The organism is Endozoicomonas sp. ALB115, assembly GCF_049310245.1.
In the GTDB taxonomy this organism is placed as follows: Bacteria; Pseudomonadota; Gammaproteobacteria; order Pseudomonadales; family Endozoicomonadaceae; genus Endozoicomonas.
The window spans coordinates 1-57,671 of sequence record NZ_JBLYZG010000022.1 but is presented as its reverse complement, the minus strand read 5'-3'; the positions used below and the strand labels follow the sequence as shown (position 1 = coordinate 57,671).

The following is a 57,671-nucleotide window of genomic DNA, read 5'->3' as shown; positions in this document are numbered from 1 at the left end:
ACGTTCAAAGACAGTGGTGAGATTGATCAGGTGATGGTTTCCCGCTGTGCGGAGTAATTGTGTAGATTAACCGGTCGGCAACCCATCTTCGGAGTGGCCGACCTGCCTGTTAATTCATCTCTTTAAGCATGATCAGGCTGTGCGGCTGAACTTCATAGCTGCACTGATCAACAGACGGTTCGTGAATAAAAGAAGACTCTTTGTCAGTATTCACCACAACCGTCCGGTGTTTGAATTGACCGGTTTCAGGAATCAATACTCTGCCTACATGTTTGCCAGCGTTCAGGATGACCCAGATAGCACCTTTTTCAGCATCATTCGGGTCATGAATTTTAACCGTCAGGGTGTAACAGTGGCGCTCACTGAAATAAAGAGGGTCAACGACGTCACCCTTCGGGGAATGTAACTGGTATTCTATGTGGCCCAGACCATCGGTCAACAGTGGTTCATTGCGACGAAAATGCATCATTTGTCGGGTAAAATCGTGCATTTGTGCACCGTCAGAGTCGGTGTTGTGCAGCCAGTCCCAGTGTAGCCAGGCGATGGGGGAGTCCTGACAATAGGCATTATTATTACCATCCTGAGAGTTGCTGAACTCATCGCCAGCTAACAGCATGGGTGAGCCTTTGGCCAGCATTAACATGCCCACCAGATTCTTCCGGCTGCGCAGGCGGGCTTTATTGATGTCCGGGTTGTCAGTGACGCCTTCTTCACCGTGATTCCAGGAGTAATTGTGCTCGTCACCATCCCGCCCGTCTTCACCATTGGCCAGATTGTGGCGCTGATTGTAAGAAACCAGATCCATCAAGTTAAAGCCATCGTGACTGCAGATATAGTTGACGGTGGCAAGATAACTTTGTTCGCTGAACAGGTCTTCTGAACCAGAAAAACGCCAGGCCATTTCAGTTTGTACCCCTTTGCTGCCTTTCCAGAACTTCCGGCAAGTATCGCGGTAACGGTCATTCCAGGACTGCCAGTCAGAGGGGAAGTCGGTCATATGATAACCATCCGGCCCAATATCCCAGGGCTCGGCAATCATTTTTACCTGGCTCAGAATCGGGTCCTGGCTCACGGCATAAAAGAAAGGCGCATCTTTACTGTAATTACGGTGCTGACGAGCCATGGTGGGGGCCAGGTCAAAACGGAAACCGTCGATCTGATACTCCACTACCCAGTGACGCAGTGCGTCCATAGTCAGGCGCAGAGTCTGGTGGCTGTCGAAGTTGATGGTGTTGCCGCAACCACTGTAATTCTCCGAGGAAATTCCACCGTCGTGTTTGTTCATATGGTAGTAGTCGGTTTCAGCCAGACCGCGCATGCTCAGGAATGGACCACCATGGCCACCTTCGCAGGTATGGTTGAACACCACATCCATAATCACTTCAATGCCGGTGCGGTGCAGCTCCCGTACCATGGTTTTCATTTCAATCACCGGGTCGGAAATGGCATAAGGTGTGTGCGGTGCCATCATGCACAGCGGGTTGTAACCCCAGTAATTGGATAACCCAAGGTGAGTTAGTCGCTCTTCACTGGTACTGTAGGTAACCGGCAGCAGTTCAACGGCAGTAATGCCAAGGTTTTTCAGATATTCAATGGTAATGGGGTGGCACATGCCCAGATAGGTACCACGAATATTCTCCGGAATATCCGGGTGGGTTTTGGTGAATCCCTTGAGGTGGGTTTCGTAATAAATGCTCTGCTGGTCCGGAGTGTGTGGATGGGTTACGCCTTGCCAGTCAAAGGTGGCATCACGCACAACACTGCGGGGCATTTTGGTGGCGCTGTCCTGCTCGTTGAATAGCCATTGATCATTGTCGTCTGAAATATAGTCAAAAATGTCCTGGCACCATTGCACATCGCCACTGATTTCCCGGGCATAGGGATCCATCAGCAGTTTGTTCTTGTTAAAGCGGGGCGTGGTATTGGGTGACCAGTAACCGTCTGCCCGGAATCCATAGTGCTGACCTTCGATAATACCTTCAATATAAAGGTGCCAGACGCCCTCAGCGGAAGGAAACATTTTCAGTTGTTCTTCATTTCCCCGTGCATCAAATAACGATAAAAACAGTTGTTCTGCTTTAGGGGCGTACACAGAAAAGTTAACCCCTGTCGCCTGATTACCCGGTACTGCCACAAGATCGGCATTAACCAAAGTGGCACCCTGTGGGAAGGTTTTTCCGGGAGAGGGGCAATAGGTCTGGGTGGCAGACGGTGTATCCATAGCGTGTGAAGCTCTATATAGCGTGATCAGAAAAAACGGCGTGTATTATTAGTTTTCAGGAACAAACAGAAAAGCACGCCGGTTATGTAAACGATTACAGACTTTTATAAAGAATTGACTTAATTAAAAACATGTTGAACAGAAAATCTGTATAAAGGACTCTCCTCAGGGATCGGCTCCTGAAGGAGTCAACACCCCAACCGGCCGCCATGCACCATGATATCAGGGTTTCATAGTGCATAGCGGTTGGGGTAAGAAGTATGATTCGGCTTTTGTGCACTATGGGTACGCATGCGAACCGACCACATCAGACTTTCTAACGGATTCCATTCGATGGTCACATCACATCATGGTGGTGGCCGCAAGCAGCGCAACTGGCTAATTCAGGAATTTAACATCTGAGAAGTCTGCAAATACTTCAGATGTACCCTCTGGATTGACGCCAAAAAGACAGCAAAACGCACCTGTGTAGTATCTGGATAACATCGAATCAATCGGGATGCTGTTTATCACTGGTACTTTTTGTCCATTGGTTATATAACCACAGTCGTACCCGTTTTCAGCACAATGAACGAATAATTCCAACGCTGTTGTTTTGTCAGCAATGGTCGCTGATGCAAGCACCACATCATTGAGTTTGACGATTAAATCAAGACCATTATCATTTTGCGAGACACCCAGTAACAGATGATGGTTGTCTTTTTGCAATATCCCTATACCAATCTCACTACTGCCCATGGTATCCGATATATGCAGGGTGGCCTGATAATTGAAATAGCTGTGTGATTGTCGAAAGCCAATAACGGTGGATTGGCTACGCTCCCGGACAGGTTGCCCCGGCCAGATTCTCAAGCGCTGTTGTTCTGGCAGAATCTGAAAGTGACTGGCTTCTGGCAGTCGCCGAAAACTCCACTCTTTTTTCAGAGTCTGGCCAGAAAAATCATCATAAAAGTTACCATTACCAGGCTGACTTGATCCCGGAAACGGTAACGGCAGGTGTTTTTCCACTTTGCCGGTATCGGGAGCGCACACTGGCCAGAGCATATCCCGGTTGTCCGGGTTTTCTGCTTCCCAAACCACAGGAAGCAGATGGGTTTCTCTGCCCATGTTGGAACGGCTGGCAATGTCATTACGAATCCCCAGGCAGACCATATACCAACGGCCATCAGCCAGCTCAACCAGGTCACCGTGGCCGGTGCTGTTTACCCAGTAATTGTGGGTCAGGTGACGTGAGGTTAATATCGGGTTTCTTGGATTACTTCTATACGGTCCGGTAATAGCGTCACTGCAGGCAACCGTCACGGCATGGTAAAACCCCGTTCCCCCTTCTGCTGTCATTAAATAGTAGCGACCATTGTATTTATACATATGAGGGCCTTCCACCCAGTCTCCGCCGGTGCCCCGCCATAGAAAGTAACGCTCACCAATCAGGGCGGTATTGTCCAGGTCAAGCTCCTGCAACCAGATTTCACCTTCACTGGGGTAGGCTGGATCACTTGGGCTATGGGTTCCCACGTACCACACCCTGCCGTCATCGTCGAAAAAAATATCGGGGTCGATGCCCGGTGCGCCGCTGATCACCTTAGGCTCAGACCAGGGACCAGCAGGATTTGTCGCTGTCAGAATAAAATTCACACAGGGATTGAAATCTGCTGGTGCCTCCAGTGGTATATAGACATTAGTGGTTATCAGATAAAAGACACCGTCTTTATATCGAATAGTCGGCGCATGAATACCGCCATCGGACTGTACATCGGTCAGAAACACCGGCCCCTGACACTGTTCCGGTCGATCCAGGGCGTGACCAATCAGTTCCCAGTTGACCAGGTCACGGCTGTGGTGAATGGGCAGCCCCGGAAAATACTCGAACGAGGAGTTAACCATATAGAAATCATCACCGACGCGACAAATGGACGGATCAGGAAAGCTGCCGGGTAAAACAGGATTGGTCATTTCAGTCATGGGGGTTGGGTTCGTGATTAAATTGCAGATAACAGGGAGTGGCAAAGGAGCTTATAGTGCCTGTCGTTCATGGTTGGTATTGATGGCGATGTTCACCAGGTCAAGGGGCTTATCCCCTAATAATCCCGATAGATAGATATCGCTGTGAACATGCTCGGAGATGATTCTTACCAGAGTTTTCTCATTGGTGTAGATGCCCTGAGCCTCAGTCAAATTGGAAAATACCAGTGTTTCCAGTGTGTCGCGGACCAGCATGAACCGGGTAGAGGGGAAGTCATGCTCTGGAATATGGGAACGTGAAAAGAACTCAATGCCTTCAACCGGAGAGTGCATCTGGTTAAATGAAAAGCAAATCACCCGGACTCCTCGAGTAATAGCCTCTTGCAGCTCACGCTGGAACAGAGTGATATCAAAGTCAGTATTAATATAAAGCTCGTTTTTACTGTCGTTTATAAGTTCTTTAATTTTCAGTATCAGGCTCTCATACCCTGACAGATTGAAAAAAAAGGGTTTTTCCTCTGAACGGGATAAAACGGCCAGCTCTTTTTTCAGGACTGTAATATCGTCAATGGTTTTTTCCCGGATTTGCGCCAGAATCACGTCAGGTGATTTAGCTTCGTACTCCTTTACACTGCCGGAAATCATGTAGAGATAGCCTTGCAGGTACAGGTTGTCTATGGATGAATAAATGGTTGAGCGGGTCATGCCTAACGATTTGGCAATCTGATAACCGTTGGTCCTGCCATTTTTCAGCACATCAAGATAAACCAGTGCATCCGTTTTACTGAAACCAAAAGTCGTCAAACGTTGAACAATATCATTATATTTTTGTAAATCTGTTGTAGTGCTCATCGTGCAAAACCATACATCAAAAATGTTATATTCCTGACCCAGCTGCGCCCCAGTTAAGGGGCGCAGGCTTTGGTCTGTTTATTGACTCTTGCTCATCCTGTAGCCATAGGGGGCTAGCTGGACAGTCTCACCTTGTAGGTTGACCGATTGGGCAACAGCAGAGTTATTCATCACGATTTGCCACTGGCCACGTTGATAGGCAATACAATGATCACTGTCAACATCAAGCCAATGCACGGTCGGAATGTTGAAATCAGGCTCACTTTTGCGCAGGACAATCAACTCCTGGATAAATTGTCTGAACTCAAGGTCCTGCTTTTCTTCCTCCCAAACCATACAACGGCGATTGGCTTCGCTGCCCATTCCCCGCCCGCCACTGAGGGCAACTTCACCGCCATAATAAATGCAGGGCGTACCTACCTGGGTAAACATAAACAGGTAGGCCAGCCTGGCTCTTGCTTTATTCTCTCCACACAAACTTAAAATACGAGAAGTGTCGTGGCTATCCAGCAGGTTGAACATCGCCTGGTTGGCGGTGTGAGAGTAAGCACAGTAGGAACGGTTCACATCCCAGATGAAGTCCTGCTTGTTACTCAGATCCAGGGCAAAAAAGTCCAGCACTGCCTGGGTCATCGGATAGTTCATTACCGAATCATACTGGTCGCCACCAAGCCAGGCTGAGGCATCGTGCCAGATTTCCCCGAGAATATAGCAGTCAGGTTTGATTGATTTGACCACCCGGCGGAAATCACGCCAGAAGTCGTGGTCAATTTCATTACCCACATCCAGGCGCCAGCCATCAATATCAAAATCCTCAACCCAGCGTCTGGCAACGTCCAGCAGATACGCACGACACTGCTCGTTCTCGGTGTTCAGTTTGGGCATGGATGCCACATTGCCAAAGGTTTCATAACGCAGGTTCTGGTAGTCCCACTGTTCACGGGGCTTGTCTTCATACACCGGGAACTCGCGAATCCAGAACCAGTCATGGTAGGGCGACGCCTTGCCATTGGCGACAACATCCAGCCACAACGGATGTTGATCACCCACATGGTTAAACACAGCATCGAGCATCACTCTCATCCCACGACGGTGGGCTTCTTTTACCAATACGGTAAAAGCTTCATTGCCACCCAGGGAAGGGTCAACATTGAAGTAGTCCACTGTGTCATAACGATGACTGGCGTTGGCGGTGAACACCGGGCAGAAATATAAGCCATTGATGCCCAGGTCCTGAAGGTAATCCAGTTTATCGATTACCCCCCAGAGATCCCCGCCCATAAAGTTATCCTGCGTTGGTTCTGTGCCCCAGGGCATCGTACCAGCGGGGGATATGTCCGGTCGGCCATTGGCAAAACGGTCCGGAAAAATATGATACCAGATGGTTTTCTGTACCCATTCCGGCGTTGCCAGGACATCACGGGGGTTGATATAGGGGAAGCAGAAGAAATTACTGAGATTACTCAGTTCCACTTCTGCCACTTTGGTATCGGTAATATCAACACTTTTTCGCTCGCCAAACAGTATCTTCTGGCCAGTGCTTTTCGAATGCAGAATAAAACCGTAGCGTGCCCGACGCCTGGGTGGGGTGAACTCAGCCAGCCAGCAGGTTTGATGTTGCGTTTCGGCCTCGACGGTCATGGGGATTTCACGTCCGCCGGTCCAGCCGTGGGCATCGCTGCCTCCAAGGTTACCGCCGTCCAGGCCTCCGACTGCCCACTCATAGGGGTCACCGATCCAGAGGGTCACTTTTTCGATTTCATCCTTGGCTGAACGCAGGCGAACATGCAGGGTGCTATTATCGCGGGCGTAGCACATGGCGCTTTTCGGGTTATGGACCAGAGCACTCAAGGTAATCATTTTCAGGGGTTACTCCTTAACCGCGCCACTGACCAGGCCAACAGTAATGTGCTTCTGGGTGGCGACAAACAACAGGGTGATAGGAATGGCCACTAACAGTGCACCGGCCGAAAACAGGGTATAATTTTCTGCGGAGTTAGAGGCGATCCATTGGAAAATGCCCACGGCCAGCGTCATTTTTTCTTCGCTGCGCAGAATCAGTGTGGGCAGAATAAAGTCCATCCAGGGGGCTGTGAATGAGGTCAGCCCGACAAAGACCAGTATCGGTTTGGCCAATGGCAAAATGATTTCAAAGAAAATGGTCAAATGACCGGCGCCGTCTATTTTGGCCGCCTCATCCAGCGACGTTGGGATCGCGTCAAAATAGCCCTTCACCAGCCAGGTCATAAAGGGTAATGAGCCGGTGACGTAGACAAACAGCAGCCCGGTAAAGGTGTCGATCAGGTTCAGCTTGGACAGCAATACATAAATCGCGGTGATAGAGAGGAACGCCGGGAACATCTGGATAACCAGAATCCCCATCATGACATTGCGTTTACCTTTGAACCGGTATCGGGAGAAGATAAATGCCGTCATCGTCACCACAATGATGGAGATGGCCATATTGCTGAAGGCCAGGACAAAAGTGTTGGCATACCATTGCAGATATGGGGTATCGGTAAACAGGGCCCGATAGTGATCCAGGGTAAAGGAAAAGTCGGTAAACGAACTGCTAAACAGGTTTACCCCCGGCTTGAACGACGCCATCACGGTCCAGGTAATGGGGCCAAGCACCAGGATAGCGTTGATGGCCAGCAACAGGTATACGGCGAAAACACCGGCTTTATGCGTCAGTTTGTTCATTACCGCATACTCACATCGGTCTTGAAGGAGTTCATCCTTCTAAACTGCCAAATGGCAATCAGTGACAAGAACAGGAAGATGATGATGGAAACCACGGCAGCGATATTGTACTGCTGGAAGTCCAGGGTCAGCTTGTAAATCCAGGTAATGAGAATATCGGTGTGGCCGGCAAAGCGATATTCCGGATTAATGGGTCCACCCTCCGTCAACAGATAAACCGCACCGAAATTGTTGAAGTTGAACGCAAAGGTCATGACCAGAGAAGGGGCTACCTGATGCAGGATCATGGGCAGGGTAATCTCTTTGAACTGCTGGAACCGGCTGGCACCATCAACTTCACTGGCTTCATAGAGTTCTTTGGGGATATTGGTCAGGGCACCGGCAATCAGGAGCATGAAGTAAGGGGCTCCAGTCCAGACACCGATGGCAATGACCGTCACTTTCGCCAACACGGGGTCCGATAAAAAAGGAATGGACTCAATGCCAAAACCATTAATGATTGAATTTACCGGACCAATGCCGTTTAACAGCAGGCGGAAGATCAACAGGCTGACAAATGCCGGAATGGCGTAAGGCAGCATGAATATAACGCGCCATACCTTTTTACCGGCGATGTCCCGATTCGCCAGGGCAAGCGCCAGAACAAAGCCAAAGCCAAAGGTGAATATTGTTGAGCAAACCGCCCATATCGCCGTCCAGCTGCCGACACCGAGCAAAGTGCTTGACCAGATTTTCAGCTCAAACAGGGACAGAAAATTTCTAAACCCAACCCAGTCCACCAGGTTTTTTGGTGGAATATGTGCTGGTGCTGCGTAGTTGGTGAGAGAAACCAGTACGGTAATCAGTATTGGCAAAATAATGAATGCGAGTGCAGCAATCCCCGCCGGGGTTAACATGATGAGGGCAAAATGCTCATCATAAAAGGCCCGCAACTGCTGTTTGAAGCTGATGGTGCAAGGGGTAATGTTAACGGCATCTTTAATGTTCAGCAGGTACGCAGCAAGAAACGCCACGGTCAGAAAGATGGCAAGTACCCCTTCAACCAGCATATGAATAGAGTGGTCGCCGTGGATAATTTTGAAACCCACGCGATGTTGTGCGGTATCACCAAGGGTGATAAAGCCTTCCAGTGCTGTTAGTAAATCAGCAGCAAAAAGTACCAGCACTATCTGCACTGAAAGATAGAAACACCCTTTTATATAATGTCGGTTTAACAGCTGGGTCCCCCCCATCAGAAAAACCGACAGAGGTGGTAGCTTGTTAGCCACCCTGGGCTGATCCATGGCTGTATCCATAGCCCCTCCTAAACAGTATTAATCAGTTGCCGTCAATAATGATGTCGTCAATCCCACCATGCCCGGGAGTTATTCCGAAATAATGTCCCTGGTCAGGGTGGGGTGTTTGTTATTCCTGGAAAGCAATCTGCTCTTTGATCACCATTAAGGCGTTATCCAATGATTTTTCCGGTGTTTCGCCATTGACCCAGCTTGCGGTAATGGCGTTAGCCATGGGAGACCAGACATAGCCCATTTCCGGAATGGAGGGCATGGCATCGGCATAAAAACCCTGGGCAATAAAGGCTTTGGTTGCTTCATCAGCCGTTGCACTGTTGGCGATTTCTGCCATCAGATGATTCAGTGGCGGGATGGATCTGGTCATCTCGAACCGTTTTTTCAACATGGCTTCTGACGCCAGAAAGTCAGCAAACAGTTGTGCGGCAACGGGATACTCTGTGTAAGAGGAGACCACTGCCAGCCTGACTGTGGAGAATGTGCGCGGATGCTTTCCTTCCAGTGTTGGCATCGCCACGACGCCAACATTAACTCCCGATTCCAGGTGGCTTTTTGTTGCCCATGGACCGTCAACAATGGCGGCAACTTTACCTTCAGTGAACAGGCCTCGACGCACCTGGGTGTTGCGCATATCCACAGGGTTCGAGTCATTGGCTGTTTTCAATTTAAGCATGGCGGCAAGGCCGCGTTTGGTCGCTTCGGAATTTACCCCGATATCATCTGCATCGGATCCTGCCTTGCCAAATTCATAGCCGCCATACATGGACATAAACATTCGGGATTCATAGTAATTTTGTACGTCCCACAGCAGGGCATAACGGTTTTCAGTTCGGTTGTTAAATGTGGTGGAGAACGCAATCAAATCTTCAAAGGTCTCTGGTGCCTCGGCCAGGATGTCTTTGTTATAGAACAGGGCAGTTGTCGCATAGCTGACGGGAAAACCATAGCCTTTGCCATCGGCTTTGGCTGCTGAGGCAGCACTGGAAATAAACTCTTTATCAACACGATCGGCACTGACCAGGTTTTCCATAACCGCGCCGCTGACGACTAATTTGCCCAGCATATCGTGTTCAATCTCGGCGACATCAGCAACCCGGGCGGTGCCACCGTCCTGAATCAGGCGTCCGGCACTGTTCATTGGCGCCAGTTGTCGGAACCGGAACTGAACATCGTAGCCAAAGGTTTCGTTAAACGCCTCGGTGGCATAGTCCATATAATCCATGGCCAGCTCATCGGTCCAGATGAGCAGTTGTGCATTCTTTTCAGGTATCAACTGTTCAGCGGACCCAATGCTGGCAGACAGTAACGAAAGCGTGAACGCCAGATTTTTATAAAGAGGTTTCATACTGTTGGCTACTCAATCACAATTCACAGGGTAGTACATGGTGGAATACCACATTTTTAATCAAAAGAAAAAATGGCGCAATGGTTAATCATTCATTTTGTTGCTGATTTTGTTTATAAATAAATTTTATTTGAGAAAAAATGATTAAATTGATTCAGATCAATATTTTCATATTGTAAAAGCTGAACTAAAGGCGTTTAATCACACCACAAAAACACATTGTTGAACATACTGCAGGTTATATGTTTTCAGACTCAAATTGTTGAATTACAGGGTTGTCATTCTATGACTTCCGATTGTTTTCGATCTCTGACCTTGTTGCAGTTGTTCGTATTTTTTCACTGAAGAGTTGTAAGTAACTAAAGGTTACATTATTAGCTGTCCGTTATTTTTGGATTGCATTACTTCAATTGAATAATTGCCAGATTATTTGCCACTTGGGGATTCCTGATGAGAAAAAAGTTACTATCAGTTGTTATTGCTAATGTTATCGGTTTATCGGGTGCTGCATCAGCCGATGAATTTACTGATTTCCTGCGTCAGGCAAATAATGGAGATAATTTATCTGCCAGCAATGAAGGCATAAACCTGTCTGGTCACTTTGGTTCATCAATCGAGTATGAGACAAAAACAACCACAAACTGGGGCTACGGTGAAATCAAGGAAAAAATCATTACCAATGAAATTGGTAATGTGTTTTTAAATATTCAGGATCTGGGCCTGCGCGCTAACTACTCATTAAAAACCATGAGCCGGGAGCAGAAAAATTACGATACTTCCGGTGCCAAAGGTTACTATGAGAATGAAGATTCTCTAAAGCACCTGATCTTACTTGATCGGCCCTTTGCCCTGAGTGGTGGCTGGGGAACGGGTTTGGGCTATGAAGCGGAATACATTACCAGTGAAGTTGTATCAAGCTCTGCTAATCACCACGAAAAAAACTCTCTTGAGCAAATCATTCGACCATACCTGACTTATTGGAATAATAACTACAACGCTGGTTTCTATGCATCGGCTGAATACCTGGACCTGAGTTTTGACAATGGTAGTTGGGGGACAACCGATGAGGGGGGCTACAGCTTAATGTTCAAGCCCTATAAGAATTACGGCAACTTTCAGTTCGAGCTGGAGCTGTTCTACCAGGTCAAAGATGATAATGAGACCGTTCATGCCGGCGGGGTCAAGAAGTATGAGTTTACTGAGAAATACATCCAACCGACTATTCGTTACAGCATAGATAATGCTGGTCTGGTTTACCTGACAACCCGGTTCACAAAAAACGAAACCACCGACAAAGGCGCTGGTCCGGATTACTTTAAGGACGTCGTCAAAACCTCTATTGGTTACGAGACCGATCTGGGTGAGAACTGGATGGTTAAGGCCGAGTATGAATATACCTATGAAAAAGAGACCACTAATGACCCCAGGGAAGCAGGCTTGAGCAAGAAAGTGGATAGCCACAAATTTTACGCCCATGCTCTTTACAGGTTTTAATCTGGTATAAATCCCATGCTTAACGCCCTTGATATTGCTCAACAACTCCACGGTCGTCTGTTTGGTGATGGCAACATCACAGTAGACAGTATCTGCCCGGTATCGGCCAGCAGGCCAGATGCCCTGGCTATTGTGCTCTCCAGGCATGACCTCAAGTTTATTGATCATTGCCAGGCAGCCATTGTGGTTGGACCTGCAGCCATAGGCAATATCAAGGCACCGGCAAAAATAGTGATTGATGCATTGGATGTTACTTTGCTTAACCATCTATTGCGTTACTACAAAGCTGAAAAATACCACCTGTTGGATCAGGAGAATGTGTCCACTATTCCGGGTGTATTCATTGGCAAACATGCCCGCATCGGCAAAGGTTGCCATTTTATGCCGGGAGTTCGCATACATAATGGCGCAGTGATTGGCGATAATGTTGCCATACATGCCAATACCGTCATTAAGGAAGGGACGGTGATTGGCAATAATGTGACCATCGATTCCAATAATTCCATCGGTAATTTCAGCTTTGAATACATGCTCAATAGTTCTGGCGAATATGAACGGCTGGAAAGTATTGGTCGGGTCATTATTGAAGATAATGTGGACATTGGCTGCAACAACACCATTGATCGGGGTACTCTCGGAGACACGGTTATTGGCCGGGGCAGCAAAATTGATAACCTTTGCCAGATTGGGCATGACTGTTGTATTGGTCAGCACTGCCTGATCATTTCACAATCCGGTGTTGCCGGTCATACCATCCTCGGTAATCGGGTTACTGTGCATGGGCAGAGTGCCATTGCCGGTCATCTGCATATTGGCGATGGTACGGTGATTCAGGGCAAGTCAGGCGTCAGCCGTTCCTGTCCACCACGAAGCAAGCTGTTTGGTTATCCTGCCAGAGATGCACAACAATATATGAAATCAATGGCTACGCTTAATGCCCTGTCAAAGGGTAAAGCCCCAATGATTTCAACCCGGAACGTTAAATCGCAAAAACCGGAGCGTGAAGCCCACGGCGAAGCGAGCTGGTTCGGAAAAATACGACAGAAACTTTATTTTAAATAAAAAACACACGTCTTTGTTATTTATCTACGTTGGCGACTGGTCATTGTCGCTATGGAGTTAATATGAAAATCAAAGTCCTGGCAACCCTTACCCTTGCTGCCACTCTGGCTGGTTGTGCCGGAAATCCTGCTAATGATACGGCTGCTGCATCAGCGGTCAGCACCAGCCCCGTTGCCAGCTGTAATTTGCCTGATGTTGCCGGTAGTGGCCCTATTCGTCCGCCCATGTACGTTACTGGCACTTTCTCCGATGGGCAGTGGATGCACCAGGAGCATCGTCGTATGTCTTACAAGGGGGATGGCATTTATCAGGTCATCATGGAGAATGAGGCGGGCCCGGTGAACTTCCAGTTTGCCAGTATGGGTTGGAAACCACAATTCACCGTGAGTGGTCGGGCATTGACCGTCGGACAGGAAGGTAAGTTAATTCGTGGTGGGTTTATGAAAGATACCCGCATCAACTTCACCGAATCCGGCCGTTATGTCTGGGGCTTCCAGGTTGATGCTGAAGGCAAGCCGAAACTGGCTGCGATTGCCCAGTGTGCTGAATAACCCTGTTACCTGAAAGATTATCTGTGGAATGACCGGATGGCTAACGTAAGCTTAAAAAGCGTTGAAAAAAAATATGACAATGAATTTCAGGCGGTTCATGGTATTGACCTTGATATCCATGACGGCGAGTTTATGGTGTTCGTTGGTCCGTCCGGCTGTGCAAAATCCACCACGCTCCGCATGATTGCAGGGCTGGAAAGCATCACCGACGGCGAAATCCGGATCGGTGAACGCGTGGTGAATGACTTGCCTCCCAAGGACCGGGGTATTGCCATGGTCTTTCAGAACTATGCGCTTTACCCCCATAAAACCGTTTTTGACAATATGGCCTTTGGCCTGAAAATGCAGAAAAAGTCGAAAGAGGAGATTCGCCAGGCGGTTGAAGAGGCAGCAGAAAAACTGGAAATTACCGATCTTCTGGACCGCAAGCCAAAAGAGATGTCCGGAGGTCAGCGACAGCGGGTTGCTGTTGGCCGTGCCATTGTGCGCAAGCCTGATGTGTTTTTGTTCGATGAACCGTTATCAAACCTGGACGCCAAGCTTCGTGTTTCCATGCGGGTAAAAATTGCCCAGCTGCACCAGCGTCTGAAGGAGGAAGGTAACCCTGCCACCATGATTTATGTTACTCATGATCAGACAGAAGCACTGACACTGGGTGACCGAATCTGCGTACTTAATAAGGGTGAAATCATGCAAGTGGATACCCCTGCCAACTTGTACAATTTCCCTGCCAATAAATTTGTCGCCGGTTTTATCGGTTCCCCCTCTATGAACCTGGTAAAAACGGTGATTCGAAAATCGGATGCTGGACTTTTTGTAGAACTTGCACCGGGGGTGAAGTGCTTTATCCCAAGAGCCAAACAGGATTTGCTGCATGAGCAGATTGATCAGGCGGTTTACTTTGGTATTCGCCCTGAGCATATCTCCCTGGCAAATGACAGTGATACTGTTAATACGGTCGAAGGCATGTTGACGGTTGTCGAGAATATGGGTAATGAGAAATATCTGTATTTCAAAGTAGGCGATAATGAGCTGATTGCTCGAGTGAACGACCATACCATTACCACAGCTGATATTGGTCGCACAATGCGCTTCAATTTGAATACCGAAGCTTGTCATATTTTTGATGTGGAAAATGAAAAAAACCTGACGATCATTAAAGGGTAAGCGGCAAAGTAAACCACGTACAACCACTCTATTGCAGACAAGCTCTATTATACAGCCACCTTGTTCCCACGGCCCCCGTGGGAATGCATATCGAACCGCTGCGCAAGTTACTGGGAAGATACACTTTTCAGCGTTCATCACAATCAGTCTGACGTTTGTTGGCAGGCTGCCGGTTCCGATTTTACTGTCAGACATCAGACGGCTGCAAAGAAACCAGTTCCAGGCTATCCGCTTTTGGGTGACAGCAAATCGCATCTCTGATCCGGGTCATGGGCCGCAGGGCTAACGCTTTGCCCGTTAACCCTTGCTGATAGCCCTGGTACCACTGGTAGCAGGCATACAGCAAAATGCCACCCGTGAGAATCCCCGCTGCTACCCATCCGGCCAGGGCAGGAACCGGAATACCTGCATCCACTTCGTCGTTGTTCAGGGGTGAAATAGTGTGGTCGTTGGTTCCATTAACCAATGAAGAAGACACAGTGGCAGATGGTAGTGGCTGACGTGGTGCAGCCGTTACTGTTTTGAGCGACAGATGTCGATCAACAGTGGTTGGCTGATCTCTGCCTGAGAACAGAGCTGTTGGTGAAGTTGCTGAACTGGCCAGTTGTGATGTTGTTGATGTTGAGAAAATCGAGGGCGCAACAGTTGAGCTCGACAATTCTGAAGTTGTAGTGCTGCTGGCCGGTGTTTCAAGAGGTGAGGATAAGGCGTCAGTTGTTGCTTGATAACTGCCAGCGGTGGTGGTCGTGTTGAGTTGTGTGGGAGGAGCGTCAGTACTTTCCTTCGGACAGTTTGCCTCAGCGCAACCAGAATTTTCCAGCCGGGTGTTGAGTGTGGTTTTACAGGCAAGGGTGCGAGTAAATGGATGGTTAGTGTCGCCAGCGGCTATGCCTGCGTGAGTACCCTTGATGTTACTGTTGCAGACAGTGGTATCGCTGATGGTTACATAACCCCTGCCTCGATAGGCAGCTCCCACTGCGGCATAACCATTTGTTCCTTGAGCTGATATCTGACAATCGATAGCGGTTGTCTGGCTAATCTTATTGTTGTAGAACGCTTTTGTTCCAAAGCTGGCCGCAGCAATCGCCGCAGCAGATTGATCGTTGTCACCTTGTCTGGCTTCAATCTTGATATTTCTGGCAGTGGTATTACGGATCTCGCATTTATCTTCAATATAGGCGGTGGCAACGGCTACCTTGCCTACGGAGAACAATTCATTATGTTCGGCCAGAGTATTTTTGATCGTACTTTGATCACAACTTGCTGTTACGATTCCCGTAGCGGGTGCACTTTCCCATGAAGTTTCCCCATAACCTTCTTTTAATTCAAGGCGGTTATTGATAGCGGTGGTATCGCTAATACGGCATTTAACTGCATTGGCAACCACTACCGCAATCTTTGGGTCTGGTGCGAACCATATCTGCGAAAGCATGCTGTTATTGATGGCATGGGTACCCTCTATAGTTGTGCCGGACGCCCACCCTGCGACACCTCCGGCGTTGACCAATCGCGTATTATCTACCAGCCGGTTATTGGTGAGTCTCGAGTTACTGACAGTGACGTTATCGTCCATGCTCCCAGCTATCAGGCCAGTGAACGTTTCACTCTCACTCCAGAAAATGCTCTCTTTGTGGCTTGCTGTGATATTGCAATGGTCAATCGAGTTGCTGTCCAGGGAAGCAGATCCTCTGGCCCTTCCGGTTAATATTCCTGCAGAGGCAGAACGTAGCCCTATTGTATTTACATTCATCGCCGAGTTCTTGACCTGGTTACTTTCCAGTTTTGAGTTGTTCCTGATCTCTCCCGCCAGCATCCCCATCATCATACCCTGGCCGCCTCTCACTAACTTGAAATCAGAATGTTCCACTGTGTTATTTTTCAACAGTGAGTGTCCGCTGGCTTCGCAGGCGATAATGCCCTTATTACCGTAAGATCGCCGGTCATTTATGCTTATACTGGCATTTTTGACCACCACATCACGTACTACTCCCCCATCTTTCACCAGCAAGAACAGGCAGTTGTTCAGGTTGCTAATGCTCTTGCCGTTACCGTTGTACTCACCAGTGAAGCCCGGGATGGGCGAGTGGTTTTCGACATCAATATCAGCAATCTGTTCGTACTTGCCATTGGGGGGATAGCATGGCTTATTCCCGATTTTGGCCAGGTCAGCATTGCTCTGGACAGGAATCTGCTCGTCTCTGCAGCCCGGCGGGACGGTTGAGGCAGCAGTGCCAGGTGGTTCTTTACTGGTTCCAGGATTGCTGTCTTCTGGCGTCTGGCCCCCACAAACCGGCAGGCTGGCCAGCGCCAGACAGGCCATGGCCACCTGGTTAATGGTGTTCAGGTAGCTATCGACGGGGATGGCTTTCTGGACCAGACGCAGGGCCAGCTCTTTAGGTTGAATCTTCAGTTGTATCCATGGGCTACCGGGCTGATCAGTCCGTTGCCCGGGATCAAAGTCAGGATGAAGGGATTGAGCCACTGACTTGCTGACACTCCAGAAGCCCGGCCAGGACGAACCCCGTTCCGGGCCATGGCCGCTATCAGTAGCAGCCAAATCAGACGGTGGCGTCATGGTTACGCATGAGGTGAGCACGGGGGTCATTTCAGAGCTTCCGAGTTTACAAAATTCAGAATACAAATGTAGATGTAAATAAGGATGATTATTTTATTTTTGTCAGTACCGGAATTACTGTGAGTTCTTGCTACAAATGTTCCAGGCTGCCAGCCAGGTGGGAAGGGAATGTATACCGAACTTCTCCGAAAATGTAGAACCCCCATTAAACTCTGGTGATTCCGGGCAGAAACAGGTTGTTCCATACTGCAGGCTCCGGTATGCATTCCCACGCAGTACCCAAAGGGCCTAAAAGCATGGGAAAGATACTTACGGAGGATTGAGCGATTTCTGTAATACACACGGGATCGAAGGAATCAGTATGTGTCGGGAGCTTTTTCTCGCTATGGGCTTTATTCCCAGTCAACGGTCAGCATAATAGTCGCCAGTGGCGGCAAAGTCAGTCTGATGCTTTGGGGTTGGTTATGCCACTCTCCTGGCCGGGTTGAGACGGTACCGTTGACAATATGACTGCCACCAAAGCGCTGGTCATCGCTGTTAAAGATTTCCTGCCATTGTCCACTTGCCGGAACGCCAATGGTGTAATCATGCCTTACAAATGGTGTCATATTGCTGATAACGACAATGGTTTTACCTGCGCTGTCTGTTCGGTAAAAGGCAAAAACACTTTGACCATGGTCGTCCAGTATCAGCCAGCGAAAACCGTTGCGATCAAAATCAAGCTCATGCAGTGCCGGGTAACGCTGATACAGGGTATTCAGCTCACTGATCATCGTCAGCATGCCCTGGTGGTAAGGGCCCTGCTCCAACAGGTTCCAGTTCAGGCTTTCTGCCGGGTTCCACTCGTTGGTGGCACCAAACTCGGAGCCCATAAACATCAGCTTTTTACCGGGGTGCCCGAACATAAATCCGTAATAGGCCCGAAGGTTGGCAAAGCGCTGCCAGTCATCCCCGGGCATACGGGTGAGGATCGTGCCTTTACCATGAACCACTTCATCGTGGGAGAGGGAGAGCACAAAGTTCTCGTTATAGGCGTAGACCATACTGAAGGTCATTTCATGGTGGTGATGCTGACGATAAATCGGGTCCCGCTTCATATAGGCCAGAGTGTCGTGCATCCAGCCCATATTCCATTTGTAATCAAAGCCGAGGCTCTGTGGGTGTCCGGGGCGTGATACACAGGGCCAGCTGGTGGACTCCTCGGCGATCATCATGCAGTGTGGATGCAGCCGGTGAACTTCAGTGTTCAGGCGCTGCAAAAAGGCGACGGCCTCAAGGTGTTCATTGCCGCCCAGATGGTTGGGTGTCCACTCGCCCTGTTTTCTGGAGTAGTCCAGGTAGAGCATGGAGGCCACGGCATCCACCCTCAGGCCATCAATATGAAACTCATCCAGCCAGTACAGGGCATTACTGATCAGAAAATCCTGTACCCATGGCGAACCGTAATTGTAGATACAGGACTTCCAGTCCGGATGCCAGCCCCGTTGCGGGTCTTCATATTCATAAATAGCGGTCCCGTCAAAACGGAACAGGCCGTGTTCATCCTGTGGAAAGTGGGCGGGAACCCAATCCAGAATCACACCAATATTGTGCTGGTGGCACTGGTCAACCAGGTAGCGGAAGTCGTCCGGTGTGCCATAGCGGCTGGTGGGGGCAAACAGCCCAACCGGCTGATAGCCCCAGGATTCGTAGAGAGGATGTTCGGAAATGGGCAGTAATTCGATATGGGTAAAGCCCGTTTTCCGGATATAGGGGATCAGTTCGTCGGCCAGCTCCCGGTAATTTTTAAAACCATCGTCGTTCGATTTTTTCCATGAGCCCAGGTGGACCTCATAAACCGACATGGGTTTGTTATGGTTCAGCTGACGTTTGTTCAGCCATTGGCTGTCGGACCAGGTAAAGGTACTTTCCGTTTGTACAATGGAGGCGAGGCCCGGCCACTGTTCCACTTTATGGCCAAAGGGGTCGGTTTTTTCCGGCAGCAGCTGACCATTCTGATCGTGCAGCTCATATTTATACAGGGCACCGACCATCCCACCGGTTGAAATCACCGATCACGCTGACGGAACGGGCATGGGGGGCATAGACCTTGAACAACACGCCTGAAACACTGCGCTGACGGGTAATGGCGTGTTCCACTTTCAGAGCACCCAGATGTCGGTACAGATGGAGCGGGTCGATATCCTGCTGGCAAAGGGTGTACTCGCCAAACTGGTAAGGGTCAAAGCGGAGTTCTTCTGTCCCGTCCTTCAGGGTGATGTTGAGCAGATAGTAAAAGACTTTTTTCCGTTGGGGAAAACTCAGCTCAAAAAGACCATTGGCCAGTCGGTTCATTCTGCCCAGTGATTTACCCGTACTTTCCTGCACAACCTCGATGCACTCGGCATCGGGGTGCCAGGCGCGGATGGTGAGACCACTACCGGACTGCCCGGGGTGAATTCCCAGGATGGAAAAAGGTGAGGCATGCATCACCTGGCTCAGGCTTTGGGTTACCGGTGTCAGTTCCGCATCCATTAACTTTTTTTTGGGCATTTCAAATCACTGCGAAAGAGGTAGTTTATTTTTGCGCGGGCATTATTGTCATGAAATGAGATGGTGGGAAGTTGTAAACGTTTTACTGGGAGCGGGATGGTTGTCCAGAGATAACTTCCCTGTTTTTAGCTCCGGATTTCGTTGAGATTGGGCATGTCAAAGTCTGACAACACCACCTTTGAAAAGCTCAGGGTAAACGGAAATTGGGAATGTATTGTAAGGATAGGGTTTGCGCAGCAGAGAAGGAAAAAGACGGGGCAGCGCCCCGTCAAATAAAGACACAATCACAGGAGGTGGAAATTTTGCCTGATGTCTGAGTTAACAGACATCAGGAAGGCCTGCCATGGAGTAGGGCTGGCGTAGCCTTCCCATGCTATGCACGGGAAGGGAGTTGCACTGGCTGGGTAGTTAACAACTTACCACCAGGTTTCTGCCTGAACACCGAAGGTGAAGCCGTCAGTGTCGTCTGCAAATGCAGCGCCACCAATCTGCCCCTTGGATTCGTCGTTCCACTTGGCGTAGGTACCGAATACACGAATAACAGGACGAGCCCAATAGCCACGGCCAGCAGACCACTGTTGGGCGATGGTTACTTTGGCCAATTTAGAGTCGTCACCATTGTCAAAAGCATTTTCAACCTGATCATATCCGACTTCCAGAGCAGTACTCATGATGTCGTTCCAGAAGTAAATCGGACGGGCTCCAACACTAATCCAAGTCTGGTCGTCTTTGTTGCTGTCTTTAAATGACAGATTGTTGTAGCTCGCGATGTATTGCATTTCTACATTATCACCAAGAGTTACGTAACCATGATCCATAATCCGGTAGAAATCCTGGCCATCAAGATTGTCGGTTGCAAGCTCTGAAACACCCTGGCCATTGGTTCCCATACCACTGGCTGTCATCGCATCTGTAGCGTACTGCACAACAAATTTGTTAAAGCCACCGAAGAAATTGCTCTGGGTATGTTCCAGAGTGACCATGTAGCCGCTGTCGTCCATTTCTGACTCTTTAACAGCTGCCAATGCTTTCGCCTTTGCATTACCTCCATTATCATAACCATCAGCTGCAAAGCCACCGGCAAATGAACCTGTAGGGTTGCCAAATGCATAGTCAAGGCCAACCGTTAACGTACCATTGGTGTTAGTGGAAATATTTTCCAGACGCAGATCAATAATGTTTTGATCAAGGTCGAACTTTTGTGCATTCTCACGCTTAAGTGCATTGTCATTGGTTTTGTAGTATTCAAAAGAAGTGCTGCTCTTAATCCATGCGGCACTGAAGTTAGCAAAGCCAACATCAATATTTTCTACACCTGCACCCGGACCGGAAACGTTCCAGTAGTAAAAGTCTGAAAGGTGAACATCCTGGCGTTTGTAGAAACGCTTACCAGCCCACAGTGTAGCTTCAGGAGCAAAGCCTAAAACACCTTTGGCCTGAACGTTGAACTCACGGAATGCAGGACTCTTTTCTTCCCAGTCTTTAGCCTGATCAACACTAAATGCCATGTTGCTGTCGAGGTAGAAAGATTGTTCACCGTTGTTGAACAGTTCAGAACCCAGCTTGATTTCACCGTAAGTTTCGGTTTCGTTGCCCAGACGGAACTTTGAGGCAGCTCCCTTGGCCTGGAATGCTTCTTGATCCCCGCCGCCTGCAGAAAGGCCAACGCCGGAACGAACCACACCATGGAAATCCACAGTCGCAGCAGAAGCAGCAGCAGAAAATACGATAGCTGAAATAGCACCAGCCAGTGGCAGAAGTCTTGCTTTGGTCACAACCAAATTCCTTCAAATGTGTTGTCGTGTGTTCGCCATCTTGCATGCTGCAGTCCCCCCTGAAACGAAATAAATCGTCCAGACTCTGTCAGCAGGCATTACAACGTGTTGACGTTTTTTTGGCTGTGAAATTCTTTGGCATTTGTGGGGTGAAGAGCAATATGAAAAGGTTTTTAGAAGAACTTGGCTAAATATTGATCTGTGTCTTTTTGTGAACACTGTAAACAAAATATATTACCAAGGTTGGTGATATTTCGAATCAATGTCAGTTATTTGATATAGGGATAAATCCCTTGGGGAAGGAATCAAGTGTCTGGGCAATCAACCATTCTCCAGGTGGCGGCGCTGGCAGGATTATCCATTGCAACCGTCAGTCGGGTGCTCAATGGCGGAAAATACGTTTCAGACAGTACCCGCAAGAAGGTATTGGACGCGGCCCATGAGCTTAACTATCAACCCAATTATATGGCCCGGCAGTTGCACGGGCAGAATGCCTTTGTAGTGGGGGTTGTGCTGGGGCTGGATCTGGGAACCATATCGCCGTTTGCATTAAAAGTGTATGAAGCGCTGAAGATTGAGCTGGAGCGGCAGGGGTACCGGGTCAAGCGGGTGAAGTTTTCTCCGGAGGGTGAGCTGATGACGTCGGCCAAGGCCTATGTTGGCATTGGGTTGCACCATGAAGATCCCCGCTATCAGAAGGTTCAGGAGCAGGAAGCCCCCTATGTGAGTATTGGTGATGTGCGGGAGGGGCATTTCTGGGTCGCTTCCAATGATGAACAGGGTGGTTTTCTGGCAACCACACACCTGCTCGGGAATGGCTGTCGTACTATTTATTACGTCTGCCTGCACAGTGATCATGCGGTTTCGTGCATGCGTTACCAGGGCTATCGCAGGGCGATGCTGGAAGCAGGGCTTATTCCCTCGGAAGCCATAGAAATTTCAGTGGATACCGGTCTGCCTGCATTAGACAGTTATCGCCGTATACGTGGCTTGCTGGAATCGGGGATTAAGCCCGATGCATTTGTCGCCTTTTCTGACATTGTCGCCACAGGTATTTCCATGGCACTGGCGGATACCGGTAAGCGGGTACCGGATGATGTGCAGGTGGTGGGTTACGATGGCATTGATGATGATCGTTATCATTCACTGACCACTGTACGACAGGATATAGACAGTATTGCCGTTCAGGGGGCTGAGCTGGCGATAGAGGCAATCAAATCCTGTGAGCCTCGTGGGTGCTGGCTGGATGTGTTTGTCCGTAAAGGGCAGACCTCCTGTGTTATGACTTGAGGCTAGTCCATGGTTTCAATGAGTTTGACGGGTTGCCGTTATCATAAGCCTCTGCACTGCGTTCGTCCTGACCCTGTCGAAGGGCGCAAACTCCGGCCCATGATAGATCGTGCCAAACACCCTTCGACTCCGCTCAGGATGAACGGAGATGGTGTACGGTTTCAATGCGATTGATGGGTTCCTTTATTGACTTCCAGACTCCGTTCGTCTTGAGCGGAGTCGAAAGGCGTAAACTCCATACCCTGCATATTGTGCCAATCACCCTTCGACTCCGCTCAGGGTGAACGGAGATTGTACACATCAAACTCATCGAAATAATGTACTAAAGCAGCTAAGCGTTGTTACCCATATCGTTCGTCCTGAACGGAGATTGCACACATCAAACATATTGAAATGGTGTGCTAGCCCGTCATTTTCCTGAAAATGCACAAAATAGGTTGATTTGTATCAAATACTCACGGATTACCCCAGAAAGTAGGCATTCTGTAAACGTTTTACGATTTCTTTCAGATACCAATTCATTGATGATAACGCCCGCTTTTCAGGTCTCTTGTCTCGACAGTGCGAATTTGAATGCTAGTGTTCACTCCGATCTAAACGACAACAGGCTGAAAATTTCAATGATCACCCTGAGGGCTTCAGGGAAATACCGAAGTAGGTAGAGAGATGATGAAAAAAACGGTTGCCGCAGCGATTGCTTCTGCGCTGGCTATCTCCATGGGGGCCAACACAGCCATGGCATTCTCTGACGACGAGCTGGTTGTGTGGATTGGTGGTGACAAAGCCTATAACGGTATGGAAGTTGTAGGTAAGCGTTTTGAAGAAGAGCTGGGCGTTAAGGTAAAGGTTGAGATTCCCGAGAATCTGACCGACCGTTTCCAGCAGGCTGCTGCTACCGGCAAAGGTCCGGATATTGTGATGTGGGCACACGATCGTTTCGGTGAGTGGGCTGAATCCGGTCTGCTGGCACCTGTTAAGCCTTCTGACAGTGTCAAGGCGGATATCGAAGCCAAAGGCTGGCAGGCCACGTCTCACAATGGCAACGTATACGGCTATCCGGTAGCCATGGAAGCCATCGGCTTGATTTACAACAAGGACATCATCAAAACGGCACCTGCCTCTTATGAAGAGATGTTCGCACTGAAAAAAGAGCTGGATAAGAAAGATATCACCACCATCATGTGGGATCAGGTTCAGCCTTACTTCACTACGCCGATGCTGGCCTCCAACGGTGGTTATGTCTTCAAGGAAGTACCGGCTGGCTATGACGTTTCTGATATCGGTGTAAACAGTGCCGGTGCCATCAAAGGTGGCAAGATGCTGGCGAAAATCATCGACGCGGGCGTGATGCCACGGGGCGTTGATTACGGTGTGATGGAAGCCAGCTTCAACAAGGGTGAAGTGGCGATGATGATCACCGGACCGTGGGCCTGGGCCAACCTGGAAAAGAGCAAGATCAACTACGGTGTTGCGCCACTGCCTTCTATCGACGGTAGTCCATCCCGTGCGTTTGTAGGCGTCTGGGCTGCTGCTCTGAACAACGCTTCGCCAAACCAGGGTTTGGCTAAAGAGTTCATCGAGAACTATGTCCTCACCGAAGAAGGTCTGACCACGCTGAACAACGACAAGCCACTGGGTGCCGTTGCTCACAAGGCGTACATGAAGAAGCTGGCGGCGGACCCACGCATCGAAGCCACTTACCAGAACGTCATGAATGGTCTGCTGATGCCTAACGTTCCGGAAATGGGCAAGTTCTGGTCGGCTACCCAGACTGCTCTGACCAATATCACCACCGGTCAGGAAACCGTTGAAGTGGCACTGAACAACGCTGCCAAGCTGATTGCCAACTAAACACTGCGCAACGGGGTGTAGCGCAGGCTTACATTGACGTGACCCGTTACATCTGCCGATCGTCGTTTTGACGATCGGCTCAAAACCCTCCCGGAGAGACAAACACCATGACCATTCCCGCCAATGTCAGATCATTGTTGTCTGGCAACGGGCCAAAGTGGGCGCTCGTTGCCCTGATTGATCTAGCCCTGCTTTACGTCATTGCCCTGCTCTATTTCCAGGGTGAAGTGCTTTTCCCATTAACCCTGCTGGTTCTGGGCAGCCTGGGCACATGGATTTTTACCAGCAAACGTGGTTACAGCTATCGCTACGTGTACCCATGTTTGCTGGGCATTATGATGTTTATCGTTTTTCCGCTGGTGTACACCTTTAGTATTTCGTTCACCAATTACGGCTCTGCCAATATTCTGAGTCTTGAGCGGGTCAAAGAGATTCACCTGAACAAGCAGGTAAAGAACGGCGAACACACCTACACACTGGCGCTTTTTCAGCAAAACGATCAGTTTCAGTTACAGCTGACTGATAAAAACGACAAAAACAGTATTTATACCTCCGACACTTTCGTACTGAATGGTGATCCGGTAGAGGTTAATGCCCATTCTGGAGCTGATGCAGAGGGAAACAAACTGTCCATGCGGGAGGTGGTCCGGCAGCGCTCGGCGCTGGGATCAGTGGCTGTTACCCTGGCAGACGATACTCGTCTGGTGATGTCATCTCTGCGTGAGTTTTCTGCCATGGCACCGCAGTATCGGGAAGAGGAAAACGACAGCCTGGTTGAGATTAAGACCGGTAAAGTCATACGCCCGGATATGACCACGGGGTTCTATGTGACCGACAGTGGTGAGCGGGTTGCCCCCGGTTTCTCAGTGTATGTGGGTGGAGAAAACTACGAACGTCTGGTTAATGACAAAGGTATTCGTGAGCCGTTTTTCAAGATTTTTGTGTGGACTGTTGTCTTTTCTGCGGGCAGTGTCCTGTTCTGTCTGGTGATTGGTCTGTTGCTGGCTAACCTGATGCAGTGGGAACCACTGAAAGAGCGGGCGATTTACCGGGTGCTGCTGATCCTTCCTTATGCGGTGCCAGCGTTTATTTCCATTCTGATTTTCAAGGGCTTGTTTAACCAGAACTTCGGTGAGATCAATATGATCCTGGAAGGGCTGTTTGGCATCAGTCCTGAGTGGATGACCGATCCGACTTTTGCCAGAACCATGATTCTGATCGTCAACACCTGGCTGGGTTACCCCTATATGATGATCGTCTGTATGGGTCTGCTGAAAGCGATTCCGGACGATCTCTATGAAGCGTCTGCCATTGATGGTGCCAACCCGATCCATAACCTGTTGTATATAACACTGCCCAATATTGCCAAACCGCTGGCACCGATTCTGATTGCCAGCTTTGCCTTTAACTTCAATAACTTCGTGCTGATTGACCTGTTGACAGCGGGCGGCCCGATGATGGCCGGAACGACAACGGAAGCAGGCTTCACGGATTTGCTGGTGAACTTCACCTTCCGTACGGCATTTGTCGCGGGTCAGGACTTTGGTCTGGCGTCTGCTATTGCCACGATGATCTTCCTGATCGTCGGATTTATCTCCTGGGTTAACCTCAGGGCCACCCGCAGTTCACAGGAGTATTGATCATGGCGATGGTACAACCACGAAACCTGCACTATCGGGTATGGGCAGCCCGGATCGTGATGATTCTGCTGCTTTGTCTGGTGATGTTTCCATTTTTGATGATTATTTCGGTGTCATTCCGGACCGGTAACTTCGCGACCGGCAGTTTGATTCCGGATAATCCTAGCCTGGAACACTGGGCAATGGTGTTGGGTTTTGAGTACACCACTGCCGATGGCACGGTGATTAAGCCCACTTTCCCGGTACTGACCTGGCTGTGGAACTCCCTGAAAGTGAGCTTTACCACCTCGGCGCTGATCCTGATGCTGTCCACCACCGGTGCTTATGCGTTTGCCCGGTTGCGTTTCCGTTTCAAGAACCACTTGCTTACCAGCATGATGATTCTGCAGATGTTCCCGGCGGTGCTGGCCCTGGTGGCTTTCCATGCCTTCTTTAATAAGTTGGGCGGTGTGGTGCCATGGCTGGGGTTGAATACTCACAGTGCCCTGGTGATGTCCTATCTGGGCGGTATCACCATGCACATCTGGCTGATTAAAGGTTATTTCGAAAGCATTGATGTGGCTCTGGAAGAGTCTGCCTATATCGACGGAGCCACCCCCTGGCAGGCATTCAGGCATATTCTGCTGCCACTGTCTGTACCTATTCTCGCGGTTGTATTTGTACTGTCGTTTATTGGGGTGATTGGTGAGTACCCGATTGCGTCTGTCCTGCTCCAGGGCGTTGAACAGCTGACTCTGGCCGTGGGTATGAAACAGTTCCTCTATGCCCAGAACTACCTCTGGGGTGATTTTGCCGCTGCCGCAATTTTGACCGGCATGCCCATTACTGTCGTCTTCCTGATGGCCCAGCGTTATCTGGTCAATGGTCTGACGGCCGGTGGTGTGAAAGGTTAACGGATTTACCGTTTATAAAGGTTTAGACAAGAGAAAGACAATGGCTGAAGTAAAGCTGACCCAACTGGACAAAAGCTACGACGGTGGCAAGACATTTGTTCTGAAGAACATCAATCTGCACATTGAAGATGGTGAATTTGTCGCCTTCGTTGGCCCTTCCGGTTGCGGTAAGTCCACGTTGTTGCGGATGATCTGTGGCCTGGAAGACATTTCCGGCGGTTTGTTAGAGCTGGACGGTGAGCGATCCAACGATATGCCGCCCAACGAGCGTCGTGTTGGTATGGTGTTCCAGTCTTATGCCCTCTATCCCCATATGACGGTGCGGGAAAATATGGAGTTTGGCCTGAAGCTGGCAAAAGCGGACAAGGCCGAGATCAATCGTCGTGTGGATGAAGCAGCCAGAATTTTGCAGCTGGAAAAGCTGTTGGATCGTAAGCCAAAAGCGATGTCAGGTGGTCAGCGCCAGCGGGTGGCGATTGGTCGCTCCATTGTGCAGGAACCGAGGCTGTTTCTGTTTGATGAGCCGCTGTCCAACCTGGATGTTTCCCTGCGGGTACAGATGCGTCAGGAGTTGTCCCGTCTGCATAATAAACTGAAGACAACGGCCATTTATGTAACCCACGACCAGGTAGAGGCCATGACGCTGGCCGATCGTATCGTGGTACTCAGCCCATTGGCAGACGGTGCCGAAAGCAATCTGGAGCAGGTGGGGGCACCGCTGGAACTTTATCACAACCCGTGCAACCTGTTTGTGGCCAGCTTTATCGGTTCACCGAAGATGAATTTCTTCCGTGCCACGATAGTGGAGCCCGGTCAGAAAGAGACTAGAGTTAAGCTGGAGTGTGGTACTGAGTTGCGTGTTTGCAACGACACCCGCAATGCCAAATCTGGTGATAAGGTAACGCTGGGGATTCGGCCACAGGATGTGCTGAATCATGAAGAGGCGGATGGCGCAGAAAACTGCATTACCGGCACTATCGAAACCATTGAGCGCCTGGGTAATGAGTCATTTATCTACCTGAACCATCCGGATATTCACGAAGCGTTTATTGCCCGGGTGGAAGACTCCCTGCGTCGTCAGCCTGGTGCTGAATTCCATGTGGGTGTTCCGGCGGAAAACTGTCATCTGTTTGATGCCAGCGGTGTCGCGTTTTCACGAACCAGGTCACCAGTATTTGACTGATATTGCTGACAGCTGATTGCTCCCGTGGAAGACCGTTGGAACAACCCGTATTCCATACGACAAATTTTGTGCAATCTCCGGCAGCCTCCCTGGTTGCCGGTCTACTTATGAAGAAACTCAATGCTTGACCACCAATTAATCGACAGTCTGGGTGACCTGTGTGGCATGGCCAGCGGCTATAAGGACTGGGATGGTACTCCGGTAGCTATTAACACTGAGAACAAAATTCCCCTGCTGGCTGCCATGGGTTTTGACGCTAGCAGTAATGTGGCGCTGAAACAGGCGATAGCCACTGAACAGTTAAAGCTGTGGCAATCTCCTTTATCACCAGTGACGGTTGTGCATCAGGGGCAAAGCTTCTCTTTCGTACTGCGTTGCTCCAGGAGTAAACGTCCATCGTCTGTTGCAGTGCAGATAACTCTGGAAAACGGTGACCAGGTTACCCATCATGCCGATCTGACCACGGCTGTTGTGTCCGAAACCGTGAAGCTGGAGCGCAAAGAGTATATTGCCCTTGAGGTTTCAGTACCTGAATACCTGCCACTGGGTTATCACACGATGGCGGTTCAGGAGAAAGCGTTCACGGCAGAAGCCGGATTGATTGTGGTGCCGGACGTTTGTTATGAGCCGGAAGCCATGAAACAGGGCGCTAAAATCTGGGGTTCCGGTATTCAGCTGTATACCGTTCGCTCTGAGCGTAACTGGGGGATGGGTGATCTCACCGACCTGGGTGCGCTGGCTGCAGGTATGGGTGAGCAGGGGGCTGATTTTGTTGGCCTGAATCCGGTGCATGCCCTGTACCCGTCCAATCCACTGCACTGTTCGCCTTACAGCCCATCGACCCGTCTGTTTGATAATGTGCTGTACATTGATCCTGAACAAGTGGCGGAGTACGCAGACAGTGCATCAGCCCGGGAGATTGTGGCACACCATCAGGGATTGATTGATGAATTGCGCAGCACCGACCTTGTGGAATACGACAAGGTTGCACCATTTAAAATGTCGGTGTTGGAACTGTTGTTTAATGAGTTTGCCGAACAGCATCTGGGCAAGGGAACAGACCGGGATCAGGCGTTCACGGCTTTCTGTCAGTCAAGGGGCGCGCGGTTAGATCAGTTTGCCCTGTATGAAGCACTGTATGAGCATTTCCGGAAAACCGATATTAATAGCTGGGGATGGCGCTGCTGGCCAGAAGCGTACCAGACGCCAGACAGTAAAGAGGTCAGGGCTTTTGCCAGGACAAATCAGGCACGGATTACGTTCTTTAAATACCTGCAGTGGCAGATGGATGAACAGCTGCACGCAGCCCAGGAAAAAGCCAAAAACGCCGGTATGATGGTTGGCCTTTACCGTGACCTGGCGGTGGGTGTAGACAGCAACGGTGCCGATGTCTGGACGGATCGTAATTTATTCGTTCTCGAAGCCAGCACCGGTGCGCCGCCCGATGGTTTGGGGCCGATGGGTCAGGACTGGGGTCTGCCACCGTTCAACCCGGTGGTCTTGAAAGAGGAACGTTACCAGCCTTTCGTTGAGCTGATCCGGAACAATATGCGTAACTGCGGTGCGTTGCGTATTGATCATGCCATGGGGCTGTTCCGTCTGTGGTGGTGCCCGAACGGCAACACAGACAACAAAGGTGCCCGTTATGGCTGTTACGTCCATTATCCGCTGCAGGATTTGCTGGGTATTATCAAACTGGAAAGTCATCGCCAACAGTGTCTGGTGTTTGGTGAAGACCTGGGTGTGGTTCCTCAGGAAATCACCGACAGTCTGCCTCCGGCAAGAATGTACGGCAGTGTGATGGGGATCTTCCAGCAGGATAAGGATCGTTATACGGCACCCGACAAGTACCGTGAAAAAGCCCTGGCGATGCTGGTATGCCATGACACTCCCACCATGAAAGGCTGGTGGGATTGCAAAGACATCGACCTGATGGAATCCCTGGGCTTTTTCTCCGAAGAGCGTGCCGCCGCTGACCACGATGCCCGTGAACAGACCCGTAAGGCAGTACTGAATACCCTGGCTGACCTCGGTGAATTACCAGAAGGCGTTGACCTTCAGGCAAGCACGGCACCGGCATTCAGTCGTACCATCATGGAGAGATTCAGCTATTACCTGGCTTTGTCGGCTTCGCAAATAGCTGGCTTCCAGCTGGAAGATGTCATGATGATTGACTCTCCGGTGAATGTACCTGGCACCTGTAGTGAATATCCAAACTGGCGTCGTCGTCTGCCTCAGAGTATTTCTGCAATGCTGGCCAGCAAAGAGAATCAGCAGTTCTTTGCCAACCTGAGTGGCTGTCGTAAGGCGAAATAGCGTCTGACCATCGGTAACCTGTTGCCGGTCAGCCTCCTGGTGCAAAAAAGTGTTAATACCCATGCACCCCGTTCATCCTGAGGCTTGTCGAAGGATGGTGCCACCGTACTTCGACAAGCTCAGCACGAACGGTATTGGTATCAACGCTTAGTTGCACTAGTACATGGTTTCAATGAGTTTGACGTGTACAATCTCCGTTCACCCTGAGCGTCCTTCGGCTCCGCTCAGGATGCACGGACGAAGGGTGCTTGGCACGATCTATCAGAGTCCGTAGTTTCCGCCTTTAGGCCCTATGGGTCCTTCGATGCTTCGTCAAGCTCAGCACTCAGGACGAACGGAGTGCGGAGACACGACAACCCGTCAAACCCACTGAAACCATGTACTATGCCTGAGTCTGTAATCGTTTACAGACTCGCGCTCTGATGAATACCGCTAGAATTGCAGACAATTGATTTATCCCGTTGAGTAGTCCGATGAAAAAAACAGCGCTCTGCCTGGCACTTGGCTTACTGGCTGGCTGTGCAACCCATGATTCTGCGATAGCCCCGACGACTAAAGAGCCTGTGGCTGTTTACCACTCTTTACCGACCCTGAAATATCAACCACTGCGGATATACGACGAAGCCATTCAGCAGACCATTGGGCTGACGCAACAGTCTGCAACGCTGAAAACGACTAACAGCGATTCTGCAGTGATAGGCTGGCAGCTACCCGGATATGGTGCCTACCGGTTCAAAATCAGCAGTCAGATAAAACGTGGGAAATTTGGCCGGGAAGCTTCGGCGTTTATGCCGGAAGTACAACTGCTCGATAAGCATTACCAGGTGGTTAAAACCGTGCCAGTGACGGCTTTGCATTACCAGAAGCCGGGCCTGCTTGGTCAGGAGTATTTTTATCACAGCTTTGTGGTAGACAATCGTGACCCGCTGCTGACGCCAGTCGAATACATTGTCGTTTATATGAGTGACGATGGTCGCAACCATAAGCTTCAGGTTGTCGATATGGAGAAGGAGTATGCAAAGGCCCGGGGCTTTATGCCACCGGCTACCAAGGATGTGCTGGCGACGGCCAGTGATCTTGGGGTGATTACCCTGGAAGCCATGTCACTGACCGAAGCGTATAGCGCCAGTTCTGCGCAAGGGCCTGCTTATACACCGCCGGTTCCTACAGGAAGAGAGGCTGAGGCAGCTGTTGGTTTCGACACTATTGCTTTAAGTAAAGAGTTTCGAGAGACCGTTCTTCAGTTGCTGGCCGATGGCAAGGTTCAGGAGGCTTTGGCGCTGCGGGAGAGTGCGGGTCAGATGCATGCTGATCTGCAGGAGGCATTTTCTGTGCTTTATAGACGTGAATCCGCAGGTAATGCCATTGAAAGCACCGCTTCAGATTCGCAGGCAATCGATAAACGCTTGTCCCATGCTTATCAGCAGCAGTTAATAATGCATTTGCAACAAGGTGAAACCCGGGCTGCCCTGGGGGTGATTGATCAGTCCAGAATGCTGCTCAGCCATATAGATGCGCTGTTCTGAAAGTGATTCGAGCTACCAACTCGTTTTCTTGTTCCCGGGGAGGACTCTGGGAACGAGTTCAAAACAGCAGGCCATTGTCTTCAATCTGGCGTATCAGCATTTCTTATTTCCCAAACTTGTAGAGTGTAATTGGTCATATCGCCTTCCCCGGTACGGCTCAAGACCACCACTTCATGCTCTGACATGGGATTGAAGCATGCTTTTATGATACCGTCTTGCTCGATCTTTCCCTTGAGTGACCAGTGCTTTTGATCGTTGAGCCCCAGGATTCCTACCATGTGAGAGTTGCGAGTCAGTGCATGAAGGCCTGACAAGCTAAAGCCGGTGGTGGCTGGGGTGTGCTCCCTGATGAGGGTTTGAATTGACCATGTCCCTGCCTGGCTCTTCTCCCAGATACAAATTGTACCGGTCCCTCTACAGCTGCTATAGCTGGTGGTCAGCAAGTGACTGTCAGACGGGCTGAATCGCGCCTGATACACTGCGCCATCGTGTTTGAGCCTTATTGCTGATTCAAGCCTTGACGCGGAACTCGACTCCGGCGAGAGACGCGGGTTCAGCGACCAGTCAGACCAATTTGCCGGTCTGTGCCATAGCAGCAAATCCTCGCAAGGCATCGGACCACTAATTGCATCAGATATAGCGAACAGGTATTGACCGCTAGAGCTGAATTGCAGCGGAAAGAATGTCGGGAAGATCACCGTCTCTTGCCATTTCCCCGATGGATCCGGGCTGTGAATTGAGACCCGTCCGGGACTGTAGGGTTTGCGATCAATACCCACCAGAAGCTGATCTGCCACTGGGCTGAAGCAGGCATAACTCCAATCCTCTGCTATTAATATTGAATGCTGTGCTGACCAGACTCCACAATCATCCAGAGATAAAATGGTTCTTTTATCCAGCGTGTGCAGTGACAGATACCGCTCCGATGGACTGAACTGAACTGTACCAATAAACCCTTCGGGGGAGAGGCCGGAAACCTTCATTTTCAGCCAATTATTATTATTTTCGTCCATGCACCAGAGGAGTACCTGATCGTCCTCATTACAGGTCACCATATATTTCCCGGAAGGGCTGAATTGGACCTTCTGGATCGGCAAAGTTTCCTTGCCGACTTCCTCCCAACAGCTGTTAGCAGACCGTAAGGTATTCACATAACCCTCACTGCTGCGGGTTAACAGGCGGTTCGTGCAAGCACTGAAATTTGCCGCGGTAATCACCCGGCTGCCGCTGTTATCGGGCCAATTGACGTGCTCTTCTGCCCATTGTCCCCGGTCATCCCTGGTTAGAATTCGGTGGTCATTCAAATAACGGCCATAAAACAACAGATGACGACTGGACTGGCTGAGGCAAAAATCAAGAATAGCTTCGGTCTGATTATATGGTTCATCTGGATCACGCTGGGGGAGAGTGACTTTGTGTCGCGGAACCAGGCGGTAAGCCGGGCATGATTCCATCCTCCTCAGGGTGCCAAGGCATAGTAGTGCGGACATCTGCGGGAGGTCCTTTATTATCCTGTCCCTGAACGATGTCCCTCTGTTGTTGCGTGATGCAGGAATGGCAAATGGATGAGAGTGCCGGGATTTTTTCTGCCACGGGGCTATTTTCCGGTACTGTTCCCGGAAGCGTTGCGGAAGTCGGGCAAAATAAGACAGTTCCTGAATATATTTGTGTTCCTTCACCACTTCCCGGAAAGTCTGGCAGGTTGCATTCACTTGCGGGATGTCATCGAATTCAAGGTGGTCAAAAATCATGACCAAAAGTTCAGGGGGGAGTTCAGTAATCCTTCTTTGCCACAACGGCCGTTTTTGCGGAAATTGTTGCGGGAACTGTGTCTGCGGGCTTGCCTCCGGGAGCGCAATAGCGGAGCTGGGGGGTGTCGTTTTAGCTGGCTCATTTACAGGCCAGTCCGGTGCAATCGAAGTGCCGACAGTCCCTGGAAACAGAGGGTCGCTCATTGACTTACTCCATTCTTAACGATTTATTACCGGCACTGCGCGAACCTTCACTACCGATTCATGATGTTAATGGACAGCCCTGAGGGCAGGAAGTTCCAGGGCAGAAACTGGTTGTTTCACATTGTGCAGGCTCCGGTATCTCATCGTTCCCACGTTCTGCGATACCGGATTTGCCAACTGTGAAACAAACTCTTATTGCGCGGAATCGTGGTGGTTTAATCAGGATTTTGTCTTTATGGTGAGGTTTGGTATGCATTCCCACGGAGGACCGTGGGAACGAGTTCAAAACAGCAGGCCATTGTCTTCAATCCGGCGTATCAGCGTCTCTTATTTCCCAAACTTGTAGAGTGAAATTGGTCATATCGCCTCCATCGGTACGGCTCAAGACCACCACTTCATGCTCTGACATGGGATTGAAGCATGCTTTTATGATAGCGTTTTGCTCGATCTTCCCCTTGAGTGACCAGTGCTTTTGATCGTTGAGCCCCAGGATTACTAACATGTGAGAGTTGCGAGTCAGTGCATGAAGGCCTGACAGGCTAAAGCCGGTGATGACTGGGGTGTACTCTCTGATGATGGTTTGAATTGACCATGTCTCTGCCTGACTCTTCTCCCAGATACAGATTGTGCCGCACCCACTATAGCTGGTGGTCAGCAAGTGACTGTCAGACGGGCTGAATCGCGCCTTATACAATCCGCCATCGTGTTTGAGCCTTATTGCTGATTCAAGCCTTGACGCGGAACTCAACTCCGGCGAGAGACGCGGGTTCAGCGACCAGTCAGACCAATTTTCCGGTCTGTGCCATAGCAGCAAATCCTCACAAGGCATCGGACCACGAATTGCATCAGATATAGCGAACAGGTATTTACCGCTAGGGCTGAATTGAAGCGGAAAGAATGTCGGGAAGATCACCGTCTCTTGCCATTTCCCCGATGGATCCGGGCTGTGAATGGCAACCCGTCCGGGACTGTAGGGATTGCGATCAATACCCACCAGAAGCTGATCTGCCACTGGGCTGAAGCGGGCATAACCCCAACCCTCTGCTATCAATATTGAATGCTGTGCTGACCAGACTCCACAATCATCCAGAGATAAAATGGTTCTTTTATCCAGCGTGTGCAGTGACAGATACCGCTCCGATGGACTGAACTGAACTTTACCAATAAACCCTTCGTGGGAGAGGCCGGAAACCTTCATTTTCAGCCAATCATTATTATTTTCGTCCATGCACCAGAGGAGTACCTGATTGTCCTCATTGCAGGTCACCATATATTTCCCGGAAGGGCTGAACTGGACCTTCTGGTTCGGCAAAATTTTCTTGCCGACTTCTTCCCAACCGCTGTTAGCAGACCGTAAGGTATTCACATAACCTTCACGGCTGCGGGTTAACAGGCGGTTCGTGCAAGCACTGAAATTTGCCGCGGTAATCACCCGGCTGCCGCTGTTATCGGGCCAATTGACGTGCTCTTCTGCCCATTGTCCCCGGTCATCCCTGGTCAGAATTCGGTGGTCATTCAAACAGTGGCCATAAAACAACAGATGACGGCTGGACTGGCTGAGGCAAAAATCAAGAATGGCTTCGGTCTGATTATATGGATCACCTGGATCACCTGGATCACGCTGGGGGAGAGTGACTTTGTGTCGCGGAACCAGGCGGTAAGCCGGGCATGATTCCATCCTCCCCAGGGTGCCAAGGCATAGTAGTGCGGACATCTGCGGGAGGTTCTTTATTATCCTGTCCCTGAACGATGTCCCTCTGTTGTTGCGTGATGCAGGAATGGTAAATGGATGAGAGTGCCGGGATTTTTTCTGCCACGGGGCTATTTTCCGGTACTGTTCCCGGAAGCGTTGCGGAAGTCGGGCAAAATAAGACAGTTCCTGAATATATTTGTACTCTTTCACCACTTCCCGGAAAGTCTGGCAGGTTGCATTAACTTGCGGGATGTCATCGAATTCAAGGTGGTCAAAAATCATGACCAAAAGTTCGGGGGGGAGTTCAGTAATCCTTCTTTGCCACAACGGCTGTTGTTGCGGAAATTGTTGCGGGAACTGTGTCTGCGGGCTTGCCTCCAGGAGCGCAATAGCGGAGCTGGGGGGTGTCGTTTTAGCTGGCTCATTTACAGGCCAATCCGGTGCAATCGAAGCGCCGACAGTCCCTGGAAACAGAGGGTCGCTCATTGACTTACTCCATTCTTAATGAGTTATTACCGGCACTGCGCGAACCTTCACTACCGATTCATGATGTTAATGGACAGCCCTGAGGGCAGGAAGTTCCAGTGCAGAAACAGGTTGTTCCACATTGTGCAGGCTCCGGTATCTCATCGTTCCCACGTTCTGCGATACCGGATTTGCCAACTGTGAAACAAACTCTTATTGCGCGGAATCGTGGTGGTTTAATCAGGATTTTGTCTTTATGGTGAGGTTTGGTATGCATTCCCACGGAGGACCGTGGGAACGAGTTCAAAACAGCAGGCCATTGTCTTCAATCCGGCGTATCAGCGTCTCTTATTTCCCAAACTTGTAGAGTGAAATTGGTCATATCGCCTTCCCCGGTATAGCTCAAGACCACCACTTCATGCTCTGACATGGGATTGAAGCGTGCATTGATGATACCGTCTTGCTCGATCTTCCCCTTGAGTGACCAGTACTTTTGATCGTTGAGCCCCAGGATTCCTACCATGTGAGAGGTGTGAATCAGCGCATGAAGGCCCGACAGGCTAAAGCCGGTGATGATTGGGGAGTTCTTCCTGGTGATGGTTTGAATTGACCATGTCCCTGCCTGGTTCTTCTCCCAGATACAGATTGTGCCGACCCCACCAATATAGCTGGTGGTCAGCAAGTGACTGTCAGACGGGCTGAATCGTGCCTGATGCACTGCGCCATCATGTTTGAGCCTTATGGCTGATTCAAGCCTTGACGCGGAACTCAACTCCGGCGAAAGACACGGGTTCAGCGACCAGTCAGACCAATTTTCCGGTCTGTGCCATAGCAGCAAATCCTCGCAAGGCGTCGGACCACCAATTTTATCAGATATAGCGAACAGGTATTTACCGGTAGAGCTGAATTGCAGCGGAAAGTATGTCGGGAAGATCACCGTCTCTTGCCATTTCCCCGATGGATCCGGGCTGTGAATGGCAACCCGTCCGGGATTGTAGGGTTTGTAGGGTTTGCGATCAATACACACCAGAAGCTGATCTGCCACTGGGCTGAAGCGGTCATAACTCCAACCGAAACCCTCTGCTATAAATAATATTGAATGCTGTGCTGACCAGACTCCACAATCATCCAGAGATAAAATGGTTCTTTTATCCTGCGTGTGCAGTGACAGATACCGCTCCGATGGACTGAACTGAACTTCACCAATCAACCTTTCGGGGGAGAGGCCGGAAACCTTCATTTTCAGCCAATTATTATTATTTTTGTTCATGCGCCAGAGGCGTACCTTATGGTCCTCATTACAGGTCACCATATATTTCCCGGAAGGGCTGAATTGGACCTTCTGGTTCGGCAAAATTTTCTTGCCGACTTCTTCCCAACCGCTGTTAGCAGACCGTAAGGTATTCACATAACCCTCACGGCTGCGGGTTAACAAGCGATTCGTGCAAGCACTGAAATTTGCCGCGGTAATCACCCGGCTGCCGCTGTTACCGGACCAATTGACGTGCTCTTCTGCCCATTGTCCCCGGTCATCCCTGGTCAGAATTCGGGAGTCATGCAAAAAACGGCCATAAAACAACAGATGACGACTGGACTGGCTGAGGCAAAAATCAATCCTGGCTTCGATCCGGCTATATCGTTCACTTGGATTACGCTGCGGGAGAGTGACTTTGTGTCGCGGCACCAGGCGGTAAGCCGGGCATGATTCCATCCTCCGCAAGGTGTCAAGGCATAGTAGTGCGGACATCTGCGGGAGGTTCTTTATTATCCTGTCCCTGAACGATATCCCTCTGTTGTTGCGTGATGCTGGAGTGGCAAATGGATGAAAGCACCAGGATTTTTTCTGCTCAAGGGCATGTTGCTGGAACTGTTCCCGGAAACATCGGGGAAGCCGGGCAAAATAAGACAGTTCCTGAATATATTTGTATTGTGTGACCACATCCCGAAATGCAAGACAGGTTGCGTTTACCTGCCGGATATCATCGAATTCAAGGTGGTCAAAAATCGTGGCCAACAGTTCGCGAGGGAGTTCAGTAATCTTTCTTTGCCACAGCGGCTTTTGCGGAAACTGTGTCTGCGGGCTTGCCTCCGGGAGCGCGATAGCGGAGCTGGGGGGTGTCGTTTTAGCAGGCTCATTTGCAGGCCAATCCGGTGTAATCGAAGCGCCAACAGGCCCTGGAGCCAGAGGGTCGCTCATTGACTTACTCCATTCTTAATGAGTTATTACCGGCACTGCGCGAACCTTCACTACCGATCCATGATGTGAATGGACAGCCCTGCGGGCAGGAAGTTCCAGGGCAGAAACTGGTTGTTTCACATTGTGCAGGCTCCGGTATCTCATCGTTCCCACGTTCTGCGATACCGGATTTGCCAACTGTGAAACAAACTCTTATTGCGCGAAATCGTGGTGGTTTAATCGGGATTTTGTATTTAAGGTGAGGTTTGGTATGCATTCCCACGGAGGACCGTGGGAACGGTGTGCCGCAGCACACCAATGGAGTCTGAAGGATAATTCTCCTGACGTGTCGAAGCTGTAGGAAAGATGGCGGTAGGCCCGCCGAAGTCGGCTGTCGGAAGCAGGCTTCAAACCACCTCAAGCGGCTGTCATTAAGAGTGGTGGTCGTGAGCGTTGGGGAAAAGGCGAACAATGAGTCGTCAGGTATGGTACAGAGAGATGAGTAAACCCGAATCTTCGTTGAAGCGTTCGAAAGGTCCATTGTTGACATCAAAAGCTGGGGCTCGTTCCTCTCCAGTGATCAGCTTGCAGGTTAATTCCGAATGCTGTGCAGGCGGTGTCCGGCGTATAGATTGAACTTTTTATTTTCCTAACTGTCTAATTAGAAATTAAGTGCAAAAAAATTCTCATTTACAGGAGTAAATTATGCTTACCGGAAGTATTAATAACAATGGCCATCAATACAATTACCAACAAGTAAACCCTGAAGACCCATTTCAAGCCATAAAAATTACATGCTTTTTCAATATAAAAGGAGTAGGCAAAGTAGAACTGAAAGCACAAGATATAAAAATGAACGAACCAGGAGAATATTATCGTCTTTGCTTTCATGCTGCCCATGGCATTTACTCTGATTTGAAAAATAAAGGTAAACAGCTTAACAAAAATCCCTTTGGTAGATTGGATCAATTTCAATTTTTTAGTGAACACGCTGATTTCATTTATAACAAGGTTATCAAAAAAGCATATCTCCACGAAGCGTTATTATTGCAAGGCTTATCTCCAAAAATGTCTCCCAATGGTGATCATTAGGCTGAACCAGGTTTAGCCTCAACTCCGGACTTGAAAGACGATCAACTGGAATTGTAAAACCTGGCCACTATCCAGCTATCACTGCAACTCTGTCTGTAACCGAAACTGGATTAAGGCTCCAAAATCATTGTTGCTCATTCTATAAGCCTGTCTGGCTGTATCCAGGGCGTCCAAGGCATGACTCTGTACTGGGCTTTCCTATGGAACTGTGGGAACCAGTCGTGCGGATGTTAAGGGAGACTCCCAAGTGGGGGACCTGCAAGGGCTTGAGTACCGATGCTGCGCACTGGGGCGGAGCCGTTCGTACGATTACATGGACGTAATCGGTAGACAATGCAGGAGCATATTGTCGAGTAGTGTTGAAGCTTCTGTAATGGGAGTGGAGCGAAGGGGCGGCGTCAGAGAGGTTCACGTACCGTTTTACGAGGGGCTGGCGGGGAAGTTCCGTCGGTCTACTCACCAGTTCGAAACAGCAGGCCATTGTCTTCAATCCGACGTATCAGCGTCTCTTATTTCCCAAACTTGTAGAGTGAAATTGGTCATATTGCCTTCCCTGGAATGGCTCAAGACCGCCACTTCATGCTCTGACATGGGATTGAAGCATGCTGTCATGATATCGTCTTGCTCGATCTTCCCCTTGAGTGACCAGTGTTTTTGATCGTTGCGCCCCAGGATTCCTACCATGTGACGGTTACAAGTCAGCGCATGAATGCCTGACAGGCTAAAGAGGGTGATGGCTGGGGTATACTCCCTGGTGATGATTTGTTTTGACCATGTCCCTGCCTGGCTCTCCTCCCAGATACAGATTGTGCTGTCCGCATCATAGCTGGTGGTCAGCACGTGACTGTCAGACGGGCTGAATAGTGTCTGATACACTGCGAAATCATGCTTGAGCCTTATGGCTGATTCAAGCCTTGACGCGGAATTCAACTCCGGCGAGAGACACGGGTTCAGCGACCAGTCAGACCAATTTTCCGGTCTGTGCCATAGCAGCAAATCCTGGCAAGGCGTCGGACCACCAATGGTATTAGATTTAGCGAACAGGTATTTACCGGTAGAGCTGAATTGAAGCGGAAAGAATGTCGGGAATATCACCGTCTCTTGCCATTTCCCCGATGGATCCGGGCTGTGAATTGCGACCCGTCCGGGACTCAAGGGGTTGTGTTCAATACATACCAGAAGCTGATCTTCCACTGGGCTGAAGCAGGCATAACCGCTATATTCACTTATTAATATTGAATGCTGGGCTGACCAGACTCCACAATCATCCAGAGATAAAATGGTCCTTTTATCCAGCGTGTGCAGTAACAGATACCGCTCCGATGGACTGAACTGAACTTGACCAATCAACGCTCTGGGGGAGAGGCCGGAAACCTCCATTTTCAGCCAATCATTATTATTTTCGTCCATGCACCAGACGAGTACCTGATTGTCCTCATCACAGGTCACCATATATTTCCCGGAAGGGCTGAATTGGACAGTCTGATTCGGCAAAGTTTCCTTGCCGACTTCCTCCCAACAGCTGTTAGCAGACCGTAAGGTATTAACGTAACCCTCACTGCTGCGGGTTAACAGGCGATTTGCGCAAGCACTGAAATTTGCCTTGGTAATCACCCGACTGCCGCTGTTATCGGACCAATTGACGTGCTCTTCTGCCCATTGCCCCTGGTCATCCCTGGCCAGAATTCGGGAGCCATTCAAAAAACGGCCATAGAACAACAGATGACGACTGGACTGGCTTAAGCAAAAATCAACAATAGCTTCGGTCTGTTTATATGGTTCACCCGCTTCACGCAGCGGGAGAGTGACTTTGTGTCGCGGAACCAGGCGGTAAGCCGGGCATGATTCCATCCTCCGCAAGGTGTCAAGGCTTAGTAGTGCGGACATCTGAGGGAGGCTCTTTATTATCCTGTTCCTGAACGATATCCCTCTATCAGGTGATGCTGGAGTGGCAAATGGATGAAAGCACCAGGATTTTTTCTGCCACGGGGCTGTTTGCCGGTATTGTTCCCGGAAGGATTGCGGAAGTCGGGCAAAATAAGACAGTTCCTGAATATAATTGTATTCTTTCACCACTTCCCGGAAAGCCTGGCAGGTTGCATTAACTTGCGGGATGTCATCGAATTCAAGGTGGTCAAAAATCATGACCAAAAGTTCGGGGGGGAGTTCAGTAATCCTTCTTTGCCACAACGGCTGTTTTTGCGGAAATTGTTGCGGAAACTGTGTCTGCGGGCTTGCCTCCGGGAGCGCGGTAGCGGAGCTGGAGGGTGTCGTTTCAGCAGGCTCACTGGCAGGCCAATCCGGTGCAATTGAAGCACCGACAGCCCCTGGAAACAGAGGGTCGCTCATTGACATGCTCCATTCTTAATGAGTTATGTACCAGAACCTTCATAACCATGGATTTATGGTGATATTGGACAGACCTGAGGGCAGGAAGTTTCCGGACAGAAACAGGTTGTTTGACATCTTGCAGGCTCCGCTATCTCCTCATTTCTACGCTCTGCGTGGTAATGCATACCGGATTTGCCTTCAATCCGGCGTACCAGCATCTCTTATTTCCCAGACTTGTAAACTGATATTGGTAACGTCGCCATTCTTAGTTTGGCTCAGGACCACCACCTCATACTCTGATAGCGGATTGAAGTAGGCTTGCAGAATACCGTCTTGCTTGATAACCCCTTTGAGTGACCAGTGCTGTTGACCGTTGCGCCCCAGGATTCCTACCATTGAAGAGTTACAAGTCAGCGCATGAATGCCGGACAGGCTAAAGCAGGGGGTGGTGGTCGGGGCGCACTCCCTGGTGGTGGTTTGAATTGACCATTCTCCTGCCTGGTTCTTCCCCCAGATATGGACTGTATCTGGCCTGCAGCAGACCAGTAAGTGGCTGTCAGACGGATTGAACAGCACCGTATCCACACGGGAGTCATGTTTGAGCATGATAGCTGAGTCAAGCCTCGCTCTTGATGCTTCATCCAACTGAGGAAAACGACAGTGGTCAAGAGACCAGTCAGATAATTTTTCCGGTCTGCGCCATAGCAACGCATGACGGCCACTGGTGCTGCATTCACTGAATACGTATTTACCGGCAGGGCTGAAGCGAAGCGGATACAAGTATGGGAAGATTATTGTCTCCTCCCATTTCCCCGATGGTTCCGGGCTGTAAATTGAGACCCGCCCGCATTTGACAGGAAGTTCGCTAATACCCATCAGAAGCTGATCCGCCACTTGGCTGAAGTGGGAAAAAGCAACAATACCTTTGCTTAATAAATTTAACGGCTGTACTGACCAGGCGTCGGGACCATCCAGCGATAACATAGCCATTTGCCCACCCTCTCCCTGTGGAGCCGACCAGCGCAACATCAAATGCTGCTCCGATGGACTGAACCGGACGTCATCAGCGAATACTCCGGTGGGTAGGCCACGAATCTTCATTTTCAGCCACTTGTTATTTTCACCCATGCGCCAGGTGATCACATGATTGTACCTGCCGTAGGTCACCATATATTTCCCTGAAAGGCTGAATTCGACAGTCTGATCCGGCAACGTTACCATGCTGGCATCGTTCCAGCAGCGGTGTGCAGGTAGCCAGGTATTAATGTTGCCCTCAGCGCTCCGGGTTAACAGGTGATTTGTGCAAGCACTGAAGCTTGCCCTGGTAATCACCCGACTGCCGCTGTTATCGGACCAATTGAGGTGCTCTTCTGCCCATTGCCCCTGGTCATCCCTGGCCAGAATTCGGGAGCCATTCAAACAACGGCCATAAAACAGCAGATGACGACCGGACGGGCTGAAGCAAACATCATAAACGGGATCGGGATGAAGCTCTTGACACCTTGCTTCAGACAGAGGCAGAGTGACTTTGCGTTGCGGAACCAGACGGTAAGCCGGACATCTTTCCATCCTCTCCAGGGTTTCAAGGCATAGTATTGCGGACATCTGCGGGAGGTTCTTTATTATCCTGTCCCTGAACGATATCCCTCTGTTGTTGCGTGATGCCGGAGTGGCAAATGGATGAAAGCACCGGGATTTTTTCTGCCCAAAGACTTGTTGCTGGAACTGTTCCCGGAAACATCGGGGAAGTCGGGCAAAATAAGACAGTTCCTGAATATAATTGTATTCTTTCACCACTTCCCGGAAAGCCAGGCAGGTTGCATTAACTTGCCGGATGTCATCGAATTCAAGGTGGTCAAAAATTATGGCCAAAAGTTCGGGAGGGAGTTCAGTAATCCTTCTTTGCCACAACGGCTGTTGTTGCGGAAACTGTGTCTGCGGACTTGCCTCCGGGAGTGCGATAGCGCGTGGGGAGCCGGGGAGGGGCGTTTTAGCAGGCTCATTTGCAGGCCAATCCGGTGCAATCGAAGCGCCGACAGCCCCTGGAAACAGAGGGTCGCTCATTGACTTACTACATTCTTAATGAGTTATTACCGGCATTACTGGTAGTACATGGTTTCAATGAGTTTGACGGGTTGTCATGCCTCCGCACTCCGTTCGTCCTGAGCCTGTCGAAGGGCGGAAGCTCCGGACTCTGATAGATCGTGCCAAGCACCCTTCGACTCCGCTCAGGGTGAACGGGGATTGTACACGTCAAGCTCATTGAAACCATGTACTATAAACCTTCATAACCAAGGATTTATGGTGATATTGGACAGACCTGAGGGCAGGAAGTTTCCGGACAGAAACAGGTTGTTCGACATCCAGCAGGCTCCGGTATCTCGTCATTTCCACGCTCTGCGTGGTAATGCATACCGCATTTGTCTTCAATCCGGCGTACCTGCATCTCTTATTTCCCAGACTTGTAAATGGATATTGGTAACGTCGCCATTCTGAGTTTGGCTCAGGACCATCACCTCATGCTCTGATAGTGGATTGAAGTAGGCTTCCAGAATACCGTCTTGCTTGATATCCCCTTTGAGTGACCAGTGCTGTTGACCGCTGCGCCCGAGGATTCCTACCATTGAAGGGTTCCAGGTCAGCACATGAAGGCCGGACGGGCTAAACCAGGGTACGGTGATTGGGGCACATTCTTCGGTGATGGTTTCAATTGCCCATTGTCCAGTCTGGCTCTTTCCCCAGATGTAGACTGTACCCGACTCGCAGCTGACCACTAAGTGGTTGTCAGACGGACTGAACCGCGCCACTTTCACCAGAGAATTGTGTCTGAGCGTTATTTCTGAATCAAGAATCGCTCTTGATACGGCATCCGGCTGCAGCAAGCGACCGTCGTCCAGCGACCCGGCAGACAAATTTTCCGGTATGCGCCATAGCTGCACATCACGGTCTCTGACCCTGTCTTGCAGCATATCTTGCAGCATGCCAAGGCCCACGAAGCCCGTGAATGAGGCCTTATTGAACAGATATTGACCGGTAGAACTCAAGAAAACCGGACAAAAGTATGGGAAGATCATCGTCTCTTCCCATTTCCCCGATGGTTCCAGGCTGTATATTGAGACCCGCCCGGGAATGCCATAATGATTTTCAAAACCCACCAGAAACTGATCCGCGACCGGGCTAAATTGGGCATGAGTAACATAATCATCTTTACATTTTTCCAACCTCTGTGATTTCCAGACTTTAGCACTACAATCATTCAGAGATAGCACCGTTATTTCACTCGCACAAAATGGTAGATGCGACCAGAGGAGTGCCAAATATCGCTCCGATGGACTGAACAGGGCGTGTTTAATCAACTCTCCGGAGAGGCCGTTAACCTTCACTTTCCGCCATTGATTATTGTTGTCCATGCGACAGACGATGAAAGGTTCGTGCTTGTAGGCCGCCATATATTTCCCCGAGGGGCTGAACACGACCGCATGACCTGACAACTTTAGCGTGTCGTCCTCGTTCCAGCGGTTGTCGGCAGGTTGCAACATATTCGCGCGATTCTTACCGTTCCAGGTAAACAGGCGATTTTCACAAGGACTGAAATTTGCCCCGGAAACCACCCGGGAGCGGCTGTTATCGGACCAATTCAGGTGCTCTTCTGCCCATTGCCCCTGGTCATCCCTGGCCAGAATTCGGGAGTCATTCAAGCAACGGCCATAAAACAACAGATGATGACTGGACCGGCTGAAGCAAACCTCAAGAGCGGCACCGGTCTGTGGCTGTGAATTCCATGCTGCACGCTGAGGGAGCGTAACTTTAAATAGCTTGACCATACGATAAGCCGGACATGATTCCATCCTCCCCAAGGTGTCAAGGCATAATAGTGCGGACATCTGCGGGAGGTTCTTTATTACCCTGTCCCTGAACGATATCCCTCTGTTGTAGCGTGATGCTGGAGTGGCAAATGGATGAAAGCACCGGGATTTTTTCTGCCCAAAGACATGTTGCTGGAACTGTTCCCGGAAACATTGGGGAAGCCGGGCAAAATAAGACAGTTCCTGAATGTATTTGTATTCTGTGACCACGTCCCGAAATGCAAGGCAGGTTGCATTGATACGTCGGATATCATCGAATTCAAGGTAGTCAAAAATCTTGACCAACAGTTCGGGAGGAAGTTCAGTAATCCTCCTTTGCCACAAAGTTTGCCATAAAGGTTGTTTCTGCGAGGGCTGTTTCTGAGGACTTATCTCCGCAAGCGCGATATTGGACGGGGAGTCAGAGGGTGAGGTTTTTGTCGGCAGATGTGCAGGCCAATCCGGTGCCATCGGGACACCGGCGGCACCTGAAGACAAAGGGTCACTCATTGATTTGCCCCATTATTAATGAGTTATTACCGGCACTGCGAGACACATCGCAACCATTGATTCACGGTTTTAATGGACAGGCCAAAGGTCGGGAAGTTCACGGGCAGCCTGATTGTCCTTTGATTAATTAACTCAGATAAACGGCTGGAGCCTGCAGGAGGTGGAACGGCCTGTTTCTGCCCGGAATAATAAGAGTTTTATGGGAGGCTAATTTACGGAGAGATTTGGTATGCATTCCCACGGGGGACCGTGGGAAGAAGGTATCATCAAGCGCTTCCTTTCTAGTCAGGTAGTACTCACCAAGGTTCGACGCCATAGATTTTCCTGCCTGTATCCGTCAGGTTTTCCCGGTTCACCCGTAATGATTCAATCTGAGAACCTGCCGTTTTTCGCAATCCTGCTTCATGATCGTATTGGCCTACGCCACTTTCCAGGGCGTGCACCCTTTTTTCCCTTAGCGCCTCATCGGCAGAGGCGGGGAGAAAGCTGATCATCGCCAGCATACGGTCGCGCCTGTCGTCGGTGCAGTCCGGGTCTGGATTAAATCGTGAGTGGGTCAGGCGAGAATCCCAAACCACCATCTCCCCCTCTTTCAATTGCACAGCCCGGAGTGCCTGCCAACGGTCTTGTACATCCTCGCCCTGATATTCAATCCAGCCCTGTTTTTTATCTGACCACGATTTATATTGCCCGAAGTCATGATGGGAGCCGGGGATAATACCCAGCATGCCGGTGGTTTTATCACAATCCCTGAGCGCCAGTAAGCCTTGAACTGCACTGAAACCGGGCTGGGTATGAGGGTTTTGATCCACATGAAGGGGGAGGAAGCTGTTATGGTCTGTTTCTGGCCGCATATAAATGCATCGGTCAAATACCACCCATAGTTTTTTATTATCCCAAAGGGTTTCAAACAGCTTGACCATGGTAGGGTTCTGCCTCAGCTGGGCCAGGGCATCATCATGGTACAGTTCAAAAAAACCATTGATGCTGGCTTCCGGATGATGCTTGACCTGACGCTGCAACAGGCTGGCGGCACTGTTACGATCCGCTTCAGTGGAAACATTCCCGGCAACGATGTAGCCATGCTCCACAAAGGCTTCTTTGATGACTTTCGGGTCAGCCCGCTGTCCATCGTAAACTTTATGATCGGTATAACTGATCTCTTTAAAGGTATTGTTACTGCAATTGGGGCGTGCCAGTGGGTTCATTGTTTTTCCTCCTCCTTCAGGGTGTTTTGTTTATGTAGTCTTTGCAGAATCTGATCAGCAATGACTTTCCCTCCGCCATGGGAAAATCGTCGGTCAAGTTCACTCAATGATGACTCGTCGGTATGGGACAATTGCTGGTGAGCAATAGCCATGAGATGGCTGAGTGTTGTGATTGCTCCGGGTTCCGTCGTTAACCTTTCGATAAGATGAGTGATGGATTCCATAACCTCTTCCTGACTTTTGAAGTAGTCAATGGGAGCGGTCCCGGGAAAGATGTCATGCCAGTCAATGCTGGCATCCACCATGTGATTTTGCTTGAGCAGTGTTAACTGCTGGCCCTGGCTGTCATTGGCCGGAGGCAGCCAGATAATTTTTTTCCCCAGGGCGGCCGCCTCAAATATGTTGCCAAGTCCCGGGGTCATCAGGGCCACTGTTGATTGCTGCAAAACATCCTGCACTTGATCAGGTGTCAGTGTCTGGACCTCAAACTGGTCCCCTGTGGCCTCTGCCAGGGTGCGGCTGCCCAGAAATTGGAGCTGGTCGTAGTGACTGCCAAGGGTCTGGTTGATGCAGTTCATGATGATTTTTGCGTAGTTCACCATGATGGAAGAAGTCACCAGGGGATTCATCAGCCCACCGGTATTGACCAGCAACAGACTGGCCGTATTGGTTTGGGGGTGCCTATCCTGAGGACGCTGCAGGCCGGAAACAATGGAAGGTACGACGATGGTTTCCGGCAGTTTATTCCTGTTTTCCTGTAACCGCTCCTGCACGGTGAGAAAGTTCTGTACCAGATAGAGGTCGGCATGGGTAATGGCTGGAGACACCTCTTTCCAGTACCAGGACAGTGGATCATATACGATGACCTCAAGGCCTGCTTCTTTGGCCCACCCGGCAACCTCCAGATCACAGGCGGTGATAAACAGATCGTATTCACGCAGGTGGCGGAGGTACTTTTCTTTTCGGTCGGTGGCAGAGCCCTGTCCGGTGCAGTCAATGATTCGGTTATAGGGGTACTTGGACTGAATATCGAGGGTGTGCTTTTCGCCGATATAGGCGAGGTGTCTGGCCTGTTTGCGCACGTAAGGAAATATTTCCCCGATGGCAGCAGAAGGGCCAAAACCGAAGGGTTCTGCATTAAACAGTATCTTTTTTTCTGCCCCTGAATCCGTGCTGGAAAATGTGATCTCCTGGCAGGGGGAGGGCTCCTGAACAGGGCGCTGGTTTTCCTGCAGCGTCTGCTCAACGATCTGGATAACCTGGTCTTTGCCATTGCCCCGCAAAAGCACGGTATTATCTTTGCCGATGTTGTCGGAATAAAAAGCCAGGTTGGCAATAAACGTTTTCAGTTTTTCTGCACTCAGCTCCCCCGAGTTTATCCCAAACTGGTTGTCGCCAATCACTTTGGCATTGATCTGCTGTTCATACAGATTTTTCAGGGGTATGGCATAGACGGGCTTGTTCAGGTACATGGCTTCTGACAGCAGTGTGTGTCCTGCGGTGGAGATCACCCCGGTGCAGGCCGCGAGTAATGAAACAAATTGGGCGTCGCCATGGTGATAAAACCGACAACACTCACTATCAGCAGGAAGCAGACACTGTATGGGTAAAAATATATGTACTGTGATGTCGTCTGGTACATTCTCCTGGACGGTCTGTAGCCATTGATCAATAGGCAGAGAGGTCCACGACTGGGCAGTAATGTACATCAGTAACGAGGCCGTTGTGCCATGGCCTTGTTCTTTGGCAGCAATGATTTCCGGACGAATCACCGGTGGCAGCAGGGTTACATTGGCAATATCCCTGCGCTGTTGCTCTTGAATATCAGGTTGAACGTTGAAGAAAGAGATTGCCAAACGCCTGTCGGCACGGGGAAAGAAAAGTGACAGCCGCTCCCGTTCATCCCGAAATGACGTACCCGCCAGATCAGGTATGAAGCTGCCGGTTAAAAACTTGCTTTGCTGGTCGCTGGTGATCAGCGGAGCCTGCTTGCTGTAGGCATACTGGGCGGACACCTGCTCGTAATCACTGATCACCAGATCCGGAGTACCCAGTTTTTGGTTCGCTACTGCCATGGCCCGGAAGTTGATTTGGTTGAAGTTCATGCGGTTGTTTTGTGGCAGCTTACTGGTGGCCTCAAAATCCAGCCCGGTCAGACAGCCAGCAATGTAGGGATTGTTCACCTCACATACGCGAATCCCCGGATACTCCTTCTGATGGTTGTGGAAATACTCCAGCGCCTGCCCATAAGTGAACAGGACGATCTGATGATCTCTGTCCCTGAGGTAATTGAGGCAGGGCAACTGACGGTTCAGATGGCCGTTGCCAATGCCACAGATGCCAATCACTATCTTTTTTTTTTCTCCGTTGGCAGCACCTCCATGGACAGCGTGGGCATGATGGATTGGTAAACGTCCTGCAGTGGACCGCTGATCTGTCGTGTTTGCCGCCCGTCCTCGCGAAGATAATCACTGAGCTTCTGCGCCAGGTAGTCTTTGACCTCGCGAGGAACGGTTCCATCAAGGACGGCATCATAATCACCAATCAGAATATCCTCGCGCTGCTTGTCGAGGAACAGGTTAAACAGCTGATGTCTTGCGCTTTCAGGGGTCAGGGTTTTTTCCATGAAATCGTCGGTTAACTTGACCAGCACAATGTCCCGTATCGGGACTTCCGATTCCGGGTCACTGTAGTAATCCGAAGGCAGCTGAAAATGCGTCCGGTCGCCAACACTGGTGAGGGACTGTTCAGATTTTCCTGCTTCAGCAACTCCGGCACTGACCACGGGCTCCCATTTGGGCATATCATGGTTACGCACCGAAATGGTCTTGGTGCCCGCAACGGCTTTGAGTTGCCCGTCATCGGTAAACCTGACGAGGGTTTTGTCTGCCGAGATGATTTTTCGTTCTGGCAGTTTGAGATGCCGCAGGGCATGCTTCAGTACCAGTGTGGTTTTGCCAGAGCCAGAGGCACCGGCAAGCAGGTAACAGCCCGAGGCATCGCCGATACAGGCCGCATGGACCGGGAACAGTTTTTTTCGTAACCACTCAACCCGACAGGCCCCGTAAAGAAGGTGTGGCAGGGTATCCGGCATGATGTCGTTATCGGGAGCCATAACCTGAACGGCTCCTTCACGTTGCACGATGACCGGGCGGTCGTTGGTCTGGACGTGTTCCACGGTCACCAGGCTCTGGTCACCATTCCCGGGCTGTGGCTTAAATCCGGGCAGATGGGCTGACAGGTGTTGGATATCCCGCTGGGTCAGTGAAATGTCTCCGGTTGAGGTGAAATCGAAACAGTGCTGTTGTCCGATGTGACATTTAACGGAAACCTTGCCCTGGGGCTTATTGACAGGATCCTGGCCATGGTCAGTGTTGTGTATGGCTCCTTTCCTTGCAGCTTCAGAAGAAGAGCCGGGTAAAACGGGTAGTGAGTTCATCATTTAAGGTTGTAATCATTTTTGCCTTGAGAACTCCCCAGCCAGGCAATAATGACCTGAGCAATGTGGAATTTTCATTGTGCAGGGTGACTGAAAAATCAGATCACAAATTATTAGGACCGACCGACTATGGCGACCATAAGAATTTGGTTTGATCAATGGCTCTTTTGTTAAGTGGACAGTCGCTGTCCAGTGATTTTTAAGACCATCTAATCAAGAGAAAGTTCATTGTCCTAGGAGCCTGTCCGAGAATAGACTGCCCTACGCGGCAACTTCTCCTGCGTTGCTCTAGCTCCTGCATCCATGCAGTCGTGCGGTGGCAGCAAATTGGTCTAAAAATTCCGTTTTGTTCGGCAAATAGCCCCGCTATTCACCTCACAAAACGAAATTTTTATCCTCAATTTTCTGCCATCCTCGCTGTGGGCGCTATTCTCGGACAGGCTCCTAGATTTGTGCTCAAGTTTGAGCAACCACGAAAACACAAAACAGCAATCTATTTCTTGCTGGCTCGGGGACTGTTGGAAAATTCCAGTACTTGAATCTTGTTTATCAAGTCAGTGCGGCAGAAATCATCAAAGACAGGGAAAGCAAAAAAAACTGAAACAAGTGAGGAAAATGTCAGGATAAAAGGGGGGAGTCGTTTTAGCAGGTTCATTTGCAAACTGATTGTTCTTAAATAATTTCCCCATGATCCCTGAAGCGGCGTCGAAAAGAAGAGGCACCGAAGTGAAAAAAGGCCCGAAGTTTCAGGCCTGCTTCAGAAGGGAAGAGTTAATCCTGCTGATGACCACGCCACATCTGGTAATTATTCATCAACAGCGATTTACCCATCAGATGTGCTGCAACGGGGGCGGTCATCAGAATGAAGGCGATAATCCCGACGGCCCGGGAACTGATGGAAACCCCCTGAAAGTGCAGGGCCACAGCCACCATAATTAAACCAACCCCGATGGTGCCCGCTTTGGTGGATGAGTGCATGCGAATGTAAGCATCCGGCATCCGTAAAATACCCAGCGCAGAGAAAAAGCTGAACAGTACTCCGACAATTAAACAGCTGGCGACGACCCAATCCATCATGATTTTTCTCCTGAACTTAAGCCCGCATCAGCGCGAGACTGACTCAGTGGCACGCGCATAATAAAGCGGGCAAAGGCAATGGTGCTGAGAAACGCCACCAGGGCCAGGGTGATGGCAATATCCATAAACGCGGTGGCGTTGCTGTAAATGGTGAATACACCAATAAAGCCGATGGTGATAAAGGCGATGAGATCCAGGGCGATCACCCGATCCGCCAGCGAAGGGCCTTTGCACAGTCGGATAAATGCCAGGACCAGGCTGGCTAACAAACCGACAAAGGCGAAATGAGTGGCAAAAACCATCATGTCAGTCACGGGTCACCTCCAGAATACGACGCTCCAATGATGTTTTGATATCGTCGATCACCGATTGTTCGTTCTTGCTGAACATGGCATGTACGATCAAATACCGGCGATCTTCACTGACATCCAGCGTCAGTGAGCCCGGCGTTAGCGACACCATATTGGCCAGCAACATAATCTCCATGTCAGATTCAACCGCCAGCGGCACTTTGATAATGGCCGGATGGCTCAGGTGGGTGGGGGTGATGACGTCCCACACCACTTGCAGGCTACTGGTCAGCAGTTTGTACAGGAACACCGCCAGCAGCTTCAGGGCTGCCAGGAATTTGCGGCCGTAGTGGGGTTTATTACGAAAAGGTTCGGTCAGCAACAGGGCAAAAAAACCGACCACAAAACCAATGGTAAAATCGGTGCTGCCATAGTCGCCGTTCAGCAGCATCCAGCCAAACGCCAGCAGGATGTTTAACAAAAACAGGTTCATGGTTGCGTTCCTCCAGCGGGTCCTGGTATGGAGAGATGCGCTGAGTAGGCCGTGCTGTCGCTGCCAAGCACGGCATCAATATAAGGCTGTGGATTGAGCAGGTTGGTTGCAGAGGTTTCTGCCAGCTGATAAATGGGTTCGACCAGCAAACCAATCAGAATGGTCAATACGGCCAGTGCTGCAATAGGGACGATATACAGGCAGTTTTCCCGCCGGGTCAGGGGGATCGGTGCAGCGGCATTATCCGGCAGCGGTTTCCAGAACGCTTCGGCCCAGATTTTGGTCATGGAATAAATAGTCATCAGGCCAACAAACAGGGCGGTGGCCGCCAGCAGATAGGCGTCAGTTTGCAGGCTTGCCTTGATCACCAGAAACTTGCCCCAGAATCCGGACAGCGGTGGAAAGCCCGCCAGAGAGAACGCCGGAATCAGAAACAACAGGGCCAGCCACGGCATGCTTTGATAAGCGCCACCCAGCTCACGCAGGTTATCACTGCCCTGTGCGCGCTGCAGGAAGCCGCCGATCAGGAACAAATTGGCCTTAACAATAATGTGGTGGATGATGTAGAAAATCGCGCCCGTGATGGCCAGCGGTGTATAGATGGCCAGCCCCATCAGCATATAACCAATCTGACTGATAATATGAAACGACAGAATACGTTTAATATGGAATTGACTGGCCGCCCCAAACACGCCCGTGAGCATGGTCAGGCCGGCAATCACCATCAGCAATGGCTGGTAGCCGCTATCGACCAGGTCAAACACAATGGTGAAGACGCGGAGCAACGCATAAACCCCCACTTTGGTCAGCAGTGCGGCGTACAGGGCAACGATGGCGCTGGGCAGATGATGATAGGACGCTGGCAGCCAGGAGAAGACCGGGAACGCCGATGCCTTGATGGCAAAGCCAAACAGAAACAACCCGGAAATCAGCATCATGGTGGTGTCCGGCAGTAACGGAACTTTGGCGTGCAGGTCGGCCATATTCAAGGTGCCGGTAGCGCCATACAGCAGACCGATGGCCAACAGGAAAACCATGGTGGAGATCAGGTTGAGCACCACGTATTTAACCGCCGCATCCACCTGCTGTTTATTGGCATTCAGTACCATCAGGCCAAATGAGGTAATGAGCATGACCTCAAAAAACACATAGAGATTGAAAATGTCGCCGGTTAAAAAGCTGCCCATCACACCGGCCAGCAGCGCATGAATCAAACTGTGATAGATCCCATAGAACGGTTTGCAGCGCAAATCGGTGGTGCTGTAGAGCACAATCGCGACACCGATTATGGCGGTAATCAGCACCATGCTGGCCGATACCAGGTCGGCGACAAAGACAATGCCGAAGGGGGCTTGCCAGTCACCAAAGGCGGTTACCTGCAGGCCCTGGGAAATGACCTGTTGAATCAGCCACAGGGCGATACACAGGTTGGCGAGGGCTCCGGACCAGCTGATCACCGATGACAGAGTGCGGGCGCGAAAGCTGAAAGCGCAGGCGGTAGCGGTCAGCAGTGGAATAAAAACAGGCATAACCAGTAGCCAATGGGTCATTGCTCTGTCTCCGCATGTTGCATTTTGTCCATATCAGCGGTGCCAAATTCTTTAATGGCGCGGTAGGCCAGTAGTAAGGTGAACAATAACAGACCGAAACCGATCACAATGGCGGTCAGAATCAGCGCCTGTGGCAGCGGGTTGGCGTAACCAGCAGCCGGGAGCAGGGCATCACTGGCAATCAGTGGCGGATTGCCCCGGGTTAAGCGGCCAGCGACAAAAATGGCCAGGTTGATGGCGTTACTGACCAGGATCATACCGAACAGAAAGCGCACGATATGACGCTCCAGCATCAGGAAAACGCCGCAGGCAGTCATCAGGCCGACGACCAGACACCAGAGAAACTCCATCAACTTAACTCCTCTTCAACATTGAGCAGGATCATCAGTACCGATCCGATGACAGCGAGGTATACGCCAACGTCGAATAACAGTGGGCTGCCGACTTTGCCCAGCCACAGGCCAGAGAGAAAAGGCTGCCCGAAAAACAGCGGCAGCAGACCGGCGAACAGCGCTATGGCCACACCAGAACCCGCAAAGGTGGCCGGTGAATAGACCAGGCGCTCTCGGACATAGGCCGGGGTTTCGGCCAGCATTAGCAGGGCAAAGGCAATGACGGCAATCAGGCCGGCAATAAACCCGCCGCCGGGATTGTTATGGCCACGCAACAGCAGGTAAACAGAAAACACCAGCATCAGCACCGTGACGATATGGGCGCTGGTACGAAAGATAATCGATGACATTAACGGTGCTCCTTGGGGGTTTCAGAGACCATCTGGTTAATCCGTTTGCCAGCCAGTACCGCGACGGTTGCCAATCCGGCAATCACCACCACAACGGCTTCTCCGAGGGTGTCAAACGCGCGGAAATCCACCAGGATAACATTGACGATATTGCGCCCTCGGCCACCGCTGACACTGGTTTGGGCATAGAACTCGGAGATTGCCTGATTCATGGGTTCGGCGGTAATAATCCACAGAGCCAGGGTGATGCTGATGCCGATGCCTGCGGCAACGCCGGCGTGTACCAGGCGGCGAAGCGCTGAATGCTGGGGAACCGTGTTGGCAGCAGATAGATGGCGTAACACGATGGCGATAAAGACCACCAACAGGGTCTCTACCAGCAGCTGCGTTTTGGCCACATCCGGGGCGCTGTACACCAGGAAAACCAGTGTGGTCAGAAAGCCAATGGTGCCCAGTGCGGTCACCGCCAACAGCAGGGTGCGGGCCTTGACCACCACCACCGGGGCGATGACCAGAAACAGGGCCAGCAGAATATCGTAGTACTTCAGATCCCAATCAATCGGTGGCAGGGGGTGTATTTGCCAGAGTACGGTGCCGAGAAAGGCCAGTAGTACCAGGAAAAACTGCAGGCTGTATTGAGTGAGCTGACCGTGCTGTAGCAGCCGGGTTTGCCAGTTTGCCAGCTTGACCACCGCATCCAGCAGGGACTGATAAACCGCAGGGCCGGAGGGCAGCCCGGACATAAGCTGGTCGAGCCGGGGCTTCAGGCGTGGATAGCCAACATAGAGCAAGATACCCAGTAACAACGTGAGTGCACTTAGCAGCAGTGGCAGGTTTAACCCTTCCCAGAGCTTCACCGTTTTCGGGGTAGCCAGCATTACCGTGGCAGCGGGATCAATCACCAGACCCTGATACCAGTTCAACAGAGCCAGCGGCACAATGATCGACAGCAGTGCCAGAACGATGGGGGGCAACCAGAGCAGCGGATTATGCTCAACGGCTTTCATCGGTGCGGCCTTGGCATTGTGAGGCCGTAAAAAGGGTTTGATGACGATCAGCAATGCCAGCGCCACCATAATGGCATTAGCCAGCAGCATGGAGCCGGAAAGTACCCAGCCAAATTCCAGCCCTGCTTTATAGAGATATTCCTTGGACAGGAAACCAAACGACGGTGGCAGACCCGCCTTTGACGCAGCGGTCACCAAAGCGGCGGTAAAGCTGATGGCCAGCACCGCACGCAGGCCCGCCAGTTCATGGTATTCCCGGGTGCCGGTGGCCTTATCGATATTGCCGACCACCATAAACAGTCCGGCCTTATAAAAGGAGTGCGCGGCAATCAACAGTAATGCGGCAGTGATGGCATAGCTGCTGCCGATGCCGATCAGCATCACCAGCTGGCCAAGAATGACATTGGTGCTGAAGGCAAGCATCAGCTTTAAGTCGGTCTGACGGTAAGCCTGTAAGGCGCACCACAGGGCAGTAAAAGCACCGGCACTGCACAGCAGCGTGAACCATAACGTGCTGTCACCGTACACCGGCAGCAGTCGTGCCAGCAGGTAAACACCGGCTTTGACCATGGTGGACGAGTGCAGATAGGCACTGACGGGGGTTGGTGCGGCCATGGCACCGGGCAACCAGAAATGAAAGGGAAACTGTGCCGATTTGGTGAATACCCCCAGCAAAACAAGCAACAGTGATGGTGTAAACCAGGCGTGCTGAGACAGCGAAGCACCCTGGGTGATGATGGCGCTGAGGCTGTAGGTACCCGCCATTTCCCCCAGCATAATCAGGCCCGCCAACAGTGCCAGACCGCCGCTGCCGGTGACCAGCATGGCTTGCAGGGCGTTCTTGCGGGATTTTTCCTGTTCGTGGTTAAAGCCAATCAGCAGATAGGAGGTGAGGGTGGTTAATTCCCAGAATACGAACAGCAACAGCAGGTTATCGGCCAGCACCAGACCCAGCATGGCCAGCATAAACAGGGTCAGATAGAGGTGAAACGCACTGCGGCCTTTATAGGGTTTCATATAAGCGATGGCATAGAGCTGAACCAGAAACCCGACGCCACTGATTAAACTGGCAAAGAGGACGCTGAGGCCATCAAGGCGGAGTGAAAAATCAATACCCAGTGACGGAATCCAGGGCCAATGCAGCAGAGACTCCGGTGGTTGATAGCTGGCGCTGATCAGCAGAAAAATCCCCAGCGGCAGCAGTGCGCAGAACGCCAACCAGAGTTTAAGTGTTGGATTTTGCATGAAATAAGGCCGTAAATATCGTTTGGATGAGAAAGCCGTAATTAAGGTGGGACATTATAATGGCACTTTCGCTTTACTATATAGACAAAAGTTATGTCACCTATAAGGGCTGTGTGTGCGAGGTGGTATTGGAGTGATCTGTTTTTTCATTAACAGCTTTTTACTTTGATAGTAAAGATATAACGCGTGAATAATGATCAAGAATGACGGGTTCATGGGGATTACAAAATTCGCCTCGTCAGTAAAATCTGTGGGTCATTTCCGGTTCAGGTAACTTGCCAAGCGCATGATATAACGCGATTTCCGCACATCTGTAGGTCCTG

The 57,671-nt window shown here is 50.4% G+C and carries 40 protein-coding genes (1 of these 40 running past the window's edge); 13 read left to right on the top strand and 27 right to left on the bottom strand.

Going from position 1 to position 57,671, the window contains the following annotated elements:
- A protein-coding gene (locus ACO6VE_RS11935; RefSeq protein WP_422461461.1) for an alpha-amylase family glycosyl hydrolase crosses the window boundary here: on the top strand, window positions 1-57 show its final stretch. It extends 1,989 nt beyond the left edge of the window; 57 of the gene's 2,046 nt are visible here — the last part of the coding sequence; its start codon lies off the left edge, out of view; the stop codon is at window positions 55-57.
- A 52-nt stretch (window positions 58-109) separates the two neighbouring features.
- Here the strand turns inward: ACO6VE_RS11935 and glgX are convergent, their stop codons facing one another.
- The 7 genes from glgX to ACO6VE_RS11900 form a co-directional block, all read right to left on the bottom strand.
- A complete protein-coding gene (gene glgX, locus ACO6VE_RS11930; RefSeq protein WP_422447566.1) occupies window positions 110-2,221 on the bottom strand; it encodes a glycogen debranching protein GlgX in 2,112 nt (703 codons plus the stop codon).
- Window positions 2,222-2,599: 378 nt separating this feature from the next.
- Window positions 2,600-4,183 carry a family 43 glycosylhydrolase gene (locus tag ACO6VE_RS11925; RefSeq protein WP_422461459.1) on the bottom strand — a complete coding sequence of 528 codons (1,584 nt, stop codon included), beginning with the start codon at window positions 4,181-4,183 and terminating at the stop codon, window positions 2,600-2,602.
- Between the two features lie 51 nt (window positions 4,184-4,234).
- A complete protein-coding gene (locus ACO6VE_RS11920) occupies window positions 4,235-5,035 on the bottom strand; it encodes a TrmB family transcriptional regulator (RefSeq protein ID WP_422447562.1) in 801 nt (266 codons plus the stop codon).
- Between the two features lie 78 nt (window positions 5,036-5,113).
- A complete protein-coding gene (locus ACO6VE_RS11915; RefSeq protein WP_422447560.1) occupies window positions 5,114-6,895 on the bottom strand; it encodes a glycoside hydrolase family 13 protein in 1,782 nt (593 codons plus the stop codon).
- Window positions 6,896-6,904: 9 nt separating this feature from the next.
- Window positions 6,905-7,738 carry a sugar ABC transporter permease gene (locus ACO6VE_RS11910; protein ID WP_422447558.1) on the bottom strand — a complete coding sequence of 278 codons (834 nt, stop codon included), beginning with the start codon at window positions 7,736-7,738 and terminating at the stop codon, window positions 6,905-6,907.
- Window positions 7,738-9,033, bottom strand: a complete 1,296-nt coding sequence (locus tag ACO6VE_RS11905) for a carbohydrate ABC transporter permease (RefSeq protein WP_422461457.1) — start codon at window positions 9,031-9,033, stop codon at window positions 7,738-7,740. The genes ACO6VE_RS11910 and ACO6VE_RS11905 overlap by 1 nt, the downstream gene beginning before the upstream one ends.
- 109 nt (window positions 9,034-9,142) lie before the next feature.
- Window positions 9,143-10,375, bottom strand: coding sequence for a maltose ABC transporter substrate-binding protein (locus tag ACO6VE_RS11900; RefSeq protein WP_422461455.1), 1,233 nt, complete (start codon window positions 10,373-10,375; stop codon window positions 9,143-9,145).
- A gap of 450 nt (window positions 10,376-10,825) precedes the next feature.
- On the opposite strand from ACO6VE_RS11900, the gene ACO6VE_RS11895 reads away from it, so the two are divergent.
- The 4 genes from ACO6VE_RS11895 to ACO6VE_RS11880 all read left to right on the top strand — a co-directional run bounded on the left by ACO6VE_RS11895 (window position 10,826) and on the right by ACO6VE_RS11880 (window position 14,649).
- Window positions 10,826-11,869, top strand: coding sequence for a hypothetical protein (locus ACO6VE_RS11895; RefSeq protein ID WP_422461453.1), 1,044 nt, complete (start codon window positions 10,826-10,828; stop codon window positions 11,867-11,869).
- A gap of 15 nt (window positions 11,870-11,884) precedes the next feature.
- Window positions 11,885-12,931 carry a UDP-3-O-(3-hydroxymyristoyl)glucosamine N-acyltransferase gene (gene lpxD, locus ACO6VE_RS11890; RefSeq protein WP_422461451.1) on the top strand — a complete coding sequence of 349 codons (1,047 nt, stop codon included), beginning with the start codon at window positions 11,885-11,887 and terminating at the stop codon, window positions 12,929-12,931.
- Between the two features lie 62 nt (window positions 12,932-12,993).
- Window positions 12,994-13,482 (top strand): hypothetical protein, encoded by a 489-nt coding sequence (locus tag ACO6VE_RS11885; RefSeq protein ID WP_422461450.1) that lies wholly within the window; start codon window positions 12,994-12,996, stop codon window positions 13,480-13,482.
- A gap of 36 nt (window positions 13,483-13,518) precedes the next feature.
- Complete coding sequence (locus tag ACO6VE_RS11880; protein WP_422461448.1) at window positions 13,519-14,649, top strand: ABC transporter ATP-binding protein; 1,131 nt, start codon at window positions 13,519-13,521, stop codon at window positions 14,647-14,649.
- Between the two features lie 187 nt (window positions 14,650-14,836).
- Here the strand turns inward: ACO6VE_RS11880 and ACO6VE_RS11875 are convergent, their stop codons facing one another.
- From ACO6VE_RS11875 to ACO6VE_RS11860, 4 genes are all read right to left on the bottom strand, one after another.
- Window positions 14,837-17,224 carry a hypothetical protein gene (locus ACO6VE_RS11875; protein ID WP_422447544.1) on the bottom strand — a complete coding sequence of 796 codons (2,388 nt, stop codon included), beginning with the start codon at window positions 17,222-17,224 and terminating at the stop codon, window positions 14,837-14,839.
- A 392-nt stretch (window positions 17,225-17,616) separates the two neighbouring features.
- Complete coding sequence (gene glgB / locus ACO6VE_RS11870) at window positions 17,617-19,275, bottom strand: 1,4-alpha-glucan branching protein GlgB (protein WP_422461446.1); 1,659 nt, start codon at window positions 19,273-19,275, stop codon at window positions 17,617-17,619.
- On the bottom strand, window positions 19,238-19,756 hold the full coding sequence (locus ACO6VE_RS11865) for a GlgB N-terminal domain-containing protein (RefSeq protein ID WP_422461444.1): 519 nt from the start codon (window positions 19,754-19,756) through the stop codon (window positions 19,238-19,240). The genes glgB and ACO6VE_RS11865 overlap by 38 nt, the downstream gene beginning before the upstream one ends.
- A gap of 416 nt (window positions 19,757-20,172) precedes the next feature.
- On the bottom strand, window positions 20,173-21,531 hold the full coding sequence (locus ACO6VE_RS11860) for a maltoporin (protein ID WP_422461442.1): 1,359 nt from the start codon (window positions 21,529-21,531) through the stop codon (window positions 20,173-20,175).
- A 309-nt stretch (window positions 21,532-21,840) separates the two neighbouring features.
- Here ACO6VE_RS11860 and ACO6VE_RS11855 point away from each other — a divergent pair, with 309 nt between their 5' ends.
- From ACO6VE_RS11855 to ACO6VE_RS11825, 7 genes are all read left to right on the top strand, one after another.
- Complete coding sequence (locus ACO6VE_RS11855; RefSeq protein WP_422447534.1) at window positions 21,841-22,821, top strand: LacI family DNA-binding transcriptional regulator; 981 nt, start codon at window positions 21,841-21,843, stop codon at window positions 22,819-22,821.
- Between the two features lie 666 nt (window positions 22,822-23,487).
- Entirely contained in the window at window positions 23,488-24,672 is a 1,185-nt protein-coding gene (gene malE / locus ACO6VE_RS11850; protein ID WP_347710305.1) for a maltose/maltodextrin ABC transporter substrate-binding protein MalE, read from the top strand.
- Between the two features lie 107 nt (window positions 24,673-24,779).
- Window positions 24,780-26,312 carry a maltose ABC transporter permease MalF gene (gene malF, locus ACO6VE_RS11845; protein WP_422461440.1) on the top strand — a complete coding sequence of 511 codons (1,533 nt, stop codon included), beginning with the start codon at window positions 24,780-24,782 and terminating at the stop codon, window positions 26,310-26,312.
- A 2-nt stretch (window positions 26,313-26,314) separates the two neighbouring features.
- Entirely contained in the window at window positions 26,315-27,205 is an 891-nt protein-coding gene (gene malG / locus ACO6VE_RS11840) for a maltose ABC transporter permease MalG (RefSeq protein WP_422447528.1), read from the top strand.
- Window positions 27,206-27,245: 40 nt separating this feature from the next.
- The gene (locus tag ACO6VE_RS11835) at window positions 27,246-28,388 is read left to right on the top strand and encodes an ABC transporter ATP-binding protein (RefSeq protein WP_422447526.1); all 1,143 of its coding nucleotides are present in this window, start codon (window positions 27,246-27,248) and stop codon (window positions 28,386-28,388) included.
- Window positions 28,389-28,508: 120 nt separating this feature from the next.
- Window positions 28,509-30,704, top strand: a complete 2,196-nt coding sequence (gene malQ / locus ACO6VE_RS11830; RefSeq protein WP_422461438.1) for a 4-alpha-glucanotransferase — start codon at window positions 28,509-28,511, stop codon at window positions 30,702-30,704.
- Between the two features lie 473 nt (window positions 30,705-31,177).
- On the top strand, window positions 31,178-32,230 hold the full coding sequence (locus ACO6VE_RS11825) for a MalM family protein (RefSeq protein WP_422447522.1): 1,053 nt from the start codon (window positions 31,178-31,180) through the stop codon (window positions 32,228-32,230).
- An 80-nt stretch (window positions 32,231-32,310) separates the two neighbouring features.
- Here ACO6VE_RS11825 and ACO6VE_RS11820 read toward each other — a convergent pair whose 3' ends face one another.
- From ACO6VE_RS11820 to ACO6VE_RS11810, 3 genes are all read right to left on the bottom strand, one after another.
- Window positions 32,311-34,185 carry an F-box/WD repeat-containing protein gene (locus ACO6VE_RS11820; protein ID WP_422447520.1) on the bottom strand — a complete coding sequence of 625 codons (1,875 nt, stop codon included), beginning with the start codon at window positions 34,183-34,185 and terminating at the stop codon, window positions 32,311-32,313.
- A 304-nt stretch (window positions 34,186-34,489) separates the two neighbouring features.
- Entirely contained in the window at window positions 34,490-36,364 is a 1,875-nt protein-coding gene (locus tag ACO6VE_RS11815; RefSeq protein WP_422461436.1) for an F-box/WD repeat-containing protein, read from the bottom strand.
- Window positions 36,365-36,668: 304 nt separating this feature from the next.
- The gene (locus ACO6VE_RS11810) at window positions 36,669-38,540 is read right to left on the bottom strand and encodes an F-box/WD repeat-containing protein (protein ID WP_422461434.1); all 1,872 of its coding nucleotides are present in this window, start codon (window positions 38,538-38,540) and stop codon (window positions 36,669-36,671) included.
- Window positions 38,541-39,224: 684 nt separating this feature from the next.
- Here ACO6VE_RS11810 and ACO6VE_RS11805 point away from each other — a divergent pair.
- Window positions 39,225-39,611 carry a hypothetical protein gene (locus ACO6VE_RS11805; RefSeq protein ID WP_422461432.1) on the top strand — a complete coding sequence of 129 codons (387 nt, stop codon included), beginning with the start codon at window positions 39,225-39,227 and terminating at the stop codon, window positions 39,609-39,611.
- Window positions 39,612-40,097: 486 nt separating this feature from the next.
- Here the strand turns inward: ACO6VE_RS11805 and ACO6VE_RS11800 are convergent, their stop codons facing one another.
- The 13 genes from ACO6VE_RS11800 to mbhE all read right to left on the bottom strand — a co-directional run bounded on the left by ACO6VE_RS11800 (window position 40,098) and on the right by mbhE (window position 57,348).
- The gene (locus tag ACO6VE_RS11800) at window positions 40,098-41,960 is read right to left on the bottom strand and encodes an F-box-like domain-containing protein (protein WP_422461430.1); all 1,863 of its coding nucleotides are present in this window, start codon (window positions 41,958-41,960) and stop codon (window positions 40,098-40,100) included.
- Between the two features lie 180 nt (window positions 41,961-42,140).
- On the bottom strand, window positions 42,141-44,006 hold the full coding sequence (locus tag ACO6VE_RS11795; RefSeq protein ID WP_422447510.1) for a hypothetical protein: 1,866 nt from the start codon (window positions 44,004-44,006) through the stop codon (window positions 42,141-42,143).
- A 362-nt stretch (window positions 44,007-44,368) separates the two neighbouring features.
- Entirely contained in the window at window positions 44,369-46,297 is a 1,929-nt protein-coding gene (locus ACO6VE_RS11790) for an F-box-like domain-containing protein (protein WP_422461428.1), read from the bottom strand.
- Window positions 46,298-46,593: 296 nt separating this feature from the next.
- Window positions 46,594-47,505, bottom strand: a complete 912-nt coding sequence (locus ACO6VE_RS11785) for a phytanoyl-CoA dioxygenase family protein (protein ID WP_422447506.1) — start codon at window positions 47,503-47,505, stop codon at window positions 46,594-46,596.
- Entirely contained in the window at window positions 47,502-49,853 is a 2,352-nt protein-coding gene (locus ACO6VE_RS11780) for a glycosyltransferase family protein (protein WP_422447504.1), read from the bottom strand. Before ACO6VE_RS11780 ends, ACO6VE_RS11785 begins: the two co-directional genes overlap by 4 nt.
- Window positions 49,853-50,947, bottom strand: a complete 1,095-nt coding sequence (locus ACO6VE_RS11775) for a hypothetical protein (RefSeq protein ID WP_422447502.1) — start codon at window positions 50,945-50,947, stop codon at window positions 49,853-49,855. Before ACO6VE_RS11775 ends, ACO6VE_RS11780 begins: the two co-directional genes overlap by 1 nt.
- Window positions 50,948-51,715: 768 nt before the next feature.
- Window positions 51,716-52,021: a monovalent cation/H(+) antiporter subunit G gene (mnhG, locus tag ACO6VE_RS11770; protein WP_101749109.1), complete on the bottom strand. Its 306-nt coding sequence runs from the start codon at window positions 52,019-52,021 to the stop codon at window positions 51,716-51,718.
- Window positions 52,018-52,326, bottom strand: coding sequence for a cation:proton antiporter (locus ACO6VE_RS11765; RefSeq protein WP_422447937.1), 309 nt, complete (start codon window positions 52,324-52,326; stop codon window positions 52,018-52,020). Before ACO6VE_RS11765 ends, mnhG begins: the two co-directional genes overlap by 4 nt.
- Before the next feature lies 1 nt (window position 52,327).
- Entirely contained in the window at window positions 52,328-52,804 is a 477-nt protein-coding gene (locus ACO6VE_RS11760; RefSeq protein WP_269676833.1) for a Na+/H+ antiporter subunit E, read from the bottom strand.
- Entirely contained in the window at window positions 52,801-54,354 is a 1,554-nt protein-coding gene (locus ACO6VE_RS11755; RefSeq protein WP_422461426.1) for a proton-conducting transporter membrane subunit, read from the bottom strand. The genes ACO6VE_RS11760 and ACO6VE_RS11755 overlap by 4 nt, the downstream gene beginning before the upstream one ends.
- Window positions 54,351-54,704 (bottom strand): Na+/H+ antiporter subunit C, encoded by a 354-nt coding sequence (locus ACO6VE_RS11750; RefSeq protein ID WP_209201934.1) that lies wholly within the window; start codon window positions 54,702-54,704, stop codon window positions 54,351-54,353. Before ACO6VE_RS11750 ends, ACO6VE_RS11755 begins: the two co-directional genes overlap by 4 nt.
- The gene (locus tag ACO6VE_RS11745) at window positions 54,704-55,096 is read right to left on the bottom strand and encodes an MnhB domain-containing protein (protein ID WP_269672616.1); all 393 of its coding nucleotides are present in this window, start codon (window positions 55,094-55,096) and stop codon (window positions 54,704-54,706) included. Before ACO6VE_RS11745 ends, ACO6VE_RS11750 begins: the two co-directional genes overlap by 1 nt.
- Window positions 55,096-57,348: a hydrogen gas-evolving membrane-bound hydrogenase subunit E gene (gene mbhE, locus ACO6VE_RS11740; RefSeq protein ID WP_422461424.1), complete on the bottom strand. Its 2,253-nt coding sequence runs from the start codon at window positions 57,346-57,348 to the stop codon at window positions 55,096-55,098. Before mbhE ends, ACO6VE_RS11745 begins: the two co-directional genes overlap by 1 nt.
- Window positions 57,349-57,671 lie beyond the last annotated feature (323 nt).

Coding starts and splice junctions, on each gene's coding strand:
- ACO6VE_RS11920 (WP_422447562.1), bottom strand. CDS start 5,035: ATGAGCACTACAACAGATTTACAAAAATATAATGATATTGTTCAACGT.
- mbhE (WP_422461424.1), bottom strand. CDS start 57,348: ATGCAAAATCCAACACTTAAACTCTGGTTGGCGTTCTGCGCACTGCTG.
- ACO6VE_RS11790 (WP_422461428.1), bottom strand. CDS start 46,297: ATGAGTGACCCTTTGTCTTCAGGTGCCGCCGGTGTCCCGATGGCACCG.
- ACO6VE_RS11750 (WP_209201934.1), bottom strand. CDS start 54,704: ATGGAGTTTCTCTGGTGTCTGGTCGTCGGCCTGATGACTGCCTGCGGC.
- ACO6VE_RS11825 (WP_422447522.1), top strand. CDS start 31,178: ATGAAAAAAACAGCGCTCTGCCTGGCACTTGGCTTACTGGCTGGCTGT.
- ACO6VE_RS11760 (WP_269676833.1), bottom strand. CDS start 52,804: ATGAACCTGTTTTTGTTAAACATCCTGCTGGCGTTTGGCTGGATGCTG.
- ACO6VE_RS11925 (WP_422461459.1), bottom strand. CDS start 4,183: ATGACTGAAATGACCAATCCTGTTTTACCCGGCAGCTTTCCTGATCCG.
- ACO6VE_RS11745 (WP_269672616.1), bottom strand. CDS start 55,096: ATGTCATCGATTATCTTTCGTACCAGCGCCCATATCGTCACGGTGCTG.
- ACO6VE_RS11875 (WP_422447544.1), bottom strand. CDS start 17,224: ATGACGCCACCGTCTGATTTGGCTGCTACTGATAGCGGCCATGGCCCG.
- ACO6VE_RS11895 (WP_422461453.1), top strand. CDS start 10,826: ATGAGAAAAAAGTTACTATCAGTTGTTATTGCTAATGTTATCGGTTTA.
- ACO6VE_RS11885 (WP_422461450.1), top strand. CDS start 12,994: ATGAAAATCAAAGTCCTGGCAACCCTTACCCTTGCTGCCACTCTGGCT.
- ACO6VE_RS11905 (WP_422461457.1), bottom strand. CDS start 9,033: ATGGATACAGCCATGGATCAGCCCAGGGTGGCTAACAAGCTACCACCT.
- ACO6VE_RS11910 (WP_422447558.1), bottom strand. CDS start 7,738: ATGAACAAACTGACGCATAAAGCCGGTGTTTTCGCCGTATACCTGTTG.
- ACO6VE_RS11755 (WP_422461426.1), bottom strand. CDS start 54,354: ATGACCCATTGGCTACTGGTTATGCCTGTTTTTATTCCACTGCTGACC.
- ACO6VE_RS11805 (WP_422461432.1), top strand. CDS start 39,225: ATGCTTACCGGAAGTATTAATAACAATGGCCATCAATACAATTACCAA.
- ACO6VE_RS11800 (WP_422461430.1), bottom strand. CDS start 41,960: ATGAGCGACCCTCTGTTTCCAGGGGCTGTCGGTGCTTCAATTGCACCG.
- ACO6VE_RS11915 (WP_422447560.1), bottom strand. CDS start 6,895: ATGATTACCTTGAGTGCTCTGGTCCATAACCCGAAAAGCGCCATGTGC.
- malF (WP_422461440.1), top strand. CDS start 24,780: ATGACCATTCCCGCCAATGTCAGATCATTGTTGTCTGGCAACGGGCCA.
- lpxD (WP_422461451.1), top strand. CDS start 11,885: ATGCTTAACGCCCTTGATATTGCTCAACAACTCCACGGTCGTCTGTTT.
- ACO6VE_RS11900 (WP_422461455.1), bottom strand. CDS start 10,375: ATGAAACCTCTTTATAAAAATCTGGCGTTCACGCTTTCGTTACTGTCT.
- ACO6VE_RS11765 (WP_422447937.1), bottom strand. CDS start 52,326: ATGATGGTTTTTGCCACTCATTTCGCCTTTGTCGGTTTGTTAGCCAGC.
- ACO6VE_RS11880 (WP_422461448.1), top strand. CDS start 13,519: ATGGCTAACGTAAGCTTAAAAAGCGTTGAAAAAAAATATGACAATGAA.
- malG (WP_422447528.1), top strand. CDS start 26,315: ATGGCGATGGTACAACCACGAAACCTGCACTATCGGGTATGGGCAGCC.
- ACO6VE_RS11775 (WP_422447502.1), bottom strand. CDS start 50,947: ATGATGAACTCACTACCCGTTTTACCCGGCTCTTCTTCTGAAGCTGCA.
- ACO6VE_RS11865 (WP_422461444.1), bottom strand. CDS start 19,756: ATGCCCAAAAAAAAGTTAATGGATGCGGAACTGACACCGGTAACCCAA.
- ACO6VE_RS11815 (WP_422461436.1), bottom strand. CDS start 36,364: ATGAGCGACCCTCTGTTTCCAGGGACTGTCGGCGCTTCGATTGCACCG.
- glgX (WP_422447566.1), bottom strand. CDS start 2,221: ATGGATACACCGTCTGCCACCCAGACCTATTGCCCCTCTCCCGGAAAA.
- ACO6VE_RS11795 (WP_422447510.1), bottom strand. CDS start 44,006: ATGAGCGACCCTCTGTTTCCAGGGGCTGTCGGCGCTTCGATTGCACCG.
- ACO6VE_RS11820 (WP_422447520.1), bottom strand. CDS start 34,185: ATGAGCGACCCTCTGTTTCCAGGGACTGTCGGCACTTCGATTGCACCG.
- malQ (WP_422461438.1), top strand. CDS start 28,509: ATGCTTGACCACCAATTAATCGACAGTCTGGGTGACCTGTGTGGCATG.
- ACO6VE_RS11785 (WP_422447506.1), bottom strand. CDS start 47,505: ATGAACCCACTGGCACGCCCCAATTGCAGTAACAATACCTTTAAAGAG.
- ACO6VE_RS11835 (WP_422447526.1), top strand. CDS start 27,246: ATGGCTGAAGTAAAGCTGACCCAACTGGACAAAAGCTACGACGGTGGC.
- malE (WP_347710305.1), top strand. CDS start 23,488: ATGATGAAAAAAACGGTTGCCGCAGCGATTGCTTCTGCGCTGGCTATC.
- ACO6VE_RS11810 (WP_422461434.1), bottom strand. CDS start 38,540: ATGAGCGACCCTCTGGCTCCAGGGCCTGTTGGCGCTTCGATTACACCG.
- mnhG (WP_101749109.1), bottom strand. CDS start 52,021: ATGATGGATTGGGTCGTCGCCAGCTGTTTAATTGTCGGAGTACTGTTC.